The organism is Micromonospora sp. NPDC023966 (assembly GCF_040639095.1).
Taxonomy (GTDB): domain Bacteria; phylum Actinomycetota; class Actinomycetes; order Mycobacteriales; family Micromonosporaceae; genus Micromonospora.
The window spans coordinates 280,075-334,219 of sequence record NZ_JBEZZJ010000004.1 but is presented as its reverse complement, the minus strand read 5'-3'; the positions used below and the strand labels follow the sequence as shown (position 1 = coordinate 334,219).

The following is a 54,145-nucleotide window of genomic DNA, read 5'->3' as shown; positions in this document are numbered from 1 at the left end:
GGTGACCGTGGTCCGCACCCCGGTGCCGGAGGCCGCCGAGGCCGCGGCCACCGCACCCGCCGAGCCGGTCCGCGTCACCTCCTGAGGTACGCCGACCGAGGGGTGACGAGCGCCACGCCGGCAACCGCCCGCTCGGGCCACTACGGTCAACAGAGCGGATCGGTTAACAAACTTTCCCAGGAGGACGGGTGCGCGGCCTGCGGCGCTGGTGGGACGACACGGCCGGCGGACTCCCCGCCACGTTCTGGTACCTCTGGTCCGGCCTGCTGATCAACCGGGCCGGCGCCTTCGCCATGCTCTTCCTGTCGCTCTACCTGACCGCCGCCCGGGGCGCCTCGCCGTCGCTGGCCGGCCTGGTCGTCGGGGCGTACGGGGCCGGCGGCGCGGTCGGCACGCTGCTCGGCGGGGTGCTGGCCGACCGGTGGGGCCGGCGGGCCACCCTGCTCGCCGCCCACCTGGGCGCGGCCGGGCTCATGGTGGCGCTGGCGTTCAGCCGGCAGCTTGCGGTGATCGCCGTGCTGGCCGCGCTGGTCGGGCTGGTGCACTCGATGCCCAGCCCGGCGTTCGTCGCCGCCATCGTGGACGTGGTGCCGGAGGCCCGCCGCTCCCGCGCGTTCAACCTCCAGTTCTGGGCGTTCAACCTGGGCATGGCGGTGGCCTCGCTGCTGGCCGGGGTGCTCGCCGAGGCGAGCTTCCTGGCGCTGTTCCTGGTCGACGCGGCAGCCACCCTGGCGGCGGCCGTGGTCATCGCGCTGAAGGTGCCGGAGACCCTCACCCGCCGCCCGGCGATCACCCCACGCGCGGTGGCGGGCCGGCGGCCCGGGCTGCACACCGCGCTGACCGACCGCACCTTCCTGACCTTCGTCGGGCTGACCTTCCTGCTGGCCGTGCTCACCATGCAGACCTCGACGATCATGCCGCTGGCGATGCGGGCGGACGGGCTCCGCCCCTCGGCGTACGGGCTGGTGGTGGCGCTCGGCGGCGCGCTGATCGTGGCCGGGCAGCTCTTCGTGCCCCGGCTCATCGAGCCCTACCGGAAGTCGACCGTGTTGGCGGTTTCCACCGGGCTGATGGCGCTCGGCTTCGGAGCGCTGACCGTCGCCGACGGCCTGTCGCTCTACCTGGGCGCGGCCGTGGTGTGGACGGTCGGGCAGATGCTCGCCGCGCCGCCGAACGCGCAGATCAACGCCGACCTCGCCCCGCCCGAGCTGCGCGCCCGCTACCAGTCGGTGTTCTACCTGACCTTCCCGGCCGCGTCCTTCGTGGCGCCGGCGCTGGGCGGGCTCAGCCTCCAGCATCTCGGCGAACGGCACTGGCTGGTGGTGGGGGCCCTGGGCCTGGTCGCGGCGGCCGGCCACCTGCTAGCCGGGCCGGCGCGGGAACGCCGGGTCGTTGCGCTGCGGGTCGCGGCGGAGCGGGCGGAGACGGTCTCGGCGGCGCGCTGAACGTCCCCGGAACGGCGTCGAGCGCCCACCACGACCCCCGTCGTGATGGGCGCTCGCACCGTACGACCCGGCGGCGGCGGGCGACCCTCACCCCCGTAAGCGTCGCCCGCTCGCGCCGCCGGTTCCACGGGTGGCACCGTCCCCCAACGGTGTGATCCACCCGATCCCTCGCGCCTCGCTTGCGCGGATCTGATCGATCCGCCGCTCCCCCGAACGATTCCAAGCGTGGCGCGGTGCAATAAAGTTAGTTCGCCCGGATTCCGGATTCAACCCAGATCGCTGTCTTGCCCGTCACAGCGTCCGTGTCGGAAATCCGGCTGTCCCTGCTCCGGTCTCTTCGTTGGCCAACAGCGGGTTCCCGCCGGCCATTCCCCTAAACCTCAGGCGTCCTCGCGATTCGGGTTCTCAGTCCGGAAGAAGTTGCTCTGCCGGCCGTCCCGCATCTGCTCCTGGTAGATCAGGTTCAGCCCCCGCAGGTCGAACGTCCGGAACCAGTCGTCCCAGCTCACCTCGCGGATCCGGCTGCTCTCCCGGTATCCGGGGATGTTGAACGTCAGCACCCCGGGACGGTCGTCCCGCTCGGTTCCGGCAATGGTGGCCGGCTTGGCGTTGCGGGCCCGGGCCCACCGCTGGATGACCTCGTGGTTGGTCGTCACCAGGCTCCGCCCGGGACGCTCCGGACGATCGTCCAGCGACGTGATCTGCTGGGACGAACTAACCGACCGGGAGGCCGACCGGCCGCTCCGGACCGACGTGGCCGTCGCCGCCGTACCCCTGCCCCGGGCCGGCCCCGCGCCGCCCACGGCCTTCTTCGCCGGCGCGGCCTTGGCCCGGCCGCCGGCCGCCTTCTTCGCGGGCGCGGCCTTGGCCCGGCCGCCGGCCGCCTTCTTCGCCGGTGCGGCCTTGGCCCGGGCCCCCACCGTCTTCTTCGCGGGCGCCGCCTTGGCCCGGGCCCCCACCGTCTTCTTCGCGGGCGCCGCCTTGGCCCGAGTACCCGCCGCCTTCTTCGCCGGCGCGGCCTTGGCCCGGGCGCCCGTGGCCTTCGCCGCCGGCGCGGCCTTGGCCCGGGACGGCGCGGTCTTGCGTGCCGCCGTCGTCTTCTTCGCCGCGGTGGTCTTCTTCGCCGCGGTCGTCCTCTTCGTCGCCGGCGCCCGGCCGGCCGGGCCGGTGCTCTTCCGCGCCGCGCCGCCGCGACCCTCCGAGCGCAGCGACCGGACCAGGGTCTTCACCAGGTCCGGCTTGCGCATGGCGGAGGTACCGGAGATCCCGCGCCGGCGCAGCTGACCTCGAATGTCGTCGACCTTCATCCGGGAGATCTCGGATTCGGAGATCCCCGGGGTGTTCGCCGTCTGATTGCCCGGCTGGCGTTTGGTCGCAGTCGTGCCGCGACTTGAGCTGTTGCGCTGAGCCATGGGACACGCTCCTCGACAGTCCGTCCTCGGCCCGCGGTGGGTCCCAAATGCCGCACCGCGCGGTGCGGCATACCCGTCAGGACGGCGCCGAACCTCCGGCGGCCGGGCCGGCCGAGGTCGAGGGTTCGAAGAGGTGAGCGAACGCCGCCAGATTGGCCGTCGACTCGCCCCGCTTGACCCGCCACTCCCACTCCCGGCGGATGGCGGTGCCGAAGCCGATCTCCAGCATGCTGTCGAAGGACTCGTCGGCGTAGGTCAACACCGACCCGAGCAGGCGGTCCAGTTCGTCGGCGTCGACCCCGGCCAGGTTGACCCGACCGGTCAGGTAGACGTCGCCGACCGCGTCGATGGAGAAGGAGACGCCGTACATCCGGGCGTTGCGCTGGAGCAGCCAGGCCCAGAGTTCCTCGCGGCGCTCGTCGGGCTGGCGCATCACGAACGCCTCGACCCGCAGCGCGTGCTCGCCGACGATCAGGTTGCAGATCGTCTTGAGCTTGTGCGTCCCCGGCAGGGTGACCGCGTACGACGTCTCGCCGGTGGATTCCCACTCCAGCTCGCGGTCGGCGCAGACGGCCTCGATCAGCGCGGCGACCTCACTCCTGCGGCTCATCGCACCCACTCTACGGCCGGCCCCCGGCGGCCGCCGCTCACCAGGAGCAGGTGAGCGCGGGGTCGCCGAGCCGGCCGGCCAGCCGGGCCCGGTGCTCGGCCATCGCCTCGCCGTAGACGGTGAGCAGGCCGGAGACGGTGCGGTTCCAGGAGAAGGCGAGGGCGTGCCGTTCGGCGCCCCGGGCCAGGGTGGCCCGGCGCAGCCGCTCGGGCAGCAGGCGGGCCAGCGCCCGGGCCCAGTCGACCGGGTCGTGGCCGTCGATGAGCACCCCGCTGACGCCGTCCCGGACCGCGGTGACCAGCCCGCCCACGGCGGCCGCCAGCACCGGCGTGCCGCAGGCCTGGGCCTCCAGCGCGACCAGCCCGAACGACTCGTTGTACGAGGGCACCGCGACCAGGTCGGCCGCGCGGTAGAGGGCGGGCAGGTTGTCGCCGGTCTGCGGCGGGAGGAACCGCACCCGGTCGGCGACCCCTAGCGAGGCGGCCAGCTCGATCAGGGCGGTGGGACGGTCCAGCCCGCTGCCGCTCGGGCCGCCACAGATCACCACGGTCACCTCGTCGGCCAGGGCGGGCTCCCGCTCGCGCAGCGCCGCGACAGCCCGGATCAGCACGTCCGGGGCCTTGAGCGGCTGGATCCGGCCGACGAAGGCCACCACGTAGCCGCTGGTCGGCAGGCCGAGGCGGCGGCGGGCCGCCAGGACAGCCGCGTCCCGGTCACCGGGAGCGGGGCGGAACCGGTCCAGGTCCACGCCGGGCTCCACCACGGCCACCCGGGCGGGCTCGGCGTCGTACCGGCCGATCAGGTCGTGCGCCTCGACCCGGGTGTTGGCGACCAGCCGGTCGGCCTCGGCGACCACCTGCTCCTCGCCGATCACGCGCGCCTTGGGCTCGGGCCGGTCCCCGGCGGCGAGCTGAGCGTTCTTGACCTTCGCCAGGGTGTGCGCGGTGTGCACCAGCGGGACGCCCCAGCGCTCCTTGGCCAGCCAGCCCACCTGCCCGGAGAGCCAGTAGTGCGAGTGGATCAGGTCGTAGTGACCGGGCGGGCGGGCCGCCTCGGCGCGGAGCACCCCGGCGGTGAACGCGCAGAGCTGGCCGGGCAGCTCCTCCTTGGTCAGCCCTTCGAGCGGGCCCGCCGTCACGTGCCGGACGCTCACCCCGGGCGCCATCTCGACCACCGGCGGCAGGTCGCCGGAGGTGGCCCGGGTGAAGATCTCCACCTCGACGTCGGCCTCGGCCAGCCGCCGGGCGACCTCCAGGATGTACACGTTCATGCCGCCGGCGTCACCCGTGCCGGGCTGGTGCAGCGGCGAGGTGTGCACGGAGAGGGTGGCGATCCGGCGCGGCCTCGGCCACGGCAGGGCACCTCGCTGACGACCGACACCGGTGTGCAAATCCGCCACGTCCGCTCCCTCTGTCACGGTTGATGCCGTCCCGCACGACCGGCGCATCTCGGTCAACCTCCGCGCCGGATGTCATCTTCCCCATCGGGGTTCGGAAATGCGCCCTGGCGGGTCCCCGGCGTGACGGACCTCATCACCGCGTGGAGCGGGGCGCCGGGTGAGAATGACCGGATGACCTCAGTCGCCATCATCACCGGGGCGTCCAGCGGGATCGGCGCGGCCACCGCCCGCCGGCTGGCCGCCGAGGGCTTTCACGTGCTCGCCGCCGCGCGGCGTACCGACCGGCTGGCCGGCCTGGTCGCCGAGATCGAGGCGGCCGGCGGCGCGGCCACCGCGGTGGAGTGCGACGTGACCTCGGAGGAGTCGGTCGCCGGCCTGGCCGCCGCGGCCGCCGCCGCTCCCGGCCCGGTCACCCTGCTGGTGAACAACGCCGGCGGGGCGCGCGGGCTGGACCCGGTGGAGGCCGCCGACGTGGACGACTGGCAGTGGATGTACGACGTCAACGTGCTCGGCACGCTCCGGGTCACCAAGGCGCTGCTGCCCGCGCTGGAGTCCTCCGGCGCCGGCACCGTGGTGATCGTCAGCTCCACCGCCGGGCACGTCGTCTACGAGGGCGGTGGCGGCTACGCGGCGGCCAAGCACGCGCAGACCGCGATCGCCGGCACGCTCCGGCTGGAGCTGTGCGGCCGACCGGTCCGGGTCATCGAGATCGACCCCGGCATGGTGAAGACCGAGGAGTTCGGCCTCGTCCGGTTCGGCGGCGACGCCGACCGGGCCGCCGCCGTCTACGCCGGGGTGGCCGAGCCGCTGGTCGCCGAGGATGTGGCCGACTGCGTCGCCTGGTGCGCCACCCGCCCGCACCACGTCAACATCGACCAGCTCGTGGTCCGCCCGCTGGCCCAGGCCGCCCAGCACAAGGTGCACCGGACCGCCTGATGGCCCGGCCGCTCGGGGTGGTCACCCGGGGCACGACGAATCCGAACCGGCTCCGGCGGGTGGACAACTGGATCGTCGCGACCTGCGGCGAGGCGCTGCGCGCCGCCGCCGACCCCCTCGTGGTCGACCTGGGCTACGGCGCCACCCCGGTCACCGCCGTCGAGCTGCGGGCCCGGCTCGCGGCCGCGGTCCGCGCCGACGTCCGGGTGGTCGGGCTGGAGATCGATCCGGTACGCGTGGCCGCCGCCCAGCCGGCCGCCGACCCGCCCGGGCTCACCTTCGCCCGGGGCGGCTTCGAACTGGCCGGGCTCCGCCCCGCCCTGGTCCGCGCGTTCAACGTGCTGCGGCAGTACGACGAGGGCGAGGTGGCCGACGCCTGGCGTACGGTCACCGGGCGGCTCGCCCCGGGCGGCCTGCTGGTCGAGGGGACCTGCGACGAGCTGGGGCGGCTCGGCGGCTGGGTGCTGCTCGACGCCACCGGCCCGCGCACGCTGACCCTGGCCGCGAAGCTCACCACCCTGGCCAGCCCGGCCGAGCTGGCCGAGCGGCTGCCCAAGGCGCTCATCCACCGCAACGTCCCCGGCGAGCCGATCCACGACCTGATCCAGGCCCTGGAGAGCGCCTGGCAGTCCACCGCCGGCTACGCCCCCTTCGGCCCCCGCGACCGCTGGACCAGGACCGTCGCCGCGGTGAAGGAGGCCGGCTGGCCCGTCCTGGACCGCCCCCGCCGCTGGCGCCTCGGTGAACTCACCCTCCCCTGGCCCACGATCGCCCCACCTGACCCAGCCCGCCCGGCCCGCCACCATCCCCGTTGATCATGAAGTTAGCGCCAACTTCTGTCCGATTTGTCGCCGCTAACATCATGATCGCCGGGTTGAGGGGCGTGGGTGAGGGTGGGACCCGGGGGTCAGATTGTGCAGTTGATGAGGACGGGTTCGGGGTGGAGGGTCACCCCGAAGCGGGCGTGGACGCCGTCGCGGATGTCGCGGGCCAGGGCGACCAGGGCGGCCGTGCTCGCGGTGCCGGTGCGGTTGGTCAGGGCCAGGGTGTGCTTGGTGGAGATGGCGACGCCCTCGGGGCCGGTGTGCCCCTTGCCGAAGCCGGCCTTGTCGATCAGCCAGGCGGCGCTCACCTTGACCGTGTCTCCCGGGCACGGCCAGGACGGCGGCTCGCCCAGGTCGGCGGCGCGCTCCCGGAGCAGCTCGTACGCCTCCCGCTCCAGCACCGGGTTGGTGAAGAACGAGCCCACCGACCAGGTGTCCGGGTCCTGCGGGTCGAGCACCATGCCCTTGCCCGCGCGCAGCCGCCGCACGGTGGCCCGGGCGTCGGCCAGCGGCACCCGGTCACCCACCTCGACACCGAGCGCCCGGGCCAGTTCGGTGTAGCGCACCGGACCGGAGAGCGGCGAGCGGGTGAGCCGGAAGTCGACCGAGAGCACCACCCAGCGGTCGCTGTACTTGAAGATGCTGCCCCGGTAGGCGAACCCGCAGTCGGCCGCCGCGATCCGGACCACGGTGCGGTGGGTCCGGTCGTACGCCTCGACCGCGGTGATCGTCTCGGCCACCTCCTGGCCGTACGCGCCGACGTTCTGGATCGGGGTGGCGCCGGCCGAGCCGGGGATGCCGGAGAGGCACTCCAGCCCCGACCAGCCACGCTCGACGGTGGCGGCGACGAGGTCGTCCCAGGGCTCGCCGGCCTCGACCCGTACGGTGACGGTGTCGGCGTGCTCGGCGACGACCCGGAAGCCCCGGGAGCGGATCAGCACGACGGTGCCGGGGAAGCCCTGGTCGCCGATCACCACGTTGCTGCCGCCGGCGAGCAGGAGGACGGCCTGCTCGCGCGCCTCCGCCTCCTGCACCTCGCGGACGATGTCGTCGGCGCTGGTGGCGATCTCCAGCCGTCCGGCCGGGCCGCCCAGGCGCAGCGTGGTGTAGCGCGCCAGGGTGGCCGGGTCGGTGGGGTCGGCTCCGGTCGTCGGTTCGGCGTAGACGTCTGACACGCCTCTCACCCTAGGCTGAGGGGTAGCCGCGGCACCCACTGGTGGCCCGGTCACCCCCGGGAGGATGGCGATGAGCAGACTGCACGGCACGAAGGACTTCTGGATCGGCGCGTTGCGGATGGAGGGCCCCGCCTTCGCCGCCGCCGTCGCGGAGGCGCCCCCCGAGACACCGGTGCTGTCCTGTCCCGGCTGGACGGTCTCGCACCTCGCCCACCACCTCACCCGGGTCTACGTCTGGGCGCGCACGGTGGTGACCGCCGGGACGACCAGCCGCCCCGAGCGGCACGACCCGGAGCCGCCGGCCGGCCTGACCCCGGCCCAGTGGTACGGCCAGGAGTACGAGCGGCTGCTCACGCTCTTCGAGGCGCTGGACCCGGAGGCGCCCGCCTGGAACTTCGCCCCGCAGCCGAAGAAGGCGGCCTTCTGGCCGCGCCGGATGGCGCACGAGACCGCGGTGCACCGCTGGGACGCCCAGCTCGCCATCGGCGCGGGTGGGCCGATCGAGGCCAAGCTCGCGGCCGACGGGGTGAGCGAGGTGCTGGACACCTGGCTGCCGGCGGGCCGGCGGATCCAGCCCGGCCAGTGGCACGGGGTGGTCCAACTGACCGCCACCGACGCCGCCCAGGACTGGTACCTGCGGCTGCGCGGCGAGGGGATGGCCCTGCTCGACACCGCGACGATCCTCGACCACGACGACCACCACGCCCGGGTGCAGGTGACCGGGACCGCCAGCGACCTGCTGCTGGCGGTGATGGGCCGGATCAGCTTCGACGCCCTCGGGGTGGCGGGCGACCGCCGCCTGCTCGGCGGGCTGCGGGTGGGCTGACCCGCCAGGGCTTCCCGCGACATCGGGCGGAGAGCGGCGTTTCCTACCCGGGCGCCACTCTCCGCCTTTTTCCGGGCGCTCTGAGAGCGCTCTCTTGACAGGTTCCGGGGCAGCCACCACCCTGTCGTGAGAGCGCTCTCTCAGTTCCGGAACCGCCCGCCACCACCCGATACGCCTAGAGGGGTCAGATAAGAGATGGTCACCTTCACGCGCCGCCGCCTGGCCGCGGTGGCCCTGGTCGCCACCACCGCGCTGCTGGGCGCAACCGCCTGCGGGGGCGGTGAGGACGAGGCCGCCGCCGGCGGCCCGGTCACGCTCACCGTCGACGTCTTCGGCCAGTTCGGCTACGAGGAGCTCTACAAGGAGTACATGGCCGGCCACCCCGACGTGAAGATCGTCGAGCGGGGCACCGGCAGCAACCTGGACGAGTACTCGCCGAAGCTCACCCAGTGGCTCGCCGCGGGCAAGGGCGCGGGCGACATCGTCGCCATCGAGGAGGGCCTGCTGGTCGAGTACAAGGCCAACCCGCAGAACTTCGTCAACCTGCTCGACCACGGCGCCGCCGACCTGAAGGGCAACTTCCTGGACTGGAAGTGGAACCAGGGGCTCACCGCCGACGGCAAGCAGCTCATCGGCCTCGGCACCGACGTCGGCGGCATGGCCATGTGCTACCGCAAGGACCTGTTCGCCAAGGCCGGCCTGCCCACCGAGCGGGAGGCGGTCTCGAAGCTCTGGCCCACCTGGGCCGACTACATCAGAGTCGGCGAGCAGTTCAAGGCGAAGAACACCGGCGCCGCGTTCCTCGACGCCGCCACGAACACGTTCAACACCATCCTGCTCCAGACCGCCGGCAACACCACCGGCTACAGCTACTACGACACCGGCAACAACCTGGTCGTCGACAGCAACCCCGCGGTGCGGCAGGCGTACGACACCACGATGGACATTATCGACTCCGGCCTGTCGGGCCGGTACGGATCGTGGTCGGAGGAGTGGGTCTCCGCGTTCAAGCAGTCGAAGTTCGCCACCATTGCCTGCCCGGCCTGGATGACCGGGGTCATCGAGGGCAACGCCGGCCCGGGCGCCAAGGGCAAGTGGGACATCGCCCAGGTCCCCGGCAACGGCGGCAACTGGGGCGGCTCCTTCCTCGCGGTGCCGAAGCAGGGCAGGCACCAGGCCGAGGCCATCGAGCTGGCGAAGTTCCTGACCAGCGCCAAGGGGCAGATCGGCGCGTTCAAGGCCAAGGGCCCGCTGCCCTCCTCCCCGCAGGCGCTGGCGGACCCGGCGATCGTCGAGTCGACCAACGCGTACTTCTCGGCGGCGCCGGTCGGCAGGATCTTCGCCGCGGGCGCCACCAGCCTAAAGCCGGTCTACATGGGCCCGAAGAACCAGGCCGTCCGCACCGAGGTGGAGAACGTCGTGCGCACCGTGGAGCTGGGCAAGCGCAGCCCGGAGCAGGGCTGGACCGACGCGGTCTCCAACGCCGGGAAGGCCGCCGCCAAGTAAACCCGAGCCAGGCGTGCGGGCGGCCCCGGCGACGGGTGCCGCCCGCACGACGGAAAGGAGTCCCGGGCCATGGCAGTCCAGCTCGACGCCCGCCCGCCGGTCCTACCGGCACCCGGTGCCGCCCGCCCCTCCCGGGGCGTCCGGCTCAGCCGGTTCGACACGAGATACTCGCCCTACCTCTACATCGCCCCGTTCTTCCTGCTCTTCGGGGTCTTCGGGATCTACCCGCTGGCCTACACCTTCTGGGTCTCGCTGCACGACTGGGACCTGCTCGGCGCCGAGCACCCGTTCGTCGGGCTCGACAACTACAGCCAGTTGCTGGCCGACCCCGACTTCTGGCACTCGGTGGTCAACACCCTCGGCATCTTCGTCATCTCCACGGTCCCGCAACTGCTGCTCGCGCTCTGGCTGGCCAACCTGCTCAACCGGCAGCTCCGGGCCCGGACCACCTGGCGGATGGCGGTGCTGATCCCGAACGTCACCTCCACCGCCGCGGTGGCGATCGTCTTCGCGGTGCTCTTCGGCCGCGACTTCGGCATGATCAACTGGCTGCTCGACCACGTCGGCGTCGACGCGATCGACTGGAAGGCCAACCGGCTCGCCTCCTGGGTGGCCATCTCCACCATGGTCGACTGGCGGTGGACCGGCTACAACGCGCTGATCTTCCTGGCCGCCATGCAGGCCGTCCCGCGCGACCTCTACGAGTCCGCGGCGATCGACGGGGCCGGTCGGGCCCGGCAGTTCTGGTCGATCACCGTGCCGCTGCTCAAGCCGACGATCATCTTCGCGGTCATCATCTCCACCATCGACGGGCTCCAGCTCTTCACCGAGCCCCGGCTGTTCAACTCGGGCACCAACGCGATCCGCGGCGGGCCGCTGCGCGAGTCGCAGACGGTGACCATGTACATGTTCGAGAACGCCTTCGCGCCGCACTACAACTTCGGCTACGGCTCGGCGATCGCCTGGCTGCTCTTCGCGCTCATCGCGGTGGTCGCGGCCGTCAACGTCCTGCTCCTCCGCCGGCTCGGTGGCGGCGCGCGCAAGGAGGACCCCCGATGACCCGCCTCTGGTCGGCCGGCCGGCTCACCTACCTGGCGCTCACCCTCACGGCGCTGATGTCGATCTTCCCGATCTACTGGATGTTCGTGGTGGCCAGCCGGACCAGCGACGCCATGGGCCAGGTCCCGCCCCCGGTCACCCCGGGCGGCAACCTCGGCGCCAACATCGCCCGGCTCTTCGCCAACACCGACGCGTACTTCCTCACCGGCCTGATCAACTCGGCGATCGTGGCCGGCACGGTCACCGTCTCCGTGGTCTTCTTCTCCACCCTGGCCGGGTTCGCCTTCGCCAAGCTGCGCTTCCGCGGGCGCAACGCGCTGCTGCTGGTCATCGTGGCCACGATGATGGTGCCCACCCAGCTCGGCGTGATCCCGCTCTACCTGCTGATGACCAAGCTGAACTGGAACGACCGGCTGCCGGCGGTCATCGTGCCGGCGCTGGTCACCGGCTTCGGCGTGTTCATGATGCGCCAGTACGCCGGCCAGGCGGTCAGCACCGAGCTGATCGAGGCGGCGCGGATGGACGGCTGCAACACCGCGCGGATCTACTGGAACGTGGTGCTCCCGGCGCTGCGGCCGGCCGCCGCGGTGCTCGGCCTGCTCACCTTCATGACCACCTGGAACGACTTCCTGTGGCCGTACGCGGTGCTCAACGATCCGGAGAACCCGACCGTGCAGCTGTCGCTGCGGGCCCTGTCCGACGGCTACTACCAGGACATGTCGCAGGTGTTCACCGGAACGGCCATCGCCACCCTGCCCCTGCTGCTGGTGTTCGTGGTGTTCGGCCGCCAGATCATCGGAGGAATCATGGAAGGCGCGGTCAAGGCGTGACCGCGCTGCAGGCCGTCGCCCGCGGCGTCGACCTGCGCGGTTATCTCGTATGGTCGTTGCTGGACAACTTCGAATGGGCCGAGGGCTACCGGAAGCGGTTCGGGATCGTCCACGTCGACTACCTGACCCAGCGGCGCACACCGAAGGAAAATGCCCGTTGGCACCAGGGGGTGATCTCCCGGAACGGGCTGTGACGAGGTGGTGGTGACGGGGATGACGACGGCACAGCGACCGACCCTGGAGGCGGTGGCCAAACGGGCAGGGGTGTCCCGGGCCACGGTCTCCCGGGTGGTCAACGGCTCCACCACGGTCGCCGCGTCGATCCAGCAGGCGGTCCGCCGGGCGGTCGAGGAACTGGGGTACGTCCCGAACCTCGCCGCCCGCAGCCTGGTCACCCAGCGCACCGACTCGGTGGCTCTGGTCCTGCCCGAGGCGGCCACCCGGGTCTTCTCCGACGACCAGGTCTTTCCGGGGATCATCCGCGGCGCGGCTCAGGAACTGGAGGCCGCCGACAAGCAACTCGTGCTCATGCTGGCCGGCTCGCCGGCCGGCCACGAACGGGTCGAGCGGTACACCACCGGGCGGCACGTCGACGGGGTGCTCTTCGCCTCGCTGCACGGCGAGGACCCGCTCCCGGGCCGGCTGGCCCGGCTCGGCATCCCGGTGGTGTGCAGCGGCCGCCCGCTGGACGGCGCCGAGGTGCCGTACGTCGACGTGGACCACGTCGGCGGGGTGGCCGAGGCGGTCCGCCACCTGATCGGGAACGGTCGGCGGCGGATCGCCACCATCGCCGGGCCGCAGGACATGGTCGCCGGCATCGAACGGCTGATCGGCTACCGGGAGACGGTCGCCGCGGCCGGCCTGCCGGAGCTGGTCGCGTACGGCGACTTCACCCGGGAGTCGGGCTCCGCGGCCATGCGGCAGCTGCTCGCCGCCGACCCGGAGCTGGACGCGGTGTTCGCGGCGTCCGACCTGATGGCGCACGCCGCGCTGCGCACCCTGCGGGAGGCCGGCCGGCGGGTGCCGGACGACGTCGCGGTGATCGGGTTCGACGACATCGAGACGGCCGCGTACACCGAGCCGCCGCTGACCACCGTGAAGCAGCCGATAGTGGAGCTGGGACGGGCGATGACCCGGCAGCTGCTCCGAATCGCGGCGGGCGAGCAGGTCGAGCAGGCCCTGATGCTCCCCACCGAGCTGGTGGTCCGCGAATCCGCCTGATCCGCTGCCTGCTGCTCGGGTCGAACGACGCTTGAAGCGAAGCTCGGTCACTCCTCTCGTCGAGGGGCGACCGAGCTTCGGTCATACGTGTGGAACACCGGCGCAAGGCATCAGTCCGCCGAGTCGTCGCCTTCCGGCAGCCCGAACTCACCCAGGGCCGGCAGCAGTCGCTGCCGCGCATCGTCCAGCAGCTGGCTGTAGTTGGCGGCGAAGATCTCCGCCAATTGCGTCTCCAGGCTGCCGGCCAGCTTGAGCAGCGGCGACCAGACCGCGCGGTCGTCGACCACGGCGGCGAAGTCCTTCTCCGACATCCGCCGGTCCAGCCAGTCGGACAGCACCAGGGCCTGCTCCCTGGACAAGGTGACTCTGATGTCGGGCCGCTCGGGCGGTTCCATCAGCGCCTCCTCTACAGAACTCCGTGGTCAGCAAGGTATCGCAGCTGCTCACCTACAGATTTTCCGACCGCGAGCGGCCGCGTATTGCGTCGCGGGCCGGGGCGACCGGCGCTACGGTCGCCCGGTGACCGGCATCGTGCGCCTGATCCGCGCGCCTCAGCTCTCCGACGTCGCCGAGTACGCCTACGCGGCCGAGGTCGCGCCGCCCGCGCGGTTGATCTTCACGGCCGGGGCCTGCCCGCTGGACGCCAAGGGGCGGACGGTCGCGCCGGGCGACCCCGCCGCCCAGGCCCGGCAGGTGATGGCCAACCTGGAGACCGCACTGGTCGCCGCCGGCGCCCGGCTCGGCGATGTCGTCAAGACCACCGTCTACGTGGCCAGCGCCGACCGCACCGACCTGGTGTCCGTCTGGCAGGTCGTTCGGGACGCGTTCGGCGACCACGATCCACCCAGCACGCTGCTCGGAGTGGCCGTGCTCGGCTACCCGGACCAGCTCGTCGAGGTCGAGGCGGTCGCCGCGCTCCGGGCGGAGATGGGCTGAGCCGACCCGCCCCGATAAACCCGTCGCGGGTGAAGGGGCGACGGCCCTAGGGTCGGCCGGATGACCGAGGACCTGATCAGACGTGCCCGCCCCGAGGACGCGGCCGGTGTCGTGGCGCTGCGCACCGTCGTCCACCCGTACCTGGTGCGGGGCGTCGAGTCGACCCGCCGCATGATCGCCGAGCCGCCGCCCGCCGAGGACTGGGCGGCCTGGGTGGCCGAGGTGGACGGGCAGGTGGTCGGCTGGGTGTCGGCGTACCGGAACAGCCACACGTCGGCGGCGAACGTCGGGGAGATCTCGACCCTGCACGTCCACCCGGCGCACCGGCTCCGGGGACTCGGCACGGCCCTCCTGGACGCCGCGCTCGGCCACCTGCGCCTGATCGGTGCGAAACGGCTGCTCACCTGGTCCCAGCCCGACTCCCTGCCGTTCGCCCGGCGGCACGGTTTCACACCCAGTCGCGAGCTGCGCTACTCCGCGCTCGACCTCCGGCCCGCCCCGCCGATGCCCGAGCCGCCGCCCGCCGTGCGGCTTCTCACGGCCACCGAGGTGGACCCGCGCCGGATCCACCGGGTGGACGCCGAGTCGTCGATGGACGAGCCGGGCGACGTCCCGACGGACGCGCTGGGCTACGACATCTGGCACCACGAGGTCTGGGAGAACGTGGGCCTGGATCGGGACGCCAGCACGGTGGCCGAGGTGGACGGCACGCTGGTCGCCATCAGCCTGGTCAAGCGGGACGGCGACCGGATGTGGTCGGACTTCACCGGCACGGTCCCCGGACACCGCGGGCGCGGCCTGGCCCGGCTGGCGAAGCAGGCCGCACTGCACCGGGCCGCGACCTCCGGGGTACGCACCGCGTACACCTCGAACGACGAGGCGAACGCGCCGATGCTGGCGATCAACGCCCGGCTCGGCTACCGGCCGGTGGCCGCCCAGTGGTCCTGCCTGCGCGACCTCACCTGAGGCCGGCGAAGAGGTCGTCCTCCGGCAGCGAGACCGGCACCCGGGCCTGGGCCAGCTCGTAGTCCTCGGTGGGCCAGGCCATCCGCTCGATCTCGCGGGAGTGGGCGAAGAACGGGTGGGCCGGGTCCACCTGGGTGGTGTGCGCCCGCAGCGCCCGGTCGCGGGTGGCGAAGTACCGGGCGCACTCCACCCGGGTCGTCACCCGGGGCTCGGGCAGGTCCTCGGGCAGCTCCCGCAGCACCTCCGCCATGGCCGAGGGCAGCCCGGCGGCGCGAGTGGCGTCGTGCAGGGCCCGGAACCAGGACCGACTGAACGAGACCAGGTAGTAGAGCTTCGCCGCCGCCCAGGCCGGGCCGTTTCCCGGATACGCGACGGGGTCGGCGGCGGCGTCGAAGGCGTGCCGGGTCACCCGGTGGGTCAGCAGGTGGTCGGGGTGCGGGTAGCCGCCGCTGGGGTCGTAGCTGACGATCACCTGGGGCCGGAACTCGCGGACCAGCGCCACCAGGGGGGCCGCTGCCACGGCGAGCGGGAGCCGGGCGAACGCGTCGGCGGGTAACTCGGCCCCGTCGGCGGGCAGTCCGGAGTCGACGAAGCCCAGGAACCGCTGCCGCACGCCGAGCACGGCCGCGGCGGCGGCCATCTCCGAGGCGCGAACCCGGGCCAGGTCGGCGCGGACCTCCGGGCGGTCCACAGCCGGGTTGAGGATGTCGCCGCGCTCTCCGCCGGTGCAGGTCACCACCAGCACGTCCACCCCCTCGGCGGCGTACCGGGCCAGGGTGGCAGCGCCCTTGCTGGATTCGTCGTCGGGGTGGGCGTGGACGGCCATCAGCCGCAACGGGGTGGACATGTGCTCCTCTCGTCAGCTCCGGTCGAGGCCGGCGGCCAGCTGCGAGAATGTGCGGGATCCGGCCTCGGCCAGGGCCGCTTGCACCTCGTCCTCGCCGTGCCCGGCCCGGATCAGCCGGAACGCCTTGTCGAACAGCACCCGGTAGGCCCCGGCGAGTTGCGCGGCGAGCACCCGCATGGGCAGGTCCTCCGCACCGGTTCCGCGTTCGTCGGCGAGCCGGGCGGCAAGGGCTCGTTCGCGCAGCTCGTGCAGCTCGCGCAGGCGGGCGGAGAGCGCCGGGCTGTCCTGGATCAGCCGGACGAACGGCTCCCCCGCGAAGCCGACCAGGGCGTCCCGCCGGGCCACCGCTTCGGCGTACCGCCGCTGGAGCGCAGCCAGCACCTGCTCCCCGGCGGGCCGGTCGGCGACCGCCGCCGCCAGTAACGCGACGAAGTCGTCGGCGATGTCGAGGGCCAGGTCCTCCTTGCGCGGGAAGTAGTTCGTCACGGTCATCTTCGCGACCCCGGCCGCCTCGGCGATCTCGGCGATGGTGACCTGCTCGTAGCCGCGGGCCAGGAACAGCCGGGTCGCCACGTCAGAGATCGCCTGCCGGGTCAGCCGCTTCTTGCGGTCGCGCAGGCTCTCGCTCACCCCAAGAGCATACATGTGCTCGTCCTAAATTTGTGTTGAGCACAAGAATTTTGCCCCGTAGCGTGTCACCGAACCGAAGGGAGGCAGCGATGAATCTGCGCATCACCTGGTGAACCGTTCCACGCCGGGCCCGCCCCGGGGCGGGCCGGCTCAGCCCCCGGTGGCGACCCGGACGGCGGTCGCGTAGGTGTCCGCGCCGAAGAGCACCAGCCGGGCCTCGGTGACGTTCACCGGGGTGGCCGCGTGCAGCACGGCCAGCGCCTGCGCCACCGCGTCCTCGACCGGCCAGCCGTAGATGCCGGCGGAGATCAACGGGAAGGCGACGCTCAGGGCTCCCAGGTCGTCGGCGACCCGGAGGCTGTTGGCGTAGCAGTCACGCAGCAGCGCCGACCGGTCCTCGCGCGGGGAGAAGACCGGCCCGACGGTGTGCACCACCCAGCGGGCCGGCAGGTGGCCGCCCGTGGTGGCGACCGCCTGGCCGGTGGGCAGGCCGTCCGGGTAGCGGGAGGCGCGCAGCGCCCGGCACTCCTCCAGGATGGCCGGTCCGCCCGCGCGGTGGATCGCGCCGTCCACGCCCCCGCCGCCGAGCAGCGACGAGTTGGCCGCGTTGACGATCGCGTCGACCTGCTGTGCGGTGATGTCCCCCTCGATTAGGACCGTCTCCATGTCACCCCTCCTCGACCACGGACTGCCCGAGCGCCCGACGGGCCAGCAGGGTGGCCCCGGCCACGGCGGCCGGCATGACCAGCACCGCGCCGAGCGGGATCAGGAAGCAGACGAACACCGCCACCCCGAAGCCCAGGGTGGTCGGCCGGTCCGCCCTGAGCAACGACCGCCGCTCCGGCAGTCGCATGCCGCGCCGGTAGAACGGCGCGCCGACCAGCTCCAGGGCGAGGAACCAGCCGCCCACCAGGGCGCCGACCACCGGGACCACCGTCTGCCCGACCACCGGGATGAAACCGGCCACGAAGAGGGGTACGCCGACCAGCGCCGAGATGGCCACCAGGCGCAACGAGTCGAGGATGCTGCGCCGCAGCGAGGCCCAGAACGGCACCTCGACTGCGCCGGGCGTACCGCCGAGGCGGTCCTCCACCCGCTCGGAGATCTTCTCGTAGAACGGGTCGCCGACGGCCAGCGTGACCGCCGTGAAGGTGAGCACCCCGAGCAGGCCGGCCAGCCCGACGACGGCGAGCCCGGCCGCCACCCGGACCAGGCTCCGCCAGGTCTCCGACCAGTCGTCCGCGAACGGGGTGACCAGCGCGGCCAGGTCGTCCACGAAGTAGAGCAGGGTCGCGAACAGGGCCACGAAGAGCACGCCGGAGATCAGCGCCGGCACGATACCGAGCAGCATGAGGCCGGGGCTGCGGACGTAGAGGCCGAGGCCGCGCAGCAGCAGCCCGGCGCCGGCGAGGAAACGGGTGACGGCGCCGGTCACGGGGGCGGCGAGGCGGGGTGCGTCCACGACCGGAGAGCCTAGTGGCCGACCGCACCCCGTACCGGTTTCGCGCCGGGGGCAGGATGGGCGGGTGCGCGCGTCCCGGCTGATCTCGCTGATCCTGCTGCTCCAGTCGCGGGAGACGATGACCGCCGCCGAGCTGGCGCGGGAGCTGGAGGTCTCCGGGCGCACCGTCTACCGCGACGTGCTGGCGCTCTCCGCGGCCGGAGTGCCGGTGTACGCCGACCGCGGCCGGACCGGCGGCTACCGCCTGCTCGGCGGCTACCGGACCCGGCTGACCGGGCTGACCCGGGACGAGGCGGAGGCGCTCTTCCTGGCCGGGCTGCCCGGACCGGCCGGCGACATGGGGCTCGCAGACGCGGTGGCCGCCGCCGAGCTGAAGGTGCTCGCCGCGCTGCCGCCGAGCCTGCGGGACGCACCCGCCCGGGCCGGCCAGCGGTTCCACCTGGACGTGCCGGGCTGGTTCCGGGAATCCGCCCCGCCGCCGTGGCTGGCCGAGCTGGCCCGGGCGGTCTGGCGGGACCGGCTGGTCGAGCTGCGCTACCGGCGCGGCGACCGGGAGGTGACCCGCGCGGTCGCGCCGTACGGGCTGGTGCTGAAGAACGGCGTCTGGTACCTGGTCGGGCGGGTCGGCGACGGGTGGCGGACGTACCGGGTGGACCGGGTGGTCGGCGCCGAGGTGAGCGAGGAGGGCTTCGTCCGGGACGAGGGCTTCGACCTCGGGGCGTACTGGCGGGAGCAGGCCGAGGCGTTCCTGCGCGACCTGCTCCGGGCCGAGGTGACCGTGCGGCTCAGCCCGGCCGGCCTGCGCGCGTTGCGGCACCTGGCCGACGCCCCGTTCGTCTACGCCGAGGCGGTGGCCGCCGCCGGCCGGCCCGACGGGCAGGGTCGGGTGGTGCTCCGGCTGCCCGTCGAGTCGGTCGAGGTGGCGTACTCCCAACTGCTGGCGCTCGGCCCCGAGGTGGAGGTGCTCGACCCGCCCGAGCTGCGGGCCCGCTGCGCCGCGGCGGCCCGCCGCGCGGCCGCGCTCTACGCCGACGACGCGGACCCGCCGGACGCCGGTCAGCGGTAGCCGGTGTCGTTCGCCGGCTTGCCGGGCCGGACCACCTCCTCGTAGTAGCGCGCCCAGTGCGGGCGGGTGCCGTCGAGGTCGGTGAAGCCGTACACCTGGGCTAGCCCGCCACTGTCCACGGACCGCCCGTTCCAGCGGGCCCGGTCCGGGTCGGCGGCAAGGGCGGCCACCGCGCGCCCGACGAAGGCCGGCGTCTCCGACATGACGAAGTGCGGGTCGGTGGCCGCGCCGTCGCGCCAGTTCGCCTCGGTGACGCCGAAGTGCTCCAGCATGGCCTCCGAGCGCAGCCAGCCCGGGGTGAGCGCGACCGCCGTGGCGCCACGCGGCGCCAGTTCGTGCGCCTGGCTGAAGGCGAGCCGGTTCACCGACACCTTGGCCAGGTCGTAGAAGACCGAGAGCCGGTATTCGGTGTCGTTGTACTCCTTGGTCCCGTCACCGATCTCGACCACCAGGCCCCCGGGGTTGCGGATCAGCAGCGGCAGGGCGAAGTGGCTGGTGATGATGTGGGTGTCGACGGCCAGCCGGAGGGTGCGGAAGCCGGCGTCGAGGGGCTGCTCCCAGACCGGCTTCTCCCAGGTGATCAGCGGGTCGGCGCCCCAGATGTCGTTGACCAGCACGTCGAGGCGGCCCTGTTCGGCGTCGATCCGCGCGACGAGGCTACGGACCTGCTCGGGATCGAGGTGGTCGACGGCGACGGCGATGCCGGTGCCGCCGGCCGCGGTCACCAGCTCGGCGGTCTCCTCGATGGTCTCCGGCCGGCCCATCTCGGAGCGGCGCTCGCGGGTGGAACGGCCGGTGGCGTAGACGGTGGCCCCGGCGACGCCGAGCTGGACGGCGATCTGCCGCCCGGCGCCCCGGGTCGCGCCGGCGACGAGCGCGATCTTCCCTGTCAGCGGTGTCGTCATGCCACCACCATGGCACCGATACCTGACAGCGGAAGTCCGGTTTCCCGAGCGATCCGGATCGGCCATCATGGCCGGCATGCACCTGCTGCTCTCCGGAATCGTCGGCTCGGTCGCGTACGGGCTGGCCGGGCCGGGCTCGGACGTGGACCGGATCGGCGTCTTCGCCGCGCCCACGGTCGCCTTTCACGGCCTGCACCCGCCGCGCGAGTCCGTGGTGACGACGGATCCGGACGTGACCCTGCACGGGTGCGCGAAGTACGCCCGCCTGGCGCTGAGCGGGAACCCGACCGCCACCGAGCTGATGTGGCTGCCCGCGGAGTGCTACGAAACCCGCACCGGGTTCGGCGAGCGGCTGATCGACATCCGCGCGGCGTTCCTCAGCGCGCCCCGGGTCCGGGACGCCTACCTCGGCTACGCGAGCCAGCAGTTCCGCAAGCTGACCACGCGAGACGCCGACGGCTCCAGGTCGCGGCGCGGCGGCAGACGCGCCGAGCCGGAGTCGTCGCAGGTCGGCGGTCGGCGGCGGTCGGCAAAGCACGCCCGGCACCTGGCCCGGCTGCTGCACCAGGGCCGGGTGCTCTACGCGACCGGCGTGCTGGAGATCCGGCTCGCCGACCCGGAGTGGTTCCGGGCGTTCGGCGAGCGGGTCGCCGGCGGCGCGCTGGCCGAGGCGGAGGCCCTGGTGGCGGCGGCCGAGCAGGACTTCGCCCGGATCCGCACCCCGCTGCCGGAGCGCCCGGACGAGGAGGCCGTGGAGCGGTGGCTGCTCGACGTCCGGGCGGCCCACCTGCCGCGCTGACCCTCAGTCGGCGAGTCGGACGCGTACCCGGCGGTTGGCGCGGCCCTTGCTCTCCACCTTGACCACCTGGACCTTGCCGATCTGGGCGGTGGAGGCGACATGCGTGCCGCCGTCGGCCTGCACGTCCAGCCCGACGATGTCGACGATCCGTACCTCCTGCTCCTCCGGCGGGATCAGGTTGGACTGGGTACGGATGATGTCGGGCAGGGCCAGCGCCTCCGCCCGGGGCAGCACCCGGACGGCGACCGACCGGTCCGCGGCCACCTCGGCGTTGACCAGGTCCTCGATCCGGGCCTTGAAGTCCGGCGGCACCTCGGGGAGGTTGAAGTCCATCCTGGCCTCGCCCGGTTCCATGTTGCCGCCGGTGACCAGCGCGCCGAAGTCGCGGAACACCACGCCGCAGAGCACGTGCAGGCCGGAGTGGGTACGCATCAGCATGGTCCGCCGGGTGTCCTCGACCGCGCCGGCGACGGCGGTGCCGACCGGCGGCACCGGGTCACCCTCGGCCGGGACGAGCCAGAGGTCGTCGCCCTTGCGGGTGCCCACGATCCGGGTCTGCACCCCCTGCCAGAGCAGCACCCCGTGGTCCGGCGGCTGCCCGCCGCCGCCCGGGTAGAAGGCCGACCGGTCCAGCACGATGCCCTGCTCGGGATCGGCCGCGAGCACCGTGCAGCGCCATTCCCGCAGGGTGGGGTCGGCGAGGTCGAGGCGGTGCGTGCGGCCGTGATGTGTGACGCCCATGACCGCCGACGTTACCCGTTGAGGAACGTCGAGATCCGCTCCCTCAGGTCGGCGCGTTCCGTCCAGAGCACGCCCGGCCGGTCGTACACGTGCAGGGTGGCCCCTGGCAGCGCGGCGGCCAACTGCTCGGCGACGGCCACCGGGTGCAGGTCGTCGCCCGCGCAGCCGATCACCAGGGCCGGCGCGGTGACCGTGGCGAGCGCCCCGGCGTCGCGCAGCGGGGCCTGCTCGGGCAGGCCGGCCAGGCCCGGCGCAAGGCCGTCGCGGAGGAGTTGGTCGAGCCGCTGCCGCAGGTAGGCCCAGCCGGCCGGGGTGTTGCGGACCGAGGGCGGCAGCTCCAGCGCAACCACGTCGGCCAGCGCGGAGGCGTCGCCGTCGGCCACGGCGTCGAGCAGGTCGGTGAGCCGGGCCCGGGCCACCTCGCCGCGCGGGGTGTCCAGCACGGCCGGCAGGAAGAAGACCAGCTTCTCGAAGCGGTCCGGGCTCTCGACGAGCAGGCGGCAGAGCGCACCGGCGCCGAGGCTGGCCCCGAAGGCCCGGGTGGCGCCGCCGAGGTCGGCGACGGCCCGCAGGTCACGAGCCAGATCGAGGTAGCTCCACGGGCCGGGCGGCGAATCGGAGCGGCCGTGCCCGCGGAACTGGAAGAAGATCCGCCGGCCGGTGACCCCGCTGCCGAACGGGCGGGTGGTTGCGATGCCGTTGCCCAGCCCGTGCGCGAACACGGTGACCGGGTCACCGGTGCCGGTGACCAGCCGTTCCAGGCGTACGCCGTGCGGGGTGGTGACCAGCTCGGTCTCCGGCTCGGGCAGGGCCGGCCGGCCGGTGCGGGGCGCCCCGGGGCCGGGGCCCCAGGTGCGGGGGCCGCCGTCCGGCGGCGGGGGCCAGCGGAAACTCCTCACCAGAAGCCCCGGCCGTCGTGCAGGTCGCGCAGCCCGACCCGGACGTCCAGCAGGTAGATCAGCGCCGCCGCGATGCCGATCAGGCCGAAGATGCTCAGCACGCCGCCCCCGACGCCGAGCAGGGTGAGCACCATGCAGACGGCCAGGATGGCGATCCAGCCGCCCTTGGGCAGGGTGCCGATCGCGGCGAACGCGTCGGACCGCTGGGTGATCGCGTGCACCAGGGAGACGGCCTCGATGACCAGGGCGAAGACGAGCAGGATCAGCTCGATCACGAGGCGGACGTCGTCGAAGAAGAGCGGCGCGGCAGTGGCCATGCCGGCAAGCTTATGCCGAGACCCCGGAAACGTCCGACAGGACGCTGTCCGGGGTCTCGGTCCAGCTTCGACTCACTCGGCGGCCGGGCGGGTCCGCTTCGTGGTCTTCGGCAGCTTCGCCGAGGGGGTGTCGGCCTTGACGGTGGTCGCCTTGGCCCGGGTCCGCTTCACGGCGGGCTTGGCGTCGACGACCGCGGCCACCTCGGCCGGGGTGGGGACCTCGGCCGGCGCGACCGGGGTGGTGTCGGCCTCGGTCGCCTCGATGTCGGCGTTCACCGTGTCGGCGGCCTCCAGCACGCCCGCGCCGACGACCCGCTCACCGCGGGCGACCAGCTCGGCGTACGCGGCCAGGGCCCGCTCCTGCGCGGCCTGCGCGCCGGCCAGCACGACGGCGGCGTTGCGGCCGGCGGCCTCCCGCAGCTTGTCCAGGTTGGCGACCTCGCGGAGCTTGTCCAGGTTGGCGGCCTCGCGGAGCTTGTCCAGGTCGAGGTCGGCGGAGCCGGCCTTCTCCCGGAGCTCGGTCGCGGTCAGGTTGGCGGTCTTCAGCGTCTCGGTCGCCCGCTGGCGCAGCTCGAAGCCGGTGAGGACGGCCTTGCCACCGAGGTCGGCGACGACCCGGACGCCGAGGCCACTGACCACGGTGGGCAGCTTGCGCAGCTGCTGGAGGGCCAGCTCGCCGGCGCCGGCGGCGGCGTAGACGGGGGCGGGGATGCGGTTGGTCTTCGGCTGGGTCATGACTGCTCCTCTTCGGCCGCACCGGCGGCCTTTCGGACCACCGTGCGGGCGGTCTTCTTCTGGGGGACGGCGGTGCTCGGGGCGGGCGCCGGGCCCGCCTCGGTGACGGCGACCGACTCGAGGACCGCCTCGGTCGGGGTGCCGTCCGGCGTCGTGGGGCCGGTCGCAGCCGGCGCGACGGTGGCCGGGGCCTCCGGCGCCGTGCCCGGCTCGGTCGGTTCGGTGGCCTGCGCCGCGGCCGTCGCCTCGGCGAGGCGCGCGTTCTCCCGACGGAACGTCTCGTAGATCTGGGTGAGCGACTGCTTCTGGGCCATGGTCAGCTCGGGGTCGACGGCGATCGCCGCGAGCACGCCCTGCCCCTCCTTGTCGTCCAGCAGCCCGGCCCGGAGGTACATGGCCGGGGTGGAGACGCGCAGTGCGCTGGCGAGCTGCTGGAGCACCTCGGCGCTCGGCTTGCGCAGGCCGCGCTCGATCTGGCTCAGGTAGGGGTTGCTGACGCCGGCCTGCTCGGCGAGCTGACGCAGTGAGATCTTCGCGTTGCGCCGCAGGTCGCGAATGAACCCGCCGACGTCGGGAAGGTCCTTGCTGGTGGCCATGACCCCACGCTAGCCCGTGATGCTAGCTGCTGCAAGCAAAACGCTTGCCGGAGTTAGCGAGGTCACGGACAGCCGGTTGCGCGCCCGGCGTCCGGTCCGTACGGTTCCCCCGTGGTCAAGATCGAAGTCAATGGCGCCTCTTTCGCGTACGACGAGGCCGGCACCGGCAGCCCCGTGGTGCTGTTGCACGCGGGCATCGCCGACCGGCGGATGTGGCGGAGCCAGCTGTCCGCGCTCGCCGCCCGGCACCGGGTCATCGTCCCCGACCTGCGCGGCTACGGCGACTCCGAACTGCCACCCACCCCGTTCGCCCACCACGACGACGTGATCGGGCTGCTCGACGCGCTGGGCGTCGCGCAGGCCGCCCTGGTCGGCTGCTCGTTCGGCGGCAAGGTCGCGGTGGACACCGCGCTGGCGTATCCCGACCGGGTCGCCGCGCTGGCTCTCTTCGGCGCCCCGGTCTCCGGCAACGAGTGGTCCGAGGAGACCGAGCAGCTCTGGGAGGAGCTGGTCGGCGACGTGGACCCGGAGGACTTCACCGCGACCGCGGCCGGCGAGGTGCGGTTCTGGGTGGTCGGCCCGACCCGTGAGCCGGCCGACGTCGACCCGGAGCTGATCCGGTTCGCCGAGGAGATGGACCGCCGGGCACTCGCCGCCGAGCAGGCGCTCAGCGCGGTCGAGGCGGGCGAACTCGATCCGCCGGCGATCGACCGGCTGACCGAGCTGTCGATGCCGGTGCTGGTCGGCGCGGGCGCGGACGACCTGGCCGACATCCGCCGGCTGGCCGACCGGATCGCCGCCGAGGCCCCGCGGGGCGTGCGGCTGCCGGACGTGCCGGACGCCGGTCACCTGCTGCCGCTGGAGCGCCCCGAACCGGTCAACGCCGCGCTGCTCGACTTCCTCCGCTGAGCGGCCCGGTCACCAGACCGGGCGGACCGCCCCGACCGGCAGGCCGCCGCCGAGCAGCGGCACCTCGGCGTACTCGGTCAGCACCGGGGCCTCGACGCCGAGCCGGCGCAGCGCCGACACCAGCACCGGCATCCGGGCCCGCGCGCCGCCGTCGTCGATCTTGAGGGCGACCGCGCCGACCCCCGGCACCGCCGCCGCGATCACGCCTTCCGCGCCGACCTTGGCCAGCAGCCCGGGTACGCCGCGCATCAGCCGGGTGTCATCGGCCTGGGTGCCGCCGACCAGTTCCGGGTACGCCCGCATCGCGTCGGCCACGGTCCGCTCGACGGTGCCCGGCTCGGCGGAGACCAGCCGCAGGAAGGCCCGTGCCAGCCCGGTCAGCGAGACGGCCAGCACCGGAGCGCCGCAGCCGTCCACCCCGACGGCCGCCGCCCGCTCCCCGGTGAACTCCTCGATCGCGGCGCTGAGCCGCTGCTGGAGTGGGTGCTCGGGGCGCCAGTAGCCGTCCAGCGGCCAGCCGGCGGTCAGGCAGGTGAGCAGCATCCCGGTGTGCTTGCCGGAACAGTTCATCAGGGTCCGGGTCCGCCCGCCGCCGGCGCGCAGCACCGCTTCCCGGGCCGCCTCGCCGACCGGCAGGTCCGGCGGGCAGTGCAGCGCCTCCTCGGTCAGGCCGGCGCCGCGCAGCAGGCCGGTCACCCGCTCGACGTGGAACTCCTCGCCGGCGTGGCTCGCCGAGACCAGCGCCACGTCGGCCGGATCGGTGAGCGGCAGGCCGGCCCGGAGCATCCCGATCGCCTGCATCGGCTTGTTGGACGACCGGGGGAAGATCGCCGAGCTGGTGTCCCCCGTCCCGGACACCGGCGCGCCGGTGGCGTCGAGCACCGCCACGGAGCCGCGGTGGACGCCCTCCACGAACCCGGACCGGACCACCTCGGCGAGCGGCACGCCGCCCTCGTACGTCTTTCCCACGAGGTGGACGGTACCGACGGCCTCAGCGAGCCCGGCACCGGGGTGACCAGCGGCGTCGGCCGCCGGCGTACAGGGGTGCCGGGCGGACCGTCGCTTACAGGCCGAGCAGCGCCCGGGCCTCGGCGGTGGTCAGCGGCGGACGCTGGGCGAGCTGGGCGAAGCCGACCGCCCGGGCGACGAGTTGCATGTTGGACTCGACCGGCCGGCCCTTGGCGTAGGTGACCGTGTCCTCCATGCCGACCCGGAGGTGACCGCCGGCCGAGAGCGAGGCCAGCATCACCGGGATGGTGGTGCGACCGACGCCGGTGGCCGAGAAGGTGGTGCCCTCGGGCAGGTCGCGCAGCATCTGCTGGGCGGCGACCAGGGTGGCCGTGGTGCCCGGCATGCCCCCCGGCACACCCATCACGAAGTCGACGTGCACGTGCCCGCCGTGCGGCAGGCCGTACTTGCCGAGCAGCCGCTGGAGCGCGGTGAGGTGGCCGAGGTCGAAGATCTCGTACTCGGGGACGACGCCCCGCTCCTGCATCCGGGTGTGCAGGTCGACGATGAACTCCCAGCGGTTGAGGAACACGTCGTCGCCGAAGTTGACCGTGCCCATGGTGCAGGAGGCCATGTCCGGGGCGGCGTCGAGCACGGCCAGCCGGGCGGCCTCCGGGTCGGTCACCGCGCCGCCGGAGGAGAGCTGCACGATGAGGTCGGTGCTCTGCCGCAGCGCCGCCACGGTCTCCCGCAGCCGGCCCTGGTCGAGGGTGGGCTGCGCCTCATCGTCGCGGATGTGGACGTGGATCACGGCGGCGCCGAGCGCCTCGCACTCCTTGGCGGTCAGCAGCAGCTCGTCGAGGGTCACCGGCAGCGCCGGCACCTCCGCCTTGGCCGACTCCGCGCCGGTGGGGGCAACCGTGATCAACGTCCCTGTGGTCATGCCGGGATCCTAAACCGCCGACTCCTCTCCGGTCGACAGCCGGAACGCAGCAGAATCGGGTGCGACGACCACCGGAAGCGGAAGATTTTCCGCCTTACGGCCGCCAGGACGACATCCCTTACGCCGGATCGATGGCGGCGGCCGTTTCGCCGACCATCAGCCGGGCGTCGTCGGCCACGTTGCGCTTGAGCACGGCGAGGGCGATCTGACCCAGCTCGAAGTGGTGCACCGCGGTGCCGACGAAGCCGACCGCCCGGCCGTCCAGGGTCACCGGCGTGCCGGCGGTCGGCGGCTGGTCGGTGGTCACCCCGTCCAGGTGCAGCAGGACGAGCCGGCGCGGCGGCTTGCCCATGTTGTGCACCCGGGCCACCGTCTCCTGCCCGCGGTAGCAGCCCTTGTCCAGGTGCACGGCCGGGCCGATCAGGCCCACCTCGGCGGGGATGGTCCGGTGGTCGGTGTCCACCCCGGCCCGCGCCCGCCGGGCGGCCACCCGCACCGCCTCGTACGCCCACAGCCCGGCCACCGGCACGCCGGCGCCGCGCAGTTCCTCGACCACCCCAGCCATGGCCGGGCGAGGCACCAGCAGGTCGACGCCGAGCGCCACCCGCCGGGCCCAGCCGCCGACCGCCAGCGGCTTCACGTCGTACACCACGGAGGGCCGGGGCGGCAGCTCGCCGGAGCGGAACTTCGGACCCGGCACCGCGACCACGTCCGGCTCGGCCAGCCCGGTGACCCCGAGGGTGTCGAGCGCGCCGGTGGCCTCCGGCCCGACCAGCGAGAGCAGTGCGTGGTCGGCCGTGACGTCGCGCGGGTCGACCTTGCTGAAGAACCGCATCTTCTCCAGGTAGGACAGCAGACCGCCGGTCATTCCGGGCTCGGTGTCCAGCCAGGTGGTCTCGCCGTCCTCGGCGACCATGGCGTGCTGCTCGACGTGCCCGTGCGGGGAGAGCACCAGCAGCTCGGTGCCCTGCCACGGACGCAGCGCGGCCAGGTGCTGGCTGGTCAGCGTGTGCAGCCAGGTCATCCGCTCCTCGCCCGGCACCGCGACCACCCCGCGGTGCGAGCGGTCGACCAGGCCGACGCCGGTGGTCAGGGTGCGCTGCTCGCGCATCGGGTCGCCGTAGTGGGCGGCCACCGGGCCGACCCCGGCCGCCCGGTGCGCCGGCTCCGGCTGGTCCCGGGTCTCCTCGTCGATGGCCTCGGCCGTGACCGCTCCCGCGATGTCGATCATTTACGCTCCCCGTCCCTCGCACTGGCCGCAGACGCCGAAGAGCGCCACGTGCCCGATGTCGACCCGGAATCCCCGCTGCGCGGCCAACTGGTCGGCGAGCGGCCGGAGCAACTCGGGGTCGATCTCGTCGATCGCGCCGCACTCCCGGCAGACCAGGTGGACGTGCTGGTGCTCACCGGCCGCATGGTAGGTCGGCGAGCCGTGCGACAGGTGGGTGTGGGTCACCAGCCCGAGCCGTTCCAACAGCTCCAGCGTGCGGTAGATGGTGGTGATGTTGACCCCGGCGGCCACCTCGCGGACCGCCGTGTGCACCTGCTCCGGCGTGGCGTGCCCCAGGTCCAGGACAGCCTGGAGGACCAACTGCCGCTGCGCCGTCAGCCGCAGCCCACGGGAGCGGAGCAGTTCCGCCAGGGAGGATTCGGACACCGTTCGATCATAGTTCGGCCGCCGCGCCGTCCCGCCCGCCGCCGGGGTACGCCACTACGCTGCGCTCGTGGTGGCGACGCGGGTGGCCGTGCCGGGCCGGGGTCTGGTGCCGGCCGGCGAGCCGGTGCTGCGCGGCGACGACCGGGGCGTGCTGCACGGCGACGGCCTCTTCGAGACCCTGCACCTGCGCGGCGGACGGCCCTGGCTGCGCGACGCCCACCTGGCCCGGCTGCGGGCCGGTGCGGCCGCGATCGGGCTGGCCCTGCCCCCCGACGACGTGCTGGTCGAGCTGCTCGACACGGTTCGCGCGGGCTGGCCGCCGGAGGTCGAGGGCGCCGTGCGGCTGGTCTGCACCCGGGGCCCGGAGGGCGGCGGGCCACCCACGGTCTACGCCACGCTGGGCGAGGTGCCGGCGGCCGCGCGGCGGGCCCGGCGGGACGGGGTGACGGTCGCCACCCTGCCGCTCGGGGTGGCCGCCCGCTCCCGCCCCGAGCTGGGCTGGCTCCCGGTCGGGGTGAAGTCCACCTCGTACGCGCTGAGCACCGCCGCCCGCCGCTGGGCGGAACGGGCCGGCGTGGACGACGTGCTCTGGGTCTCCACCGACGGCTACGTGCTGGAGGCGCCCACCGCCAGCGTGGTCTGGCTGAGCGACGGCGCCCTCTGCACGGTCCCGGTCGCGGCCACCGGCATCCTCCCCGGCGTCACCGCCCGGTGGCTCCTGGACCACGCAGGCGAGCTGGGCCTCAGGGCCGATGAACGCCTGCCCACCCCGACCGACCTGCACGAGGCCGACGCCATCTGGCTCACCTCGTCCCTCCGCGGCCTGGCCGAGGTGACCGCCCTGGACAAAACCCCCCGCCCCCACTCCCCCCTGACCGCCCCCCTCCTCACCCTCCTGGGCTTCCCCACTGGTTGATCATGAGGTTGGCGGCGTTCGGCGTCCGATTTGTCGCCGCCAACTTCATGATCAACGCGGAGGGCGGCCCTGCCGGAGGGCCGGGGGCGGGGGCGGGGGCGGGTCAGCCGGCTACGCGGGTCAGGCGGGCGGAGAGGTGAGGGCTCAGGGCGTGGCCCATGGCGGCCATCTCCTGGGCGTAGAGGAGGGCGCCCTCGACGATGCCGAAGAGGCGGGCGCCGGCGGTGACCTCCTTGGCCGTGGCCGTGCGGACCACCGCGTCGGTGGCGAACTCGATCTGGGTGCCCTTGCGCTTGCCGATGTGCAGCTCCATCACGCCGGTGGGCGTGGTCATCAGCGCTTCCAGCTCGTCGGTGACCCGGTCGCCGTCCAGCACCGGACGCCACCAGCCCACCTCGCGGCCGGCCGGGCGGACCGGACGGCTCTGCTCGTCGAGGATCCAGGCGCGGGACTCGTAGAACAGGAAGGGCCGGCCGTCGTGGCTGATCCGGATCTCCTGGGCGAAGTCGAAGTCCTCGATGGTGGGGAAACCGCCGCGACCCCGCCCGCGCCACACCCCGATGTACGGCAGCAGCCCGTCCAGGCTCCGGTGCAGCTTCGGGCCGACACGCAGGTCGTGGCTCTCCTCGTACGGGTACGGGTCGACCGGCGGCGCGTTCAGCCACGGCGGCTGGAGCGGGTTCTCGCTCACCATTTTCCTCTCGAGATGCGAACAGCGAGGTAGACGAGGCCACCGGCGAGCGCGCCGAGGCCGGCGACCAGCAGGCTGACGAACCCGATCTCGGTAACCATCCCGGTCATCCTATGCTGGGCGTCATGGCCCGCACTCTCGTCGTCAAGGCCACCGCCGGCGCGGACGCCCCGGAGCGCTGCGCACAGGCCTTCACCGTCGCCGCCACCGCGGCCGCCGCCGGCGTCGACGTCTCGCTCTGGCTCACCGGGGAGTCGACCTGGTTCGCGCTGCCCGGGCGCGCGCAGGACTTCGAACTGCCGCACTCCGCGCCGCTGGCCGAGCTGCTGCACGTCATCCTGACCACCGGCAAGGTGACGGCCTGCACCCAGTGCGCGGCCCGCCGCGACATCGGCCCGGGCGACGTGATCCCCGGCGTGCGGATCGCCGGGGCGGCGGTCTTCGTCGAGGAGGTAATGGCCGAGGGCGCCCAGGCCCTCGTCTACTGACCCTCCCGGCCACGCGGCGAATGTCCGTTCCGCGTGGACTGCCGATCCTGGCCCGACATGTCCCACCGCTGCCTACGATTCGAATGTGGGTGAGGCGGCCGAGCGGTTCTTCGCATCCCTGCCGGCGCGTGCTCCGGCGGTGCTGCGCGGTCCGACCCGTGGTCGCATCCAGCTGGACCTGACCACCGAGAACCGCACCGAGCATTGGTACCTGGAGCTGGCGCCCGGGACCGTCCGGGTGAGCCGGGAGCAACTGCCGGCCGACGCCGTCTTCACGGTCAGCGCCGACCTCTTCGAGGATCTGGTCACCGGCCGGCAGGCCGGCATGGCGGCGGTGCTGCGCAACGAGGCCACCTTCAGCGGCAACGTGGTGCTGTTCCTGGTGTTCCGCCGGTTCTTCCCCGGTCCGCCCGGCGTCCGGGACCCCCGGGAGACCGCCCGCGAACACGTCCGGCGGTCGGGATGAGGGAACGCGTCAGCATCCTGGACGGCAACACCTTCCTGGTCAGCGACCGGCGCGGCGACATCGAGCCGTCGTTCGACTTCCCCACCGGGCTCTTCTCCTTCGACACACGGTTCGTCTCCACCTGGATCCTCACCCTCAACGGGCAGCGGCTGGACGCGCTCTCGATCGACGACTCGCTGTCGTACCGGACCCGGTTCTTCCTGGTGCCCGGCGAGCCGACGCACTACCTGGACGCCAAGGTCTCGATGATCCGCAGCCGGTCCATCGGCGGCAGCTTCGAGGAGGAGCTGACCCTGCTCAACCACTCCGGCCAGGAGGTGGAGTTCACCCTCCGGCTGGACGTCGGCTCCGACTTCGCCGACCTGTTCGAGATCAAGCACCAGCGGCAGAAGAAGGGGCACACCACGCCCACGGTCAGCGAGAACCAGCTGCGGCTCACCTACCGGCGGGAGGGGTTCCACCGGGAGGCGGTGGTGGCCAGCACGGCGCCGGCCGACGTCGACCGGGAGGGGATGACCTTCCGGCTCCGGGTCGCGCCGCACGGCGAGTGGACCACCCGGCTGCAGGTGGCCACGATGATCTTCGGGGCGCGCGGAGAGGACATCCGGGCCACCCTGCCGCTCGGCGGGCACCGCTCGGTGGCGGCCATCCACGCCGAGCAGAACGAGCTGATCGAGCGGGCCCCGAAGCTGGGCTGCGACTGCGAGCCGCTGGCCGGGGCGTACCGGCGCAGCCTGAACGACCTGGCCGCCCTCCGGTACGAGTCGATCGCGCTGGGCGTACGGCTGCTCGCCGCCGGCCTGCCGTGGTTCATGACCCTGTTCGGGCGGGACAGCATCTTCACCTCGCTCCAGGTGCTGCCGTTCCTGCCCGACCTGGTCCCGCCGACCATCCTCATGCTGGCCGCCCTCCAGGGCAGCCGGCTGGACGACTTCCGGGACGAGGAGCCCGGCAAGATCCTGCACGAGCTGCGCTACGGCGAGACCGCCGGCTTCCAGGAACAGCCGCACGCGCCGTACTACGGCTCGGCCGACACCACGGCGCTCTTCGTGATCCTGCTCGACGAGTACGAGCGGTGGACCGGGGACACGAAGCTGATCAAGCAGCTGGAGCACGAGGCCCGGAGCGCGCTGGACTGGCTCGACACGTACGGGGACCTGCTCGGCACCGGCTACGTCTCGTACATGACCCGCAATCCGGAGACCGGCCTGCAGAACCAGTGCTGGAAGGACTCCTGGGACTCGATCTCCTACTCCGACGGGCGGCTGCCGGACTTTCCCCGGGCCACCTGCGAACTCCAGGGCTACGCGTACGACGCCAAGTTGCGGGGCGCCCGGCTGGCCCGGACCTTCTGGAACGACCCGGCGTACGCCGACCGGCTGGAGCGCGAGGCGGCGGCGCTGAAGGAGCGGTTCAACCGGGACTTCTGGATCCCGGAGCGGGAGTACTACGCGCTCGCCCTCGACCCCGACGGGCGGCATGTGGACGCCCTCACCTCCAACATCGGCCACCTGCTCTGGAGCGGCATCGTCGACGAGTCGCGGGCGGCGACGGTGGCCGGGCACCTGCTCGGGCCGAAGCTCTTCTCCGGCTGGGGCGTGCGGACCCTCGCCGTCGACCAGGGCCGCTACAACCCGATCGGTTACCACGTCGGCACGGTCTGGCCGTTCGACAACTCGATCATCGCCTGGGGCCTGTGGAAGTACGGGTTCCGGGACGAGGCGGGCCAGATCTGCGACGCGATGCTCGGCGCGTCCCGCTACTTCAACGGCCGGCTCCCCGAGGCGTTCGCCGGCTACGAGCGCGACCTCACCGACTACCCGGTGGAGTACCCCACCGCGTGCAGCCCGCAGGCCTGGTCGGCCGGCACCCCGCTGCTGCTGCTGCGGGTGATGCTCGGCCTGGAACCGCAGGGCGACCACCTGATCATCGATCCGGCCGTCCCGAGCGGGATGGGCCGGGTGGAGCTGCTGGACATCCCCGGCCGGTGGGGCCGGGTGGACGCGCTGGGCCGCAGCCGCACGCCGCACGACCACGGCACCGAGCACTGACGGGCCGGATCAGGCCCGGCAGGGACTGGTGACCGCCACCCGGACCCGGTCGTCGACCCGCTCGGCCAGCACCGCGAAGCTGCCCCGCAGCGCGTATTCGTCAGCGGAGTCGCGGAGGACCGGGGAGCCGTCGGCGGCGTCCCGGAAGGCCGCCGCCAGCGGGGACCCGGCCGGCCCGCCGGCCGTCTCCGTCCGCGCCGTGCGAGCCGTGCCGCCCTCGGGGCAGGGCGCCACGAGCACCTGGACCGCCCCGGCGGCACCGCCCCAGCGCATCGCGGCCCGGCGCGCCTCCGCGGTCTCGGCCACCGCGTCGGCCGCCGGGGGCCGGTAGCCCGCGCCCACCGGGCGGCAACCGGTGGCGGCGGTGAGCAGCACCCGCCCGGGTGCGCCGGCCCGGCCCTCGACCGCGACGAACTCCCCGGCATCGGCGCGCAACAACGGCTCGCCGTCGAACGTGGAGACGCCCGCCCGCCAGTCCGCCGGCAGCCGGTCGGCCACCCGCTGGAGCAGCCCGCGTACGTCGTCGCCGGCCAGCACGACCTCCACGCCGCGCTCCAACTCGGCGCCGTCCTCGAACGGGGTGACCCGGCAGCCGCGCTCGATCCGGTCCGGCAGGAGCGCGGGCACCCCGTCCCGACCGACCGCGGCGGTCAGCCGGCCGAGCGCCCGGTCCACCACCGGCCCGGCCTGGTCCAGCGGGCGCTGCTCCTTGACGGTCGGCGGGTCCTGCCGCACCGACCACCAGGTCAGCCCGGCGAGCAGCACCGCCCACGCCACCGTGGCGGCCACCAGCCAGCGCAGCCGGCGCCGGCCGGGGGCCGGCTGGTCGGGACGGGTCGGCGGGGCGTATCCCCCCTGGACGGCACCACTCACCGGGCCATGGTGTCACGCGGCGACGAGCTGCCCGGTCACGCCCGGCGTCCCGCCCCCCGGAACGCCCGTGGCCCGCCGCCCCGGGTGGGGCGACGGGCCACGATCAGAGCGTGGGTCAGGCGGCGACCGTGACGGTCACCTCGTTGATCCCGCGGGCGGCGGCGACGGCGGTGTCGCCGTTGCCGTGCCGGGAGAGCGCCCGCAGGGTCCAGTCGCCCGGCGCGGCGAAGAACCGGAACTGGCCGGCCGGCGAGGTCACCACCTCGGCGGTGAACTCGCCCGTCGAGTCGAGCAGCCGGACGTACGCGCCCGGCACGACCTCGCCGGACTCGGCCTTGACCAGGCCGGTGATGACGGTCTCCTTCTCCAGGTCCAGGCTGGCGGGAAGGGGGGCGGCCTGGTCCGGGGCGGCGCAGCCCGCGGCGGTGGGAGCAGTCATGCGGATCAGGCCTCCCCGGGCTCGTCGCCGAGCGCGACCGGCACGCCGACCAGCGAGCCGTACTCGGTCCAGGAGCCGTCGTAGTTCTTCACGTTGCGGTGGCCGAGCAGCTCCTGCAGGACGAACCAGGTGTGCGAGGAGCGCTCGCCGATCCGGCAGTAGGCGATGGTCTCCCTGCTGTCGTCCAGCCCGGCGTCGGCGTAGATCCGGCGCAGCTCGTCGTCGGACTTGAACGTGCCGTCCTCGTTGGCCGCCTTCGACCACGGGACGCTGATCGCGGTCGGCACGTGGCCGGCCCGCTGCGCCTGCTCCTGCGGGAGGTGGGCCGGGGCGAGCAGCCGGCCGGCGTACTCGTCGGGGCTGCGCACGTCGACCAGGTTCTTGGTGCCGATCGCGTCGACCACCTCGTCGCGGAAGGCGCGGATCGAGGTGTCCGGCGCCTGCGCCACGTACTGCGTCGCCGGGCGGTCCACCTTGTCCGTCACCAGCGGGCGGGCGTCCAGTTCCCACTTCTTGCGGCCGCCGTCGAGCAGCTTGACGTCGCGGTGGCCGTAGAGCTTGAAGTACCAGTACGCGTACGCGGCGAACCAGTTGTTGTTGCCGCCGTAGAGGATGACGGTGTCGTCGTTGGCGATGCCGCGCGCGGAGAGCAGCGCCGCGAACTGGGCCTGGTTGACGAAGTCCCGGCGCACCGGGTCCTGCAGGTCGGTACGCCAGTCGAGCTTGACGGCGCCCGCGATGTGGCCGGTGTCGTAGGCCGAGGTGTCCTCGTCGACCTCGACGAAGACGACGCCCGGGGCGTCGATGTTCTTCTCGGCCCACTCGGCCGAGACGAGTGCGGTGTCGCGACTCATCAGATCACTCCCTGTGAGGATGGATGGTGAGCCTGCGCGCGGAGATCGAAGTCGGTGATTGTCGCACCACGCGCGGGACCCAGAGCTAGGAACGGATCACGGGTACGTGCGACGGCGCCGCTGCCGGGCGATCAGGGGGGAAACCGGAGGGTACGCGGACCCTGCGTGCCGGTGGCCGCTATGCGACCGAGGACAGCCCCGCCGTCAGATGACGGGGCGACACAGGCAGGTGGCCACGCGGCACAGGTCGACCGCGCGCCGTTTGGTGAGGAGCGTCCCCATGGAGAGGGACACTACCAGCCGGCCCGGCCGGCGCCAGCGGACCGACCAGCATCCGGGACACCGCCCGGGTGGCGGGCGGGCCTCAGCCGGCGGAGTTGATCGGCACGTTCCGCGCGTCGGCGTCGACCACGAGGCCCTCCGGCCTCGGCTCCACCTTGCGCACGTTGAGCTGGAAGGGCAGCTCCGGCAGGGGCACGTCGACGGAGATGCCCTTGGCGTAGTTGGCCAGCAGCGTCTTGGCGAGCGGCAGGTTGGGCAGGCCCTCGGCGGTCACGTCGTTGAAGCGCAGGGCCACCTTGCCGTTGGCGACCGTCACGTCGGCGGTGCCGTTGACGGTGAGCTTGGCGCCGAGGATGTCCACCGGCGCGGTGACCGCGAGCTTGCCGTTCCGCTCGCCGAGGGTGAGCCCGGGCCGGTCGAGCAGCTTCGCCAGGCTGTCGTAGGTCACCGTGCCCCGGCCGTCGACGGTCTCGGCCACCACGTCACCCTGTCCGGAGCGGAGGGTGTCCAGCGACGCCTTGACGTTGCGGGCGTCGACGTCCAGCCGCGGCACGCTGACCGCGTCGCCCTGCACGTTGCCCGTCACGTCGGTCAGCACGATCGAGATGCGCTCGTACTTCCCGGCGAGCACCTGGGTGAGGAACGGGAAGCCACCGACCTCGACCTTGGGCGCCGAGGACTGCGCGTCCTGCTTGGCGACCTCCTTCTTCACCTGGTCGGCGATGGCCCGCTCGGCCACGCCGGCGGCCACCCGGTCGGCGACGATCAGGAGCCCGGCCAGGACCAGCAGCAGGACGACGAAACCGACCAGCACCTTTCGGCCCCGCCGTCGGGGCCGGCCCTCGTTCGCCGGGTACGTCTCCGCCACGCCGCCTCCTGCCCTCGCCACCGATCACCGCGTCTCGCGCCGCAACCGTACTTACCCGAGGCGCCGTTTCCCCAACCGCTCAGAGGAAGAGCACGCACATGGCGTACGCGGCCGGCGCGGCGAGCGCGAAGCCACCCAGCGGGCCCTGCATGTGCCGGGCGACCCACATGGTCGGCGTCTCGCCGGCCATCAGCCGGCCCGCCTCGGCGTAGCCGACGGCGAGGTCGGCCAGCACGGCGGTGCCCGCGGTGACCAGGCCGACCAGCGCGGCGCTGGTCGGGGTGAAGCCGACCAGGTAGCTGCCGAGCACGGCGCTGGTCAGGGTGCCGAGCATGGCGCCGGCGACCACGCCGGCGGCGCCCCGGGGCACCTGCGGGGCGAGCCGGGGCCGGGGGACCACCGCGTCGGTCAGCCGGGCCACCAGCAGGGCCACCCCGGTCGCGGTGAGGCAGACGGTGATCGCCTGGGTGCCCTTCGGGATCCGGCTGAGCACGATGAGCGTGGCGAAGGCAACCACCCCCACCACGATGAGCAGGGTGCTGCCCAGCGAGTCGGTGACCCGCACCCGGTCCACCCGGCGGAACAGCTGGCCGAGCACGCCGAGCACGAAACCGGCGGCGGCGGCGTAGCCGAGGGGGGCCAGGCCGGCGATCTCCGACTGCACGGCCGCGGCGTCGGCGATCCCGGCCGCACCGGCGCTGACCAGCGCGACGACCAGCAGCGCGGGCGGGCGCATGGCCATCGTCCAGGCGAGCACGAAGAGCAGTTGGACGCCGAAGATGATGAACGCGAAGGGCAGCCGGTGCCCCGGGCCGGCGGTCTGCGCGCCGAGCACCAGACCGACGCCGAGCAGCGCGGCGAAGCCCGCGACGGTCAGCGCCAGCGAGCGGCGCACCGGGACCGGCGGCACCTCCTCCTCGGGCGCCTCGTCGGGCTCGTCGTCCGGGCGCCGCCCCGGCCCGCCCTTGCGGAGCCGGCGGGGACCCTTGCGCGCCCGCCCGTCGTCGGCGGCCGGACCGGTTCGCGGGGCCGGCGGGTAGCCATGGGAGGGGCCGGCGGGCCCGGGAGCCGCGTCGTCGGGCCACGGGCCACGGCCGGTGTCGGGCGAGGTGGAGGGAAACACGCCCCGATCGTGCCAGACCGGGCCGGCCCCGCGGAGTCACGGTTTCGGCAACGTTAAAACCTGAGCCGCGATCAAGGGCAGATCAGACAAACAGGAAAGGGCACAGAGGTGAAGGCCGGGCGATCGGTTACGCTCAAGCCGTTACCCGCCCGTCAGCGACGCCGGGACCCACGCAAATTCTCAGCGCCACCCCCCGGTGGGAGTGCCGCTGGTCGCGCGCGGCCGGAGCGCCGCCGGGACGGAGGTGATCGTGTGGAGCTCCTGCTGCTGGTGACCGCGCGCGCAGGTGAACCATCGGCCGTGCTGCCGGCGCTCGACCTGCTGCCGCACTCGGTCCGCACCGCGCCGCGCGACGTGCGCACGCTCGTCTCCGGCCCGACCCCGGACGCCGTCCTGGTCGACGCCCGCGCGGAGCTGAGCGAGGCCCGCGCGACCTGCCGGATGCTGCACGCCACCGGGCTGGGCGTCCCGCTGGTCGCAGTCGTCACCGAGGCCGGTCTCATCGCGCTCAACGCCGACTGGGGCGTGGACGACGTGATCCTCGCCGGGGCGGGGCCGGCGGAGGTGGAGGCACGGCTGCGGCTCGCGGTCGGCCGGTTGAGCAACGCGACGGCGGGCGCCGGCGGCTCGATCCGGGCCGGCGAGCTGACCATCGACCCGGACACCTACGCGGCCAAGCTGAAGGGCCGCCCGCTCGACCTCACCTACAAGGAGTTCGAGCTGCTGAAGTTCCTCGCCCAGCACCCGGGCCGGGTGTTCACCCGGGACCAGTTGCTCCGCGAGGTCTGGGGCTACGACTACTTCGGCGGCACCCGCACGGTCGACGTGCACGTCCGGCGGCTGCGGGCCAAGCTCGGCTCCGAGTACGAGTCGATGATCGGCACGGTGCGTCAGGTGGGCTACAAGTTCGTCGTGCCGCCGTCGCGCTCGCTGCCGGAGTCGGAGCCCGCCCCGCTCTCCGTCTGACGGAGCCCCACACCCTCCCCCATCGGGCGAGGTTTTCCCTTTATGCCCGTTTTGCCTGGCCGGTCAGACCTAATCTGACTGCCGGATCTGCCGGGCGAAGGGGGCGACGGTGCGCGTGATGACCACGGGGGCGACGAACGGTCGGCCCTCCTGATGCCGGCCTCGACGCTGCGCGCGGCCGGGATGGTGACGCTGGTGGCGGCAGCGCTGCTCGGCTCGGCGTACGCGCTGGGGCGCAGCCTGGTGCCCGAGCACCCGCCGCAGGGCACCGGCGTGGCCGCCAGCGTCCACGCCCCGCGCTACGGCGACCAGCCGCCCAGCACCGACTTCCCCGGCCCGCCCGCCGGCGGTTACGGCGGGCCGAGCCCCGACGCCAGCCCGAGCGCGCCGGACCAGGCCCGCCAGGGCGACGACAGCGAGGGCCCGTACGGCGCGCAGATCACCACCGGCTCCGCCCGGGTCGCACTGACCTTCGACGACGGCCCCGACCCACACTGGACCCCGCAGGTGCTTGCGCTGCTCAAGGAGTACGGCGTGAAGGCCACCTTCTGCGTGGTCGGCGAGAACGTGGAGAGCCACCCGGACCTGGTCCGGTCGATCGTGGCCGACGGGCACACCCTCTGCAACCACTCCTGGAACCACGACATCGGCCTGGGCAAGCTCTCGCCGGAGGCGATCCGGAACGACCTGCTGCGCACCAGCGACGCGATCCGGGCGGCCGCGCCGGACGCACGGATCGCGTACTTCCGGCAGCCGGGCGGGGCCTGGACGAACCCGGTGGTGTCGGTCTGCGAGGAGCTGGGCATGACGCCGCTGCACTGGGCGGTGGACCCGAGCGACTGGCAGGCGCCCGGCGCCGACCGGATCGTCGACACGGTGCTGGCGCAGACCAAGCCGGGCTCGATCGTGCTCATGCACGACGCGGGCGGCGACCGGTCCGGCACGGTCGAGGCGTTGCAGCACCTGCTCCCCGAACTGCTGCACCGCTACCAGCTCGAGGCGCTGCCCACCGGCACCACGTGACCACCGCCACCGCCCGGTGCCCGCGTCCGGCATGATCGGCGGCTCGCCGGCCGCTACGGTGGCGGGATGAGCAGCACCGCGCCGACCGCCGACCGTGTCGCCCGCGCCGACCGGCTCGCGCCGGACGAGGTCGCCGAGGTGCTGGCGCTCGCCCGCGCAGGCGGCGACACGGACGGCGCCGACCCGCTCGACGAGCACGTGCTGCTCCGGCTGCGCGACCCGCAGGCGCCCGCCGTGCACCTCACCGCCCGGGCGGCCGACAACACCCTGACCGGGTACGCCCACCTCGACACCACCGACCCCGCCGAGGGGATCGGGGTGGAGCTGGTGGTGCATCCGGCGTACCGGCGGCGCGGCACCGGCCGGGCGCTGGCCCGGGGCGTGCTGGCCGCCGCCGCCGGACCGCTGCGCGCATGGGCGCACGGCGACCACCCGTCGGCCGCCGCGCTCGCCGTCGACCTGGGCTTCACCCGCGCCCGGGTGCTCTGGCAGCTGCGCCGCCCGCTGACCGCGGCGCTGCCCGAGCCGGCCCTGCCCGACGGGGTGCGGCTGCGCGCGTTCCGCCCCGGTGCGGACGACGACGCCTGGCTGGCGGTGAACAAAGCGGCCTTCGCCCAGCACCCCGAGCAGGGCCGGTGGACCACGGCCGACCTGCAGGTACGCCTCGCCGAGCCGTGGTTCGACCCGGCCGGCTTCCTGCTCGCAGAGGACTCGGCCACCGGCCGGCTGCTCGGCTTCCACTGGACCAAGGTGCACGAGCGCCCGGGCTCGGCCCGGATCGGCGAGGTCTACGTGCTCGGCGTGGACCCGTCCGCGCACCGCGGGGGCCTGGGCCGGGCGCTCACCACCGCCGGCCTGGCCTACCTGCGGGACCGGCGCGGGCTGGATCGGGTGATGCTCTACGTGGACGAGTCGAACACCGGGGCGGTGGCCCTCTACGAGCGGGTCGGCTTCGCCCGCTGGTCGGCGCACGTCAACTACCACCTGGGCTGAGCGCCGGACCCCACCGCCACGTCCCGGACAGCGGTCACGGCCGCGTCACGCGATGGACTCGGCCGGATAACGGCTGCCCGGAAAAATCGTATTATTAGCGATAGTGGGCCGCGGGTTCACGAAATGGACAACGGGCCCTCAGGCTACGGCCACCCGGCCGGCCGCGCCTGTTCATTCTCCGTTCACTTCCGACCGGCAAACCGTCTACCTGGCACTTCTACCTTTCGTGTCAGCCGGTCAGCGCCGGCACCCGGGAGACCGGGCGACCTGACCAAAGACGTGAAGGGAAACCCCTCAGGTGAAGCTCCAGCGGCACGGCGCCATTGCCTGCCTCGCTCTTACCGCGGTGCTCGGTCTCAGCGCTTGCGGCTCGGACAACAACGAGTCGACCAGCACCTCCGCCTCCGGCTCCGCCGCCGCGGCCGACTGCGGCAAGGGCACGCTGAACGCGCAGGGCTCCTCCGCGCAGAAGAACGCCATGGCCGAGTGGATCAAGGCGTACCAGCAGAAGTGCGCCGGCACCACGATCAACTACGAGCCCACCGGCTCGGGCGCCGGCATCCAGGCCTTCGTCGCCGGCACCGCCGACTTCGCCGGCTCCGATTCGGCGCTCAAGCCGGAGGAGCAGCCGCAGGCGGACGCCAAGTGCAGCGGCGGCCAGGCCCTCAACCTGCCGATGGTCATCGGCCCGGTCGCGATCGTCTACAACGTCAGCGGCGTGGACAACCTCCAGCTCACCCCGGCCACCCTGGCGAAGGTCTTCGCCGGCAAGGTGACCAAGTGGGACGACCCGGCCATCAAGGCCGACAACCCGGACGCGAAGCTGCCGTCGACCGCGATCCAGGCGGTGCACCGCTCCGACGAGTCGGGCACCACCGACAACTTCACCAAGTACCTGTCCAAGACCGCCGAGTCCGACTGGACCTTCGGGAACGCCAAGGCCTGGAAGGCCCCGAGCGGCGTCGGCGCGGCCAAGTCCGACGGTGTGGCCAGCAAGGTCAAGAGCACCGACGGCACCATCAGCTACGTCGAGTGGTCCTACGCCGAGAACGGCGGCCTGAAGAAGGCCAAGGTCCGCAACGGCGCCGGTGAGTTCGCCGAGCTGACCGCCGAGTCGGCCGGAAAGACCATCGCCGGGGCCAAGATCGAGGGCCAGGGCAACGACCTGAAGATGTCGATCGACTACAACACCACGCAGGCCGGGGCGTACCCGATCGTCCTGGTGACCTACGAGATCGCCTGCAGCAAGGGCCTCGCGGCCGACAAGCTGCCGCTGGTCAAGGGCCTGCTGGGCCACGCCGCCAGCGCCGAGGGCCAGCAGGACCTGGTCGACCTGGGCTACGCCCCGCTGCCCGAGTCCGTCCGCGCCAAGGTCGAGACCGCGGTCGCGAGCCTCTCCTGACCCGCTGACCGACACACCTCCACTACCCCGAAGCGAGCGAGCAGATGGGTGACACCCCTCACCGCTCGGCGCACGCCGGCACCGGCGGGACCCGCGTGGCCACGAGCCACGAGTGGCCCGCCGGTGCCTCGGCGCGTGTGGCCGAGCCTCCCGGCATCCCCGGCATGCCCGACAACGGACTGGGTGGCGGCGGCGGGCTGCCCCGGGCCCGGGCCTTCGGCGCGGAACGGGCGTTCCGCGGTCTGACCCTGGCGGCCGGCACCACCGTGCTGGTGGTCATCGCGGCCATCGCGATCTTCCTGATCGCCAAGGCCGTGCCGGCCCTGCGGGCGAACAGCGAGTCCTTCTGGACCTTCGAGGGCTGGTTCCCGAACGACGACCCGCCCACGTTCGGCATCGGCGCGCTCGCCTTCGGCACCGTGCTCAGCTCGCTGCTCGCCCTGCTCATGGCGGTGCCGGTGGCGCTGGGCATCGCCCTCTACCTGTCGCACTACGCCCCGCGCCGGCTGGGCAACGGCCTCGGCTTCCTGATCGACCTGCTGGCCGCCGTGCCCAGCGTGGTCTTCGGGCTCTGGGGCCGGGACTACCTCGCGCAGCCGGTCGCCGACCTGTCGGCCTGGCTGCACCGGTACTTCGGCTGGATCCCGATCTTCGGCGACGGCCCGTACGGGAACTCCATCCTGCTCGGCTCGGTGGTGCTGGCGATCATGGTGCTGCCGATCGTCACCTCGCTCTCCCGCGAGGTGTTCCGGCAGACCCCGACCGCCAACGAGGAGGCCGCGCTCGCGCTGGGCGCCACCCGTTGGGAGATGGTGCGCACCGCCGTCCTGCCCTACGGCCGGCCGGGCGTGATCGCCGCGGTGATGCTGGGCCTGGGCCGGGCGCTCGGCGAGACCATCGCCCTGGCGCTGACCCTCGGCTCCACGTACGCCATCTCGTTCAACGTCCTGCAGAGCGGTGGCAACTCGATCGCCGCGAACATCGCGAACCGGTTCGCCGAGGCGAACGACACCGGCCGGGGCGCGCTGATCGCCTCCGGCCTGGTGCTCTTCGCGATCACGCTGATCGTCAACATCACCGCGCGGGCGATCATCTACCGCCGCCGCGAGTTCACGGAGTCTGCGGCGTGAGCGCGAGGAGTGAGCCGGGGTTGCGAGCCCCGCAGTCGCGAACTGAAGGAAGCCCCGCATGACCACCACCGTCACCTCCCACCGCCCGCAACCGCCGGCCCAGCCGCTGACGCTGCGGGCCCGGCGACTTCCGGCGTACGCCGCACCGGTCATCGCCGTCGTGGCGCTGCTGGTCTCGGCCGGCATCGTCTACGGCGCCGGCATCGGCGGCCCGGTCCTGGTCGTGGTCGTCGGCGCGCTGCTCTACCTGGCCGGCCTGCACGTCGCCGCGAACGCGGTGGAGGGCCGCCGGGCCGCCCGCAACCGGACCTGGAGCGCCCTCATCCACTCGGCCTTCGTGCTGGCGGTGCTGCCGCTGGCCTCGGTGGTCTGGACCCTGGTCAGCAAGGGCGCCGAGCGGCTCGACGGCAACTTCTTCGGCACCTCGATGAACAACATCGGGGCCCGGGACGCGAACGGCGGCGCCTACCACGCCATCGTGGGGACCCTGGAGCAGGTCGGCATCGCCACTCTCGTCACCGTCCCGCTCGGCGTGCTCTGCGCGATCTACGTGGTCGAGTACGGCCGGGGCCGGTTCGCCTTCACCATCCGCTTCTTCGTGGACGTGATGACCGGCATCCCGTCGATCGTCACCGGCCTGTTCGTGCTGGCCTTCTGGGTGCTGATCGTTTCGCCGTGGTTCAACGACGGCCGGCCGGGCTTCTCCGGCTTCGCCGCCGCGCTGGCCCTGAGCGTGCTCATGCTGCCGACCGTGGTCCGCTCCACCGAGGAGATGCTCCGCCTCGTGCCGGCGCCGCTGCGCGAGGGCGCGTACGCCCTCGGCGTGCCGAAGTGGAAGACCATCCTGCGGGTCGTGCTGCCGACCGCGCTGCCCGGCATCGTCACCGGCATCATGCTCGCCATCGCGCGGGCGGCCGGCGAGACCGCGCCGGTGCTGCTCGTGGCCGGCGGCGGCGCCGCGATCAACTTCAACCCGTTCGAGAACAACCAGTCGTCGCTGGCTCTCTTCGTCTACCAGCAGGCCGGCGAGGCCTCGAAGTACTCGCCGGCGCGGGCGTGGACCGCGGCGCTGACCCTGGTCGCCCTCGTCCTCATCCTGACCGTCGCGGCGAAGTTGCTGGCCCGCCGCAACCGGCTCGGCCGATGAACCCCGGAGGTACCACCACCATGGCCAAGCGCATCGAAGCCGCCGACGTCACCGCCTACTACGGCGGGTTCAAGGCGATTGAGAACATCAGCCTGACCGTCGAGCCGAAGACGGTCACCGCCCTGATCGGGCCGTCCGGCTGCGGCAAGTCCACCTTCCTGCGGTCGATCAACCGGATGCACGAGGTGCTGCCGGGGGCCCGGGTCGAGGGCAGCCTGACCATCGACGACCAGGACATCTACGACCGGGACGTGGACGTCACCGCGGTCCGGCGGATGATCGGCATGGTCTTCCAGCGGCCGAACCCGTTCCCCACCATGAGCATCTTCGAGAACGTGGTGGCCGGCCTGCGGCTCAACGGGGTGCGGCGCAAGTCGATCCTGGAGGAGGCCGCCGAGAAGGCGCTCCGCTCGGCGAACCTCTGGGACGAGGTGAAGGACCGGCTCGGCAAGCCCGGCGCCGGCCTCTCCGGCGGTCAGCAGCAGCGGCTCTGCATCGCCCGGACCATCGCGGTCGAGCCGCAGGTTGTGCTCATGGACGAGCCCTGCTCGGCGCTGGACCCGATCTCCACGCTGGCCATCGAGGACCTGATGTTCCAGCTCAAGGACAAGTTCACCATCATCATCGTCACGCACAACATGCAGCAGGCCGCCCGGGTGTCGGACCGGACCGCCTTCTTCTCCATCGAGAAGACCGGCGACCCGGGCCGGCTGATCGAGTACGACAACACCCAGAAGATCTTCAGCAACCCGAGCCGGAAGAAGACCGAGGACTACATCACCGGCCGCTTCGGCTGAGCCGCCGCCGTCCCGGTCCGCGAGGGCCCCGGTCGATCCCGACCGGGGCCCTCGGCGTATCCACGCCTCGACCTGCGTTGATCTTGCAGTTTCGGCCCACGATTCGCCCCGATCCGCCGCATTCGCCCGGGCGGTAAGTGCAAGATCGGCGGGGGCGGGGCTCAGGTCAGGGTGAAGCGGGGTTCGCCGTCCTCGGGGACGTCCAGGCGCGGGGTGATCGGGGTGGCGGCGTCGCGGGTGGCCGCCGTGCGGGCCACGCCCGCCAGGTCGCCGGCGGCGGCGACCTCGCCGAGGGTGACCATCGTGGGCGGGAGCATGGTCAGCTCGCCGGCCTCCGCCCGGGCCAGGGCGTCCGCCGGGCGCAGCCACACCGTGTGGTCGGCCTCGCCGGAGACGTCCCGGGTCCGCTGCCCCTCGGGCAGCAGGGCGATGAAGAAGTACGTGTCGAAGCGGCGCGGCTCGAACTCCGGGGTGATCCACCGGCTCCACGGCAGCAGCAGGTCGGAGCGGAGGGTGAGGCCCCGCCCCGCCAGCAGGTCGGCGAAGCCGGTCCGCCGGGCCACCAGGTCCTGCCGGGCCGCCTCCCAGTCGTCACCGCTCACGTCGCCCACCACGGTCCCGCCGTCCGGGCCGGCCAGCAGCACCCCCGCCTCCTCGAAGACCTCCCGGGCTGCGGCGCAGACGACGGCCTGCGCGGCCTCCGGGGCGAGGCGGAGCCGCTCGCCCCAGCCGGCCGGCGTCGGGCCGGCCCAGTCCAGGTGAGCCTGCGAGTCCGAGCGGTCCACACCGCCGCCGGGGAAGGCGTACATCCCACCGAAGGTCATCGCGGCCACCCGGCGGATCAGGTACACCTCGAAGTCGGCGCCGGCCGGGCGGAGCAGCAGCACGGTGGCGGCGACCCGGGGCACGGCCGGCACGCCGCCCTCGGCACGGAACCGGCGGGCGTGCTCCACCAGGGCGGGCGGTGCGGCGAAGCCGTCGATCGTCATGCCCCGAGCCTAGTTCCCGACCAGTGGATCATCCGCCCGCCGGGACGGCCGGGACGGTGTCAGAGTGCACGCCCCGATCTTGGACAGTTGTCGTTCGTCACGAACGACAACTGTCCAAGATCTCGCCGGCGTCCGCACCGGCCGGGCGGCTGTGCCGCTCGGCGCGATCATTACCAGCAGCACCTCCCGGTCGCATAGGTGTCGTCGAACGCCCGACGTCCGCCGCCGTGACGCGGGTTCCGGTGGAGCGCCGGGGCCTTGCCGGTAGCCGTCGGCGAGCTGTTCTAGCCGGTGGGGAGTTCGTTGTGCACCGCGCCGAAAGCGGGCTCCTGGGAAGTCGACTCGCCCAATTTCCCGACGGGTGGATCTTCTTTTCGGCGGCGGAACGGCCCGGGATAGCGTGCCGGTATGACGCGTTGGGGAATCCTGGCCACCGGACACATCGCCGCACGCTTCGCCGAGGACCTGCGGCTGGCGCCGGGGGCCGAGCTGGTGGCGGTCGGTTCGCGTACCCGGGAAAGCGCCGAGCTGTTCGCGAAGCGGCACGACGTGCCCCGGGCGTACGCCTCCTGGGCGGAACTGGCCGCGGACCCGGACGTGGACGTCATCTACGTCGCCACCCCGCACGTCGCGCACCACGAGGCGGCCCTCACCTGCCTGGCCGGCGACAAGGCAGTGCTGGTGGAGAAGCCCTGCACGCTCGACCTGGCCACCACCACGGAGCTGGTCGAGACGGCCCGCGCCCGCGGCCTCTTCCTCATGGAGGCCATGTGGATGCGGACGAACCCGCTGATCCTCCGGGTGCTGGAACTGATCCGGGACGGCGCGATCGGCGAGGTGACCCACGTCCGGGCGGACTTCGGGGCGGCCGGCCCGTTCCCGCCGGAGCACCGGATGCGGGCCCGGACGCTCGGCGGTGGCGCCCTGCTCGACCTCGGCGTCTACCCGCTGAGCCTGGCCCACCTGCTGCTCGGCATGCCCCAACACGTGAACGCCTGGGCGAAGCTGAGCCCGGAGGACGTCGACGAGAACACCGGCATCGTCCTCGGTTGGGACTCCGGGGCGGTGGCGACGTTGAGCTGCGGGATCGTCGGCGCCACCGCGATCACCGCCGCGATCACCGGCACGACCGGCCGGATCGACCTGCCGGAGCCGTTCTACCGGCCCGGCGCCGCGGTGCTGCACCGGCTCGGCGCGGAGCCGGAGACCATCGCGGCGGACCTGACCGGGGGCGGCTACCAGTATGAGGCGATCGAGGTGCAGCGCTGCCTGGCGGCCGGGCTGATCGAGAGCCCGCTGGTGCCGCACTCCGCCACCCTTGAGGTGATGGGCCTGCTCGACGACATCCGGGGCCGGATCGGCGTCGACTACGCGTGAGGGGTCCCCCGCCACGGCGGGGGACCCCTCGGCGTCGGACGTCTCAGAACAGCGGGCGGACCAGCAGGTACGCCAGGCAGGCGATGGCCGCGGCGGCCGGGAACGTGATGATCCAGGCGATCACGATGTTGCCGGCCACGTTCCAGCGGACCGCGGAGAGCCGCTTCGTCGCGCCGACACCCATGATCGCTGAGGTGATCGTGTGGGTGGTGGAGATCGGGGCCTTCAGCACCAGGGCGTTGAAGTAGAGCACGGCGCTGGCCACGGTCTCGGCCGCGAAGCCCTCCGGTGGGCCCAGGTCGATGATCTTCCGGCCCAGGGTCCGGATGATCCGCCAGCCGCCCGCGTAGGTGCCGGCCGCCAGCATGGCCGCGGAGGTCCAGAACACCCAGCCCGGGATGTGCGTCTTGGAGTCCTGGAAACCGCCGGTGTAGAGCGCCAGCACGATGATGCCCATGGTCTTGGCGGCGTCCTGCATGCCGTGGCCGACCGACATGGCGGCGGCCGAGGCGGTCTGCGCCCAGCGGAAGCCCCGGTTGAGCTTGCCGGGCTGGCCCTTCCGGAACAGCCAGAGGATCGCCAGCATCAGCAGGAAGCCGAGCACCAGGCCGACCACCGGCGAGAGCACCATCGGGACGAGGACCTTCTCGACGATGTTGCCCCACTGCACGACGCCGTCGGCGGCGAAGAGGGTCGCCCCGACCAGGCCGCCGAAGAGGGCGTGCGAGGACGACGACGGCAGGCCGAAGTACCAGGTGATCAGGTTCCAGGCGATCGCGCCGAGCACGCCGGCGAAGACCACCCCCAGGCTGGCCACCCCGGGTGGCAGGGTGACCAGGCCGTCGCCGACCGTCTTGGCCACCCCCGCGCCGAAGTGCGCGCCGACGAAGTTGCCGACGGCGGCCAGCGCCAGGGCGATCCGGGGGGTCAGCGCCCGGGTGGACACGCTGGTGGCGATCGCGTTCGCCGCGTCATGGAAGCCGTTCGTGTAGTCGAACGCCATGGCGACCACGATCACCGCCAGCACGGCGATGAGTTCGGGGGTCACGGGATCAGGACTCCTTGACCGCGATGGTCTCGACGGTGTTGGCGACGTGCTCGAAGGCGTCGCAGGCGGCCTCCAGCTCGTCGGCCACCTCCTTCATCTTCAGCACCGTGAGCGCGTCGTACTCACCGCTGAAGAGGCGGACCAGCAGCATCCGGTACGCCTGGTCACCGTCGTTCTCGAGGCGGTTGCACTCGATCCAGTAGTCCTCAAGATCCTTCATCGACTTCAGCCGGGGCATCGCCTCGGCGGTCAGCTTGGCCTGCTGGTCCAGCACGTTCACCAGCTCGTGCATCTCGCGCGGCAGCGACGGCAGCTTGGTCAGGCCGTAGAGGTAGAGCAGGTTGCCGACCGCCTCCAGGTGGTCCATCACGTCGTCGAGCAGCGAGCCCAGCCGGTAGATGTCCTCGCGGTCGAACGGGGTGATGAAGGTGGAGTTGATCTTCTTGTACAGCTCGTGGGTGATCTGGTCGCTGTCGTGCTCGACCTCGGTGAGCCGCTCGCTCACCGACTGGACCTCGACATCCGGCAGCCCCAGCTCGTTGAGCAGCTCGGTTCCCTTGACCAGGTTCTGCGCGGCCCTGGTGAAGAGCTCGTAGAAGGCGCCCTCGGTGGGACGGAAGGAAAACTTCACAGCACGGACCTCGTCGTGTCGGTGGAAGGGTGGCCGTCGCCCGGATGGCGTCTGCTCTGCGCATGCTAGGTACCCCGTGGAACCGGGCAACGCCCGGCCCACCCCTGGTCAGGCCCGATTCACCACTCGTTCACCTGTTGTTCACCTTGCCCGCTCCGCCCTCGCTGCGCAGCCGCTCCCGCTCCCGCGCGATGTCGAAATCGGCAGGCGGATACCCCAGATCCAACCCGTCGAACGTCTCCCGGAGCAGGTGCGCCACCGCCCAGTCGCGGTACCACTTCCGGTCCGCCGGCACCACGAACCAGGACGCGACGTCCGGGCCGCACCGCTCGATCGCCTCGGCGTACGCCGCCTGATAGTCGTCCCAGTGGGCCCGGGTGTCCAGGTCGCTCGGGTTGTACTTCCAGTACTTCGTCGGGTCGGTGAGCCGCTCCATCAGCCGCTCGCCCTGCTCGGCGTACGAGATGTGCAGCATGACCTTGACCACAGTGACCGCGTTGCCGGCCAGCTCCCGCTCGAACTCGTTGATCAGGTCGTAGCGGCCCCGCCAGGTGGCCTCGTCGACCAGGCCCTCGACCCGGGCGATCAGCACGTCCTCGTAGTGCGAGCGGTTGAAGACGCCCACGTAGCCGGGGGGCGGGAGGGCCCCGCGGATCCGCCAGAGGAAGTCGTGCCGCCGCTCCTCCTCGGTCGGCGGGCCGAACGAGCGGATGTGCAGGCCCAACGGGTTCATGGCGCCGGCCACCCGCTTGACCGTGCCGTCCTTGCCGCCGCAGTCCATGGCCTGGAGCACCAGCAGCAGCCGGCGCGGGCGGTCGCCGGCCAGGTGGGCGCCGGCCTGGGTGGGTGCGCTGGTCGCGCTCCCCGGACCGGCGGCGCCCTTCGCGGAGGCGTACAGCATCTCCTGCTGCCGGCCGAGCTCCGCGCCGAGCAGCTCGACCTGCCCGCGCGCCCACTCCTTGCGGCCCTTGCCGCTCCCGGCCGCCGCGGGCAACCCCGGGGTCGACCGGGGATCCACCGCCGCCAGGTCCACCGCGCCCGGGCCGGCCCGGAGCAGCTCCCGCATCGACCCGCCCTCGGGCCGCGCCACCTCGTCGACACCGCTCATCCCTCGATCCTCACCCACCCCGCCCACCTCCGCCTCCCGAGCGGTGTCCGTTCCCGGGCGGCGCCGCTCCCGGGGCCCGGGGGAGAATGTGGGTTCCGGCGGAGGGGGCGGCACGTGCAGGAGCGGGCGGCGGAGTTCGAGGCGGAACGCGGGCACCTGCTGGCGGTGGCGCAGCGGATGCTGGGCAGCCGGAGCGAGGCCGAGGACGCGGTCCAGGAGACCTGGCTGCGCTACGCGGGCGCGCTCGCCGACCCGGCCGCCCGGGAGCAGGTCCGCGACCTGCGCGGCTGGCTCACCACCACCTGCTCGCGGATCTGCCTGGACGTGCTCCGCTCCGCCCGGGTGCGCCGGGAGGCGTACCCCGGTCAGTGGCTGCCGGAGCCGGTGGTGAGCGCGGCGCCGACCGCGGACGGGTTCGCCCCCGACCCGGCCGAGCGGGCGGTCCGGGCCGACCAGCTCGGCACCGCGCTGCTGGTGGTGCTGGAGCGGCTGACCCCCGAGCAGCGGGTGGCGTTCGTGCTGCACGACGTCTTCGCCGTGCCGTTCGGCACGGTCGCCGAGGTGCTCGGCACCACCCCGGCGGCCGCCCGGCAGCTCGCCTCCCGGGGCCGCCGCGCGGTCACCGCGCCGGACGTCCCCCGGCACACCGCCGACCTGGCCGAGCAGCACAAGGTGCTCAGCGCGTTCGTGGCGGCGGTCGAGTCCGGGGAGCTGGACCGGCTGGTCGAGGTGCTGGCCCCCGACGTGGTGGTGATCGGCGACAGCGGTGGGCACTTCCCGGCCGCCCGCCGGCCGGTGGTCGGCGCCGACCTGGCGGGCCGCTTCATCCTCGGTCTCTTCGGCCAGGCCGCTCGCTGGGGCGGGCCCCTGCACGCCCGGCCGGTGCTGGTCGACGGCGCGCTGGGCTGGCAGGCGGAGACGGTGTTCCGCGACGGGCGGCCGCTGCGGATGGTCACCTCGTTCGCCGTGCACGAGGGCCTGATCACCGGCGTCTTCAACCAGCTCAACCCGGAGAAGGTGGCCGACCTCCCCGGGGTCAGGGCCGACGAGGACTGGCCGCCGCGCCTCTGAGGCCGGCTCAGACGACCAGGGCCAGCCACTTCCGGTACGAGGTGGCGAACGGCTCGGTGCCGTCGTCGAGCGCACCGAGCAGCCAGCGCGCGGCGGCCTCGGCCTCGGTCACCACGTCGGCGGGGTAACCCCAGCGCGCCCGGTGCTCGGCGAACTCGTCCTCGTCGCGCAGCTCGACCACGCCGGTCGCCCGGCGGCGCACCACATCGAGGTCGAGGTCGACCAGGTGGACCGTCTCCTCGCCCTCCCAGCTCGCCGGGGTGGTGATGTCGCAGTAGACCTCACTGGTGCGCGGGGGCGGGTTGAACATGCCGGTCCACCAGGCGTGCCGGGGCACCAGCAGGACGAACGGGATCCGCTCCACGGAGGGCCGGCCGTGGTAGACCGACTCGGTGCCGGCCGGCACGCCGAGCCAGACACCGAGGTCGTCCTCGGCGAGCCGGCGGGCCGGGTAGTCGCGGTGGGCGCTGCCGTCGTACTTGCGGTAGATCACGCGGACCACGTCGCTCGGCATGACTGGCACCCTAACCGATTCCGGCCACGCGACGCGATCGGCAGGTAACCGGACGCGACCTGCCGGCCACGCCACGCGGGCGGAGCGACCCACCCCCTGTCGGCGCCGGCGGGTACGGTCGCACGGTGACCCCGCCCCGCACCGCCACCGGCCCCGCCGTTCCCAAGAAGCGCCGGGGCGGCCGGCCCGGCGGGGGCGAGCTGCTGGCCGCCGCGGTCGGCGCGGTCCCGGGCGGCGCGGCCCGCCCCGGCCAGCAGCAGATGGCCGAGGCGATCGAGCGGAGCATCACCTCCGGCGAGCATCTGCTGGTGCAGGCCGGCACCGGCACCGGCAAGTCGCTGGCCTACCTGGCCCCGGCGCTGACCGTGGACGGCCCGGTGGTGGTCTCCACCGCCACCCTGGCGTTGCAGTCCCAGCTGGTCGACCACGACCTGCCCCGGCTGGCCGACGCGGTCGAGCCGGTGCTCGGCCGGCGCCCCACCTTCGCCGTGCTCAAGGGGCGGCACCACTACCTCTGCCTGGCCCGGCTGGACAGCTCGGTCGAGGCGGAGCCGGAGGACACCCTCTTCGACGCGCCGCGCCCCGGCGCCACCAAGTGGCTCGGCGAGGCGGGCCGGCTCGGCAAGCAGATGCAGCGGCTGCGTGACTGGGCGGAGGAGACCGCCACCGGCGACCGGGACGAGCTGGACCCGGGCGTGGACGACCAGGTCTGGCGGAGCGTCTCGATGCCGGCCCGGGAGTGCGTCGGCGCCACCCGCTGCCCGTTCGGCCAGGAGTGCTTCGCCGAGGCCTCCCGGGCCCGGGCCCGCGAGGCGGACATCGTGGTGACCAACCACAGCCTCCTCGCCGTCGACATGCTCGCCGGCCGGCACATCGTGCCGCCGCACAAGCTGCTCGTGGTGGACGAGGCGCACGAGCTGGCCGACCGGGTCTCCTCGGCGGCCCAGGCCGAGCTGGAGCCCCAGCTGATCGACCGGTCCACCCGCCGGGCCCGGCCGCTGCTCCGCCCCGAGGTGGCCGAACGGCTCACCGAGGCCGGCGACGCGCTCGCCGTGGGGCTGGCCGAGGCGCCGGCCGGGCGGCTCACCGCCGGCCTGCCGCCCGCGCTGCGCGAGGCGTGCACCCTGCTCGACGGCGCCACCCGGGCCGCCCTGGAGGCGATCGGCGACATCAAGGCCGACGACCCGGACCCGGTGCGCAAGCAGCAGGCCAAGGCCGCGCTGGACGAGCTCTCCACCACCGCGCAGCGGCTGCTGGAGGAGGCCGACCACGACGTGGCCTGGGTGGAGAAACCGGAGAACGGCAGCCGCCGGGCGCTGGTGGTGGCGCCGCTCTCGGTCGCCGGCACCCTCGCCACCCACCTCTACGACGAGCGCACCGTGGTCGCCACCTCGGCCACCCTGGCCCTGGGCGGCCGGTTCGACACGGTGGCCCGGGCGCTGGGGCTGGACGCGCCGCCGCCCGCCCCGCCCTCCCCCGCGGCGGCCGCGCTGGCCGCCACGGCCGCCGCCGGCCGCGCCGGCACCACATCCCCGGTGGCGAGCACCGACGGCAGCCGGGCGGCGACCGGCACCGTACCGGCCACCGAGGGGCCGGGCTGGACGTCGCTCGACGTGGGCTCGCCCTTCGACTACGCCCGGCAGGGCATCCTGTACGTCGCCGCGCACCTGCCCCGGCCCAGCGTCTCCGGGCTGCCCGAGGCCGCGGGCGAGGAGTTGCTGGCGCTGGTCGGGGCGCTCGGTGGGCGTACCCTCGGGCTCTTCTCCTCCCGTCGGGCCGCGCAGCAGGCCGCGGAGCTGCTCCGGGCGCGGACCGACCTGCCGGTGCTGCTCCAGGGCGAGGAGGCGCTGCCGCTGCTGGTCCGCCGGTTCCGTGAGGAGCGGGAGAGCTGCCTGTTCGGGGTGATGTCGCTCTGGCAGGGGGTGGACGTGCCGGGCGATGCCTGCCAGCTCGTGGTGATCGACCGGCTGCCCTTCCCCCGGCCCGACGAGCCGCTCGCCGCGGCCAGGGCGGCGGCGGTCGACGCCGGCGGCGGCTCCGGCTTCGCGGCCGTGAGCGTGCCGATCGCGGCGGTCCGGCTGGCCCAGGGGGTCGGCCGGCTGATCCGGGCCACCGGCGACCGGGGCGTGGTGGCGGTGCTCGACTCCCGGCTGGAGACCGCCCGCGGCTACGGCCCGTTCCTGCGCCGCTCGCTGCCCCCGTTCTGGTACACGACCCGGCCCGACGTGGCCCGGGGCGCACTGGAGCGGCTCGGCAAGAGCTGACGCCCGCGCCTCCCCGAGCAGGGGCGACGCGGGCG

At 73.4% G+C, this 54,145-nt stretch carries 60 protein-coding genes and 1 pseudogene (1 of these 61 cut by a window edge); 29 read left to right on the top strand and 32 right to left on the bottom strand.

Annotation, left to right across the window (positions count from 1 at the left end; all coding sequences use genetic code 11):
• Together AB0F68_RS09915 and AB0F68_RS09910 are read left to right on the top strand one after the other, a co-directional pair.
• A protein-coding gene (locus tag AB0F68_RS09915; protein WP_357334533.1) for an MFS transporter crosses the window boundary here: on the top strand, positions 1-85 show its final stretch. It extends 1,241 nt beyond the left edge of the window; the window shows 85 of its 1,326 coding nt (coding positions 1,242-1,326); its start codon lies beyond the left edge, outside the window; it ends in the stop codon at positions 83-85.
• A 103-nt stretch (positions 86-188) separates the two neighbouring features.
• Entirely contained in the window at positions 189-1,445 is a 1,257-nt protein-coding gene (locus tag AB0F68_RS09910) for an MFS transporter (protein ID WP_357334531.1), read from the top strand.
• 380 nt (positions 1,446-1,825) lie between these two features.
• Here AB0F68_RS09910 and AB0F68_RS09905 read toward each other — a convergent pair whose 3' ends face one another.
• The 3 genes from AB0F68_RS09905 to mshA all read right to left on the bottom strand — a co-directional run bounded on the left by AB0F68_RS09905 (position 1,826) and on the right by mshA (position 4,866).
• Complete coding sequence (locus AB0F68_RS09905; RefSeq protein ID WP_357334763.1) at positions 1,826-2,752, bottom strand: hypothetical protein; 927 nt, start codon at positions 2,750-2,752, stop codon at positions 1,826-1,828.
• 181 nt (positions 2,753-2,933) lie between these two features.
• Positions 2,934-3,467 carry a YbjN domain-containing protein gene (locus tag AB0F68_RS09900; protein ID WP_357334529.1) on the bottom strand — a complete coding sequence of 178 codons (534 nt, stop codon included), beginning with the start codon at positions 3,465-3,467 and terminating at the stop codon, positions 2,934-2,936.
• 37 nt (positions 3,468-3,504) lie between these two features.
• Entirely contained in the window at positions 3,505-4,866 is a 1,362-nt protein-coding gene (gene mshA, locus AB0F68_RS09895) for a D-inositol-3-phosphate glycosyltransferase (RefSeq protein ID WP_357334526.1), read from the bottom strand.
• A 171-nt stretch (positions 4,867-5,037) separates the two neighbouring features.
• Between mshA and AB0F68_RS09890 the strand changes: the two genes are divergently transcribed.
• Together AB0F68_RS09890 and AB0F68_RS09885 are read left to right on the top strand one after the other, a co-directional pair.
• The gene (locus AB0F68_RS09890) at positions 5,038-5,802 is read left to right on the top strand and encodes an SDR family oxidoreductase (protein ID WP_357334524.1); all 765 of its coding nucleotides are present in this window, start codon (positions 5,038-5,040) and stop codon (positions 5,800-5,802) included.
• A complete protein-coding gene (locus AB0F68_RS09885; protein WP_357334522.1) occupies positions 5,802-6,617 on the top strand; it encodes a class I SAM-dependent methyltransferase in 816 nt (271 codons plus the stop codon). Before AB0F68_RS09890 ends, AB0F68_RS09885 begins: the two co-directional genes overlap by 1 nt.
• A 92-nt stretch (positions 6,618-6,709) precedes the next feature.
• On the opposite strand, the gene AB0F68_RS09880 is transcribed toward AB0F68_RS09885, so the two are convergent.
• Positions 6,710-7,801, bottom strand: a complete 1,092-nt coding sequence (locus AB0F68_RS09880) for a UDP-N-acetylmuramate dehydrogenase (RefSeq protein ID WP_357334519.1) — start codon at positions 7,799-7,801, stop codon at positions 6,710-6,712.
• A gap of 70 nt (positions 7,802-7,871) precedes the next feature.
• Here AB0F68_RS09880 and AB0F68_RS09875 point away from each other — a divergent pair, with 70 nt between their 5' ends.
• The 6 genes and pseudogenes from AB0F68_RS09875 (at position 7,872) to AB0F68_RS09850 (ending at position 13,243) form a co-directional block, all read left to right on the top strand.
• Positions 7,872-8,627 carry a maleylpyruvate isomerase family mycothiol-dependent enzyme gene (locus AB0F68_RS09875; RefSeq protein ID WP_357334517.1) on the top strand — a complete coding sequence of 252 codons (756 nt, stop codon included), beginning with the start codon at positions 7,872-7,874 and terminating at the stop codon, positions 8,625-8,627.
• 195 nt (positions 8,628-8,822) lie between these two features.
• Positions 8,823-10,133, top strand: coding sequence for an ABC transporter substrate-binding protein (locus AB0F68_RS09870; RefSeq protein WP_357334515.1), 1,311 nt, complete (start codon positions 8,823-8,825; stop codon positions 10,131-10,133).
• A gap of 69 nt (positions 10,134-10,202) precedes the next feature.
• Positions 10,203-11,192: a sugar ABC transporter permease gene (locus tag AB0F68_RS09865; protein ID WP_357334513.1), complete on the top strand. Its 990-nt coding sequence runs from the start codon at positions 10,203-10,205 to the stop codon at positions 11,190-11,192.
• A complete protein-coding gene (locus tag AB0F68_RS09860; protein WP_357334510.1) occupies positions 11,189-12,022 on the top strand; it encodes a carbohydrate ABC transporter permease in 834 nt (277 codons plus the stop codon). The genes AB0F68_RS09865 and AB0F68_RS09860 overlap by 4 nt, the downstream gene beginning before the upstream one ends.
• 11 nt (positions 12,023-12,033) lie before the next feature.
• A pseudogene (locus AB0F68_RS09855) lies at positions 12,034-12,216 on the top strand (family 1 glycosylhydrolase); the annotation flags it as partial.
• 19 nt (positions 12,217-12,235) lie between these two features.
• A complete protein-coding gene (locus AB0F68_RS09850; RefSeq protein WP_357334508.1) occupies positions 12,236-13,243 on the top strand; it encodes a LacI family DNA-binding transcriptional regulator in 1,008 nt (335 codons plus the stop codon).
• Positions 13,244-13,353: 110 nt separating this feature from the next.
• On the opposite strand, the gene AB0F68_RS09845 is transcribed toward AB0F68_RS09850, so the two are convergent.
• On the bottom strand, positions 13,354-13,638 hold the full coding sequence (locus AB0F68_RS09845; RefSeq protein ID WP_357334506.1) for a hypothetical protein: 285 nt from the start codon (positions 13,636-13,638) through the stop codon (positions 13,354-13,356).
• A 136-nt stretch (positions 13,639-13,774) separates the two neighbouring features.
• On the opposite strand from AB0F68_RS09845, the gene AB0F68_RS09840 reads away from it, so the two are divergent.
• Both AB0F68_RS09840 and AB0F68_RS09835 read left to right on the top strand, forming a co-directional pair.
• Positions 13,775-14,179 carry a Rid family hydrolase gene (locus tag AB0F68_RS09840; RefSeq protein WP_357334761.1) on the top strand — a complete coding sequence of 135 codons (405 nt, stop codon included), beginning with the start codon at positions 13,775-13,777 and terminating at the stop codon, positions 14,177-14,179.
• Positions 14,180-14,239: 60 nt separating this feature from the next.
• Positions 14,240-15,145 carry a GNAT family N-acetyltransferase gene (locus AB0F68_RS09835; protein WP_357334504.1) on the top strand — a complete coding sequence of 302 codons (906 nt, stop codon included), beginning with the start codon at positions 14,240-14,242 and terminating at the stop codon, positions 15,143-15,145.
• Here the strand turns inward: AB0F68_RS09835 and mca are convergent.
• From mca to AB0F68_RS09815, 4 genes are all read right to left on the bottom strand, one after another.
• Positions 15,138-15,992, bottom strand: a complete 855-nt coding sequence (gene mca, locus AB0F68_RS09830; protein WP_357334502.1) for a mycothiol conjugate amidase Mca — start codon at positions 15,990-15,992, stop codon at positions 15,138-15,140. The two genes, AB0F68_RS09835 and mca, sit on opposite strands and share 8 nt — an antisense overlap.
• 12 nt (positions 15,993-16,004) lie before the next feature.
• Positions 16,005-16,622: a helix-turn-helix domain-containing protein gene (locus tag AB0F68_RS09825; RefSeq protein ID WP_357334499.1), complete on the bottom strand. Its 618-nt coding sequence runs from the start codon at positions 16,620-16,622 to the stop codon at positions 16,005-16,007.
• A 150-nt stretch (positions 16,623-16,772) separates the two neighbouring features.
• Positions 16,773-17,288, bottom strand: coding sequence for an O-acetyl-ADP-ribose deacetylase (locus AB0F68_RS09820; RefSeq protein ID WP_357334497.1), 516 nt, complete (start codon positions 17,286-17,288; stop codon positions 16,773-16,775).
• A gap of 1 nt (position 17,289) precedes the next feature.
• On the bottom strand, positions 17,290-18,084 hold the full coding sequence (locus tag AB0F68_RS09815; RefSeq protein ID WP_357334493.1) for an EI24 domain-containing protein: 795 nt from the start codon (positions 18,082-18,084) through the stop codon (positions 17,290-17,292).
• A 64-nt stretch (positions 18,085-18,148) separates the two neighbouring features.
• On the opposite strand from AB0F68_RS09815, the gene AB0F68_RS09810 reads away from it, so the two are divergent.
• The gene (locus AB0F68_RS09810) at positions 18,149-19,150 is read left to right on the top strand and encodes a WYL domain-containing protein (RefSeq protein WP_357334489.1); all 1,002 of its coding nucleotides are present in this window, start codon (positions 18,149-18,151) and stop codon (positions 19,148-19,150) included.
• Here the strand turns inward: AB0F68_RS09810 and AB0F68_RS09805 are convergent.
• On the bottom strand, positions 19,141-20,055 hold the full coding sequence (locus tag AB0F68_RS09805; RefSeq protein WP_357334486.1) for an SDR family oxidoreductase: 915 nt from the start codon (positions 20,053-20,055) through the stop codon (positions 19,141-19,143). The genes AB0F68_RS09810 and AB0F68_RS09805 overlap by 10 nt on opposite strands.
• Positions 20,056-20,131: 76 nt before the next feature.
• On the opposite strand from AB0F68_RS09805, the gene AB0F68_RS09800 reads away from it, so the two are divergent.
• Positions 20,132-20,854, top strand: coding sequence for a nucleotidyltransferase domain-containing protein (locus AB0F68_RS09800; protein WP_357334756.1), 723 nt, complete (start codon positions 20,132-20,134; stop codon positions 20,852-20,854).
• Between the two features lie 3 nt (positions 20,855-20,857).
• Here AB0F68_RS09800 and AB0F68_RS09795 read toward each other — a convergent pair whose 3' ends face one another.
• The 5 genes from AB0F68_RS09795 to AB0F68_RS09775 all read right to left on the bottom strand — a co-directional run bounded on the left by AB0F68_RS09795 (position 20,858) and on the right by AB0F68_RS09775 (position 24,142).
• Positions 20,858-21,595, bottom strand: a complete 738-nt coding sequence (locus AB0F68_RS09795) for an alanyl-tRNA editing protein (protein WP_357334483.1) — start codon at positions 21,593-21,595, stop codon at positions 20,858-20,860.
• Between the two features lie 11 nt (positions 21,596-21,606).
• Positions 21,607-22,494 carry an alpha/beta hydrolase gene (locus AB0F68_RS09790; protein WP_357334480.1) on the bottom strand — a complete coding sequence of 296 codons (888 nt, stop codon included), beginning with the start codon at positions 22,492-22,494 and terminating at the stop codon, positions 21,607-21,609.
• Positions 22,491-22,811 (bottom strand): DUF2516 family protein, encoded by a 321-nt coding sequence (locus AB0F68_RS09785; protein ID WP_357334478.1) that lies wholly within the window; start codon positions 22,809-22,811, stop codon positions 22,491-22,493. The genes AB0F68_RS09790 and AB0F68_RS09785 overlap by 4 nt, the downstream gene beginning before the upstream one ends.
• 72 nt (positions 22,812-22,883) lie before the next feature.
• Entirely contained in the window at positions 22,884-23,546 is a 663-nt protein-coding gene (locus AB0F68_RS09780; RefSeq protein ID WP_357334476.1) for a hypothetical protein, read from the bottom strand.
• Positions 23,543-24,142 carry a helix-turn-helix transcriptional regulator gene (locus AB0F68_RS09775; protein ID WP_357334473.1) on the bottom strand — a complete coding sequence of 200 codons (600 nt, stop codon included), beginning with the start codon at positions 24,140-24,142 and terminating at the stop codon, positions 23,543-23,545. The genes AB0F68_RS09780 and AB0F68_RS09775 overlap by 4 nt, the downstream gene beginning before the upstream one ends.
• 111 nt (positions 24,143-24,253) lie before the next feature.
• Here AB0F68_RS09775 and AB0F68_RS09770 point away from each other — a divergent pair, with 111 nt between their 5' ends.
• Positions 24,254-25,051: an alpha/beta hydrolase gene (locus tag AB0F68_RS09770; protein WP_357334471.1), complete on the top strand. Its 798-nt coding sequence runs from the start codon at positions 24,254-24,256 to the stop codon at positions 25,049-25,051.
• Positions 25,052-25,060: 9 nt separating this feature from the next.
• On the opposite strand, the gene AB0F68_RS09765 is transcribed toward AB0F68_RS09770, so the two are convergent.
• From AB0F68_RS09765 to AB0F68_RS09750, 4 genes are all read right to left on the bottom strand, one after another.
• Positions 25,061-26,020 (bottom strand): asparaginase, encoded by a 960-nt coding sequence (locus AB0F68_RS09765; protein ID WP_357334467.1) that lies wholly within the window; start codon positions 26,018-26,020, stop codon positions 25,061-25,063.
• 94 nt (positions 26,021-26,114) lie between these two features.
• A complete protein-coding gene (locus AB0F68_RS09760) occupies positions 26,115-26,942 on the bottom strand; it encodes a 3-keto-5-aminohexanoate cleavage protein (protein ID WP_357334465.1) in 828 nt (275 codons plus the stop codon).
• 118 nt (positions 26,943-27,060) lie between these two features.
• Positions 27,061-28,173: a folate-binding protein gene (locus AB0F68_RS09755; protein ID WP_357334463.1), complete on the bottom strand. Its 1,113-nt coding sequence runs from the start codon at positions 28,171-28,173 to the stop codon at positions 27,061-27,063.
• A complete protein-coding gene (locus AB0F68_RS09750) occupies positions 28,174-28,599 on the bottom strand; it encodes a Fur family transcriptional regulator (protein WP_357334461.1) in 426 nt (141 codons plus the stop codon). It lies immediately after the preceding gene.
• A gap of 67 nt (positions 28,600-28,666) precedes the next feature.
• Between AB0F68_RS09750 and AB0F68_RS09745 the strand changes: the two genes are divergently transcribed.
• Positions 28,667-29,515: an aminotransferase class IV gene (locus tag AB0F68_RS09745; RefSeq protein WP_357334459.1), complete on the top strand. Its 849-nt coding sequence runs from the start codon at positions 28,667-28,669 to the stop codon at positions 29,513-29,515.
• A gap of 103 nt (positions 29,516-29,618) precedes the next feature.
• Here AB0F68_RS09745 and AB0F68_RS09740 read toward each other — a convergent pair whose 3' ends face one another.
• Both AB0F68_RS09740 and mtfM read right to left on the bottom strand, forming a co-directional pair.
• The gene (locus tag AB0F68_RS09740) at positions 29,619-30,209 is read right to left on the bottom strand and encodes an FABP family protein (protein ID WP_357334456.1); all 591 of its coding nucleotides are present in this window, start codon (positions 30,207-30,209) and stop codon (positions 29,619-29,621) included.
• The gene (gene mtfM, locus AB0F68_RS09735) at positions 30,203-30,307 is read right to left on the bottom strand and encodes a small membrane protein MtfM (RefSeq protein WP_046570768.1); all 105 of its coding nucleotides are present in this window, start codon (positions 30,305-30,307) and stop codon (positions 30,203-30,205) included. The genes AB0F68_RS09740 and mtfM overlap by 7 nt, the downstream gene beginning before the upstream one ends.
• Before the next feature lie 12 nt (positions 30,308-30,319).
• On the opposite strand from mtfM, the gene AB0F68_RS09730 reads away from it, so the two are divergent.
• From AB0F68_RS09730 to AB0F68_RS09720, 3 genes are all read left to right on the top strand, one after another.
• Positions 30,320-30,694, top strand: a complete 375-nt coding sequence (locus AB0F68_RS09730) for a DsrE family protein (protein ID WP_357334453.1) — start codon at positions 30,320-30,322, stop codon at positions 30,692-30,694.
• An 85-nt stretch (positions 30,695-30,779) separates the two neighbouring features.
• The gene (locus AB0F68_RS09725; RefSeq protein ID WP_357334451.1) at positions 30,780-31,160 is read left to right on the top strand and encodes an SCP2 sterol-binding domain-containing protein; all 381 of its coding nucleotides are present in this window, start codon (positions 30,780-30,782) and stop codon (positions 31,158-31,160) included.
• A complete protein-coding gene (locus tag AB0F68_RS09720; protein WP_357334447.1) occupies positions 31,157-33,211 on the top strand; it encodes a glycogen debranching N-terminal domain-containing protein in 2,055 nt (684 codons plus the stop codon). Before AB0F68_RS09725 ends, AB0F68_RS09720 begins: the two co-directional genes overlap by 4 nt.
• A gap of 9 nt (positions 33,212-33,220) precedes the next feature.
• On the opposite strand, the gene AB0F68_RS09715 is transcribed toward AB0F68_RS09720, so the two are convergent.
• From AB0F68_RS09715 to AB0F68_RS09690, 6 genes are all read right to left on the bottom strand, one after another.
• On the bottom strand, positions 33,221-34,084 hold the full coding sequence (locus tag AB0F68_RS09715; protein WP_357334445.1) for a hypothetical protein: 864 nt from the start codon (positions 34,082-34,084) through the stop codon (positions 33,221-33,223).
• Positions 34,085-34,199: 115 nt separating this feature from the next.
• Positions 34,200-34,523: a DUF1416 domain-containing protein gene (locus tag AB0F68_RS09710; RefSeq protein ID WP_357334443.1), complete on the bottom strand. Its 324-nt coding sequence runs from the start codon at positions 34,521-34,523 to the stop codon at positions 34,200-34,202.
• A 5-nt stretch (positions 34,524-34,528) separates the two neighbouring features.
• Positions 34,529-35,377 (bottom strand): sulfurtransferase, encoded by an 849-nt coding sequence (locus AB0F68_RS09705; RefSeq protein ID WP_357334441.1) that lies wholly within the window; start codon positions 35,375-35,377, stop codon positions 34,529-34,531.
• A gap of 204 nt (positions 35,378-35,581) precedes the next feature.
• Positions 35,582-35,659, bottom strand: coding sequence for an Ms5788A family Cys-rich leader peptide (locus AB0F68_RS09700; RefSeq protein ID WP_311202345.1), 78 nt, complete (start codon positions 35,657-35,659; stop codon positions 35,582-35,584).
• A gap of 82 nt (positions 35,660-35,741) precedes the next feature.
• Positions 35,742-36,527 carry a DUF2993 domain-containing protein gene (locus AB0F68_RS09695; protein WP_357334439.1) on the bottom strand — a complete coding sequence of 262 codons (786 nt, stop codon included), beginning with the start codon at positions 36,525-36,527 and terminating at the stop codon, positions 35,742-35,744.
• Positions 36,528-36,606: 79 nt separating this feature from the next.
• Entirely contained in the window at positions 36,607-37,650 is a 1,044-nt protein-coding gene (locus AB0F68_RS09690; protein ID WP_357334436.1) for a hypothetical protein, read from the bottom strand.
• Positions 37,651-37,902: 252 nt separating this feature from the next.
• Here AB0F68_RS09690 and AB0F68_RS09685 point away from each other — a divergent pair, with 252 nt between their 5' ends.
• The 7 genes from AB0F68_RS09685 (at position 37,903) to pstB (ending at position 45,108) form a co-directional block, all read left to right on the top strand.
• The gene (locus AB0F68_RS09685) at positions 37,903-38,616 is read left to right on the top strand and encodes a response regulator transcription factor (protein ID WP_357334434.1); all 714 of its coding nucleotides are present in this window, start codon (positions 37,903-37,905) and stop codon (positions 38,614-38,616) included.
• A 153-nt stretch (positions 38,617-38,769) separates the two neighbouring features.
• A complete protein-coding gene (locus AB0F68_RS09680; RefSeq protein WP_357334432.1) occupies positions 38,770-39,639 on the top strand; it encodes a polysaccharide deacetylase family protein in 870 nt (289 codons plus the stop codon).
• 66 nt (positions 39,640-39,705) lie between these two features.
• A complete protein-coding gene (gene mshD, locus AB0F68_RS09675; protein ID WP_357334429.1) occupies positions 39,706-40,632 on the top strand; it encodes a mycothiol synthase in 927 nt (308 codons plus the stop codon).
• A 298-nt stretch (positions 40,633-40,930) separates the two neighbouring features.
• Positions 40,931-42,034, top strand: a complete 1,104-nt coding sequence (pstS, locus tag AB0F68_RS09670; protein WP_357334427.1) for a phosphate ABC transporter substrate-binding protein PstS — start codon at positions 40,931-40,933, stop codon at positions 42,032-42,034.
• A gap of 44 nt (positions 42,035-42,078) precedes the next feature.
• The gene (gene pstC / locus AB0F68_RS09665; protein ID WP_357334424.1) at positions 42,079-43,164 is read left to right on the top strand and encodes a phosphate ABC transporter permease subunit PstC; all 1,086 of its coding nucleotides are present in this window, start codon (positions 42,079-42,081) and stop codon (positions 43,162-43,164) included.
• A gap of 58 nt (positions 43,165-43,222) precedes the next feature.
• The gene (gene pstA, locus AB0F68_RS09660) at positions 43,223-44,311 is read left to right on the top strand and encodes a phosphate ABC transporter permease PstA (protein WP_357334422.1); all 1,089 of its coding nucleotides are present in this window, start codon (positions 43,223-43,225) and stop codon (positions 44,309-44,311) included.
• Between the two features lie 20 nt (positions 44,312-44,331).
• The gene (gene pstB, locus AB0F68_RS09655) at positions 44,332-45,108 is read left to right on the top strand and encodes a phosphate ABC transporter ATP-binding protein PstB (RefSeq protein ID WP_357334420.1); all 777 of its coding nucleotides are present in this window, start codon (positions 44,332-44,334) and stop codon (positions 45,106-45,108) included.
• Positions 45,109-45,269: 161 nt separating this feature from the next.
• Here the strand turns inward: pstB and AB0F68_RS09650 are convergent, their stop codons facing one another.
• A complete protein-coding gene (locus AB0F68_RS09650; RefSeq protein WP_357334417.1) occupies positions 45,270-46,097 on the bottom strand; it encodes an NUDIX hydrolase in 828 nt (275 codons plus the stop codon).
• Between the two features lie 408 nt (positions 46,098-46,505).
• Here AB0F68_RS09650 and AB0F68_RS09645 point away from each other — a divergent pair, with 408 nt between their 5' ends.
• Complete coding sequence (locus AB0F68_RS09645) at positions 46,506-47,474, top strand: Gfo/Idh/MocA family oxidoreductase (protein ID WP_357334415.1); 969 nt, start codon at positions 46,506-46,508, stop codon at positions 47,472-47,474.
• Positions 47,475-47,517: 43 nt separating this feature from the next.
• On the opposite strand, the gene AB0F68_RS09640 is transcribed toward AB0F68_RS09645, so the two are convergent.
• From AB0F68_RS09640 to AB0F68_RS09630, 3 genes are all read right to left on the bottom strand, one after another.
• Positions 47,518-48,522, bottom strand: a complete 1,005-nt coding sequence (locus AB0F68_RS09640) for an inorganic phosphate transporter (RefSeq protein ID WP_357334412.1) — start codon at positions 48,520-48,522, stop codon at positions 47,518-47,520.
• 4 nt (positions 48,523-48,526) lie between these two features.
• Positions 48,527-49,153, bottom strand: a complete 627-nt coding sequence (locus AB0F68_RS09635; protein ID WP_148431186.1) for a DUF47 family protein — start codon at positions 49,151-49,153, stop codon at positions 48,527-48,529.
• 130 nt (positions 49,154-49,283) lie between these two features.
• Positions 49,284-50,261, bottom strand: a complete 978-nt coding sequence (locus tag AB0F68_RS09630) for a PPK2 family polyphosphate kinase (protein WP_357334410.1) — start codon at positions 50,259-50,261, stop codon at positions 49,284-49,286.
• Positions 50,262-50,375: 114 nt separating this feature from the next.
• Between AB0F68_RS09630 and sigJ the strand changes: the two genes are divergently transcribed.
• Positions 50,376-51,332, top strand: a complete 957-nt coding sequence (gene sigJ, locus AB0F68_RS09625; RefSeq protein WP_357334406.1) for an RNA polymerase sigma factor SigJ — start codon at positions 50,376-50,378, stop codon at positions 51,330-51,332.
• A gap of 7 nt (positions 51,333-51,339) precedes the next feature.
• Here the strand turns inward: sigJ and AB0F68_RS09620 are convergent, their stop codons facing one another.
• Positions 51,340-51,846 (bottom strand): DUF402 domain-containing protein, encoded by a 507-nt coding sequence (locus tag AB0F68_RS09620; protein WP_357334404.1) that lies wholly within the window; start codon positions 51,844-51,846, stop codon positions 51,340-51,342.
• A 125-nt stretch (positions 51,847-51,971) separates the two neighbouring features.
• On the opposite strand from AB0F68_RS09620, the gene AB0F68_RS09615 reads away from it, so the two are divergent.
• Complete coding sequence (locus AB0F68_RS09615) at positions 51,972-54,110, top strand: ATP-dependent DNA helicase (protein ID WP_357334401.1); 2,139 nt, start codon at positions 51,972-51,974, stop codon at positions 54,108-54,110.
• Positions 54,111-54,145: the final 35 nt, after the last annotated feature.

Bases quoted from the DNA above. Each gene is read 5' to 3' on its own strand.
- AB0F68_RS09905 (WP_357334763.1), bottom strand. From the start codon at position 2,752: ATGAAGGTCGACGACATTCGAGGTCAGCTGCGCCGGCGCGGGATCTCC.
- AB0F68_RS09900 (WP_357334529.1), bottom strand. From the start codon at position 3,467: ATGAGCCGCAGGAGTGAGGTCGCCGCGCTGATCGAGGCCGTCTGCGCC.
- AB0F68_RS09890 (WP_357334524.1), top strand. From the start codon at position 5,038: ATGACCTCAGTCGCCATCATCACCGGGGCGTCCAGCGGGATCGGCGCG.
- AB0F68_RS09885 (WP_357334522.1), top strand. From the start codon at position 5,802: ATGGCCCGGCCGCTCGGGGTGGTCACCCGGGGCACGACGAATCCGAAC.
- AB0F68_RS09875 (WP_357334517.1), top strand. From the start codon at position 7,872: ATGAGCAGACTGCACGGCACGAAGGACTTCTGGATCGGCGCGTTGCGG.
- AB0F68_RS09870 (WP_357334515.1), top strand. From the start codon at position 8,823: ATGGTCACCTTCACGCGCCGCCGCCTGGCCGCGGTGGCCCTGGTCGCC.
- AB0F68_RS09865 (WP_357334513.1), top strand. From the start codon at position 10,203: ATGGCAGTCCAGCTCGACGCCCGCCCGCCGGTCCTACCGGCACCCGGT.
- AB0F68_RS09860 (WP_357334510.1), top strand. From the start codon at position 11,189: ATGACCCGCCTCTGGTCGGCCGGCCGGCTCACCTACCTGGCGCTCACC.
- AB0F68_RS09850 (WP_357334508.1), top strand. From the start codon at position 12,236: ATGACGACGGCACAGCGACCGACCCTGGAGGCGGTGGCCAAACGGGCA.
- AB0F68_RS09845 (WP_357334506.1), bottom strand. From the start codon at position 13,638: ATGGAACCGCCCGAGCGGCCCGACATCAGAGTCACCTTGTCCAGGGAG.
- AB0F68_RS09835 (WP_357334504.1), top strand. From the start codon at position 14,240: ATGACCGAGGACCTGATCAGACGTGCCCGCCCCGAGGACGCGGCCGGT.
- mca (WP_357334502.1), bottom strand. From the start codon at position 15,992: ATGTCCACCCCGTTGCGGCTGATGGCCGTCCACGCCCACCCCGACGAC.
- AB0F68_RS09820 (WP_357334497.1), bottom strand. From the start codon at position 17,288: ATGGAGACGGTCCTAATCGAGGGGGACATCACCGCACAGCAGGTCGAC.
- AB0F68_RS09805 (WP_357334486.1), bottom strand. From the start codon at position 20,055: ATGACGACACCGCTGACAGGGAAGATCGCGCTCGTCGCCGGCGCGACC.
- AB0F68_RS09800 (WP_357334756.1), top strand. From the start codon at position 20,132: ATGCACCTGCTGCTCTCCGGAATCGTCGGCTCGGTCGCGTACGGGCTG.
- AB0F68_RS09795 (WP_357334483.1), bottom strand. From the start codon at position 21,595: ATGGGCGTCACACATCACGGCCGCACGCACCGCCTCGACCTCGCCGAC.
- AB0F68_RS09785 (WP_357334478.1), bottom strand. From the start codon at position 22,811: ATGGCCACTGCCGCGCCGCTCTTCTTCGACGACGTCCGCCTCGTGATC.
- AB0F68_RS09780 (WP_357334476.1), bottom strand. From the start codon at position 23,546: ATGACCCAGCCGAAGACCAACCGCATCCCCGCCCCCGTCTACGCCGCC.
- AB0F68_RS09775 (WP_357334473.1), bottom strand. From the start codon at position 24,142: ATGGCCACCAGCAAGGACCTTCCCGACGTCGGCGGGTTCATTCGCGAC.
- AB0F68_RS09760 (WP_357334465.1), bottom strand. From the start codon at position 26,942: ATGACCACAGGGACGTTGATCACGGTTGCCCCCACCGGCGCGGAGTCG.
- AB0F68_RS09755 (WP_357334463.1), bottom strand. From the start codon at position 28,173: ATGATCGACATCGCGGGAGCGGTCACGGCCGAGGCCATCGACGAGGAG.
- AB0F68_RS09740 (WP_357334456.1), bottom strand. From the start codon at position 30,209: ATGGTGAGCGAGAACCCGCTCCAGCCGCCGTGGCTGAACGCGCCGCCG.
- mtfM (WP_046570768.1), bottom strand. From the start codon at position 30,307: ATGGTTACCGAGATCGGGTTCGTCAGCCTGCTGGTCGCCGGCCTCGGC.
- AB0F68_RS09730 (WP_357334453.1), top strand. From the start codon at position 30,320: ATGCTGGGCGTCATGGCCCGCACTCTCGTCGTCAAGGCCACCGCCGGC.
- AB0F68_RS09720 (WP_357334447.1), top strand. From the start codon at position 31,157: ATGAGGGAACGCGTCAGCATCCTGGACGGCAACACCTTCCTGGTCAGC.
- AB0F68_RS09710 (WP_357334443.1), bottom strand. From the start codon at position 34,523: ATGACTGCTCCCACCGCCGCGGGCTGCGCCGCCCCGGACCAGGCCGCC.
- AB0F68_RS09705 (WP_357334441.1), bottom strand. From the start codon at position 35,377: ATGAGTCGCGACACCGCACTCGTCTCGGCCGAGTGGGCCGAGAAGAAC.
- AB0F68_RS09700 (WP_311202345.1), bottom strand. From the start codon at position 35,659: ATGGGGACGCTCCTCACCAAACGGCGCGCGGTCGACCTGTGCCGCGTG.
- AB0F68_RS09680 (WP_357334432.1), top strand. From the start codon at position 38,770: ATGCCGGCCTCGACGCTGCGCGCGGCCGGGATGGTGACGCTGGTGGCG.
- mshD (WP_357334429.1), top strand. From the start codon at position 39,706: ATGAGCAGCACCGCGCCGACCGCCGACCGTGTCGCCCGCGCCGACCGG.
- pstC (WP_357334424.1), top strand. From the start codon at position 42,079: ATGGGTGACACCCCTCACCGCTCGGCGCACGCCGGCACCGGCGGGACC.
- pstA (WP_357334422.1), top strand. From the start codon at position 43,223: ATGACCACCACCGTCACCTCCCACCGCCCGCAACCGCCGGCCCAGCCG.
- pstB (WP_357334420.1), top strand. From the start codon at position 44,332: ATGGCCAAGCGCATCGAAGCCGCCGACGTCACCGCCTACTACGGCGGG.
- AB0F68_RS09650 (WP_357334417.1), bottom strand. From the start codon at position 46,097: ATGACGATCGACGGCTTCGCCGCACCGCCCGCCCTGGTGGAGCACGCC.
- AB0F68_RS09645 (WP_357334415.1), top strand. From the start codon at position 46,506: ATGACGCGTTGGGGAATCCTGGCCACCGGACACATCGCCGCACGCTTC.
- AB0F68_RS09630 (WP_357334410.1), bottom strand. From the start codon at position 50,261: ATGAGCGGTGTCGACGAGGTGGCGCGGCCCGAGGGCGGGTCGATGCGG.
- AB0F68_RS09620 (WP_357334404.1), bottom strand. From the start codon at position 51,846: ATGCCGAGCGACGTGGTCCGCGTGATCTACCGCAAGTACGACGGCAGC.